Source organism: Streptomyces sp. CB02009, from assembly GCF_001905825.1.
In the GTDB taxonomy this organism is placed as follows: domain Bacteria; phylum Actinomycetota; class Actinomycetes; order Streptomycetales; family Streptomycetaceae; genus Streptomyces.
Map to the genome: position 1 here is coordinate 225872 of NZ_LIVV01000004.1, position 54803 is coordinate 280674.

The following is a 54803-nucleotide window of genomic DNA, read 5'->3' on the forward strand; positions in this document are numbered from 1 at the left end:
CGCCCGAGCCCCGTGACGGCCTTGCGGAAGCCGTCGTACGTGGGGGTGTGGACGACGACGCCGTCGCCGGGCTCGGTCCACATCCGCAGGAGCTGGGAGAGCTGGTTGAGCACGGAGGGCGCGTACACCAGGGAGTCCGGGTCGATCTCGGCCCCGTACCGGGTGGCGTACCAGTGGCGTATCGCCTCGCGGAACTCGCCGAGCCGCCAGTCGGTGTAGCCGAAGACCCCGTGCTCGACGCGGTCGCGCAGGGCCGCGAGGACCTCCGGCGGGGAGGCGAAGTCCATGTCGGAGATGGTGAAGGGGAGCAGGTCGGGGACGCCGAAGCGGTCCGCGATCCCGTCCCACTGGACCGACCAGGTCCCGCGGCGGTCGATCTCCCGGTCGAAGTCGTACGTCGTGGTCACCGCGGTCTCTCCTCCGGACATCGCTCTCCTCCTGACATGCCGAGGGCCCGGCACCCCCACGCCGGGGCGGGGGTGCCGGGCCGCTCGTCCAACGCCTGCCTCGGCGCTTACTTCAGCTTGGTGCCGGTCGAGCGCAGCGCCGCGCACGCCTCGGTCACGCGGACGGCCATGCCGGCCTCGGCCAGCTTGCCCCAGGTGCGGGGGTCGTAGGTGGACTTGACGCCGACCTCGCCGTCGACCTTCAGCACACCGTCGTAGTTCTTGAACATGTGGTTCGCCACCGGACGCGTGAAGGCGTACTGGGTGTCGGTGTCGAGGTTCATCTTCACGACGCCGTTCTCCAGGGCGGTCGCGATCTCCTCGGCCGTGGAGCCCGAGCCGCCGTGGAAGACGAAGTCGAACGGGGACGGCTTGCCGTACTTCTCGGCGACACCGGCCTGGAGGTCCTTGAGGAGCTCCGGGCGGAGGACGACGTTGCCCGGCTTGTAGACGCCGTGCACGTTGCCGAAGGAGGCGGCGAGCAGGTAGCGGCCCTTCTCGCCCAGGCCGAGGGCCTCGGCGGTGCGGAGCGCGTCGTCGACGGTGGTGTACAGCTCGTCGTTGATCTCGTGGCTGACGCCGTCCTCCTCGCCACCGGTCGGGGTGATCTCGACCTCAAGGATGATCTTGGCGGCGGCGGCCTTCGCGAGCAGCTCCTGGCCGATGGCCAGGTTGTCGGCGAGGGTCTCGGCGGAGCCGTCCCACATGTGCGACTGGAACAGCGGGTTCTCGCCCCGGGCGACGCGCTCGGCGGAGATGTCGAGCAGCGGACGGACATAGCCGTCCAGCTTGTCCTTCGGGCAGTGGTCGGTGTGCAGCGCGACCGTGATGTCGTACTTCGCGGCGACGATGTGCGCGAACTCGGCCAGGGCAACGGCGCCCGTGACCATGTCCTTGTTGTACTGGCCGCCCAGGAACTCGGCTCCGCCGGTCGAGATCTGGATGATGCCGTCGCTCTCGGCCTCCGCGAAGCCGCGCAGGGCGGCGTGCAGGGTCTGGGACGAAGTCACGTTGATGGCCGGGTAGGCGAACTTGCCTGCCTTCGCCCGGTCGAGCATCTCGTTGTAGACCTCGGGGGTTGCGATGGGCATTCGTCCGCTCCTTGTGATGTGCGGGGTGTGTGCGTTGCTGTCCCTGACCTGGGGGCGACGTCATCGTCGACGCCCATCCTTCCAGACTCTTCTCCGGGCTCCCACGGGCCCGGCACACCGAGGGGCGGGGTGTTTCACGTGAAACACCCCGCCCCTGGGTAAAAACGCAGGTCAGGACAGCAATCACCGATGTCCGGGACCTAAGTCACGACTTCGCGGCGGTTACGCCAGGTCGAGATCGGCCAGCTGGTAGCCCGTGAGGTACGCCAGACCCGCCCCGGCGATGGCCTCGGCGGCGCCCCGGTCGACGATCGTGGCCACGGCGACGACCTCGCCGCCGGCCTCGCGGACGGCCTCCACGGCGGTCAGCGGCGAGCCGCCGGTGGTCGAGGTGTCCTCGACCACCAGGCAGCGACGGCCCTTGACGTCCGTGCCCTCGATACGGCGCTGCATGCCGTGCGCCTTCTGCGCCTTCCGTACGACGAAGGCGTCGAGGCGCTGCCCGCGCGCGGCCGAGGCGTGCAGCATCGAGGTCGCGACCGGGTCGGCGCCCAGGGTCAGACCGCCGACGCAGTCGAAGTCCAGGTCGGCCGTCAGGTCGAGCATGACCTGACCCACCAGCGGCGCGGCCTCGCCGTCCAGCGTGATCCGGCGCAGGTCGATGTAGTAGTCGGCTTCCAGACCCGAGGAGAGGGTCACCTTGCCGTGCACCACGGCCTTGTCCTTGATCTGCTGGAGCAGCTCAGCGCGTACGTCAGTCATGCCCCGAGCTTAAAGGGCACTGCTCAGAGGCGGCGCCAGCGCCAGGTGCTCTCGACCTCCAGCGGATCGATCGGGGTGACCAGGCGGGGGTGGGTGTTGAGGCCGTTCGGCGGGCCGGACTGCGGCTCGACGCAGACGGCCTCCTCCTGCTCGTCGTAGATCACGACCCACTCGGCGCGGCTGGTGACCTTCAGCTCCAGCTCCTCCGGCCAGGTGAGGGTGACGTCGACGCCCTCGGGCATGCCGAAGCAGTCGTCCCAGGGGCCGGGGGTGCGGTCGATCCGGCGTCCGGTCGGGAGGTGGTCGTCACCGCGCTCCTCCTGCCAGGCCGGGGTGAAGTCGAGGCGCGCGTCCTGGCCGCCCCGGCCGAGGTTCCGCAGGAACCAGGGGTGCCAGCCGGCCTGGGCCGGGAAGGAGTCGTCGTAGGTCTCGACGCCGAAGCGGAGGGTGAGGGCGTCCTCGGCCAGCTCGAAGACCTGCGTGACCCGGCCCTGGTACGGCCACGGGTCACCCAGCTCACAGGTGAAGACCGCCTCGGTCGCGGAGGTCCTCGCGGTCTTCCACGCGAGGTCGCGGACGGTCCCGTGGATGGCGTGCGGGGGCGCGTTGACCGGCAGCTGATGGGTGGTGGCCCCGTTGCGGAAACGGCCGTTCCCGGTCCGTCCGCACCAGGGCACCATCGGGAAGGTGCCGAACCGCTCGCCCTGGCGCAGCAGCTCGGTGCCGCCGATGCGCAGGCTCTCGATCCGGCAGCCGTTCTCGGGGCTGATGGTCAACTCGGCGTCGCCCGCCGTCAGGTGCGTCTGCATGCTCACGCTCCGACCCTAATCGTGCCGACGGCGTCGGCGCAGTGCGCGGGAGCCGTGTCAGCGGCGGCGGCCCTGGCAGTAGCGCCGGCGCACGGCGCGGTGCTCCGGTCAGACGCGGCGACGCGCGCGGGCGGTGGTCCTGTCAGCGGCGGCGGCGCGCGGTGCCCGGTCAGCGGCGGCGGCGCAGTGCGCGGCTGACGACCACGGCGGAGGCGAGCGCGAGGGCCGCGGCCGGGGCGATCCAGCGCAGGGTGGCACCGGCGCTCGACGCCTCGGGCGCGGGCACCGGGGCGTACCGGCCGCGCGGCGGCGCGTGGTCGACCTCCTCGGCGCTGCGGCCGATCATGGTCCGGCGGGCGTGGGCGGCCTCGGCGGCCGGCTGCGGGGCGGGGAAGTCGATGGGCGTGGCGCCGAAGTCCTCGTCCAGGCGGGGGTCGAGGGAGGACGGCGGCACCGGCGCGTCGAAGACGGGGCTCCGGCGCGGCTCCTCGACACCGTCGTCGACGCCGTCGTCGTCGGAGTCGCCGACGGCGTCGGAGCGGTCGGAGCCCTCGGGGCCGTCGGAGGCGGGCTCGACGACGTCATCGGCAGCGGCGGCCGCCGCTCCCCCGGGAGCCGTTTCCGCGTCCGGCGCTTCCGGCACCCCCGGCTTCTCCGCCAGCGCCGCCAGTCCCTCCACGAACTTGTCGAGCAGCTTCGCGCCCGCCGTGGACCGGGCCTCGTCCGTCACCTCGGCGAGCCGGCCGGCCGCCGTCAGACCGCCGGTGAAGCTCAGGCTGGTGCCCTCGGCCACCGGAGTGAGGACGACGGTGAGCGACAGCTCCGCCGTGCCCTTGCCCCGGGCCTCGGTCCCGTGGCCCTCGTAGGTGATGGCACCGTCCCGCTCGACGACCTTCAGGGCGCCCCGGTAGGTGATGGTGTTGCCGCCGACCCGCACCTTGAGCCGGCCCGTCAGCGGACCGGCCTCCGCGTCGGCGTCGCGCTGGAGGCCGGGGACGCAGCGCACCACCCGGGCCGGGTCCGTGAGCGTCGCACGCAGAACCGCGGCCGGGACCGGGACGAACACCTCATGCTCCATGGAAGCCGAGCCTACTCAGACGGGGGCGCGGCGTCGCCCGTTCGGCACGGAACCCGGTTCCTTCACCCTCCGTACCGCGGGTGCACCAGCGTCGACGGGGGCGGTTCGGCGCCCCGGCCGCGCTCGGCGCGGCGCGCCGCGGCCTCCAGGGTGTGCTCGCCGAGCGAGCGCAGCCGGGGCACGTCGGGGGCGAGGCCGAGGGCGGGCGGGCGGCTGCCCCGTGCGGCCAGCAGGAAGCCCCAGTCACCGGGGCCCCGCCCCGTGCCGTCGGCGCGGTCGGCGCGGTCGGGTCCCGCGGTGAAGCCGGGAGTGCGGCCGCTCGCGCTGTAGGGGCGGGTCGCGAAGCCGGCCGCGCGCAGGGTGGCGTCCACGGTCCAGTAGACCCGGGGCCGGTCGTCGACGGACCCGGCGTGCACGGCGAACCGTCCGGAGGGGGTCAGGACCCGGGCCACCAGCCCGTAGAACTCCTGGGCGTACAGCTTGGTGCTGGGGGTGATTCCGGGGTCGGGCAGATCGGAGATCACCACGTCGTACCGTTCCTGCAGACGAGCGGTGGCGCCCCGGAGCCAGTGGAAGGCGTCCGCGTGGACCACCCGGACGCGCGGGTCGCGGAACGCCTGCCCGTTGAGCTTGGCGAGGGCCGGGTCCGTCCGGGCGAGGCGGACGACGCCCGGGTCGAGTTCGACGACGGTGACGGAGCGGACCCCGGGGTAGCGCAGGGCTTCGCGGGCGGCCATGCCGTCACCGCCGCCCACGATCAGCACGCGGGCGTGCGGGCCGTTCATCGCGGGGTGGACGAGGGCCTCGTGGTAGCGGTACTCGTCCCGTCCTGCGACCCGGAGGCGGCCGTCGAGGAACAGGTCGGGCGGGCCTTCGCGGCTCCCGGTCACGACGATCTCCTGGAGTTCGGTGTGGACGGCGACCCGCACCCGCTCCCCGTACACCGCCCGGCGAGCGGCCTGTTCGAAGTCGTCGACGAGCACGGTCGCCGTGGCGAGGACGGCGAGGACCGCCACGTTCACCGCGACGAGCAGGGCACGCGAGCGGGTGGTCAGGTCGCGGCGGAACACCCAGAGGACGAGGCCGCCGCCCGCCACGGCGTTGACCGCGCCGGTGACGAGGGCGCCGGTGAGCTGGCCGAGCCAGGGCAGCAGCAGGAAGGGGAAGGCGAGGCCGCCGACCAGGGCACCGACGTAGTCGGCGGCGAAGAGGTCGGCGACGGTGCCGGCGGCGTCGTCCTGCTCCCCGAGCGAGGCCTTCCGCCCGGACCGGCCCGACCGGTCACCCCGCTGTATGAGCGACATCAGCAGGGGGATCTCGGCGCCGATGAGCACCCCGATGGCGAGCGAGAACGCCACGAGGACGTACCGCGACTCGCCGAACCAGGCGAAGGCCGCGTACAGCACCATCGCCGAGGTGCCGCCGACGAGCGCGAGTCCGGCCTCGACCAGGCCGAAGCCGACGGCGGCGCGGCAGCGCAGCGCCTTGGCGAGGAGCGAGCCCACTCCCATGGCGAAGACCATGACGGAGAGCACCACGGAGGCCTGGGTGACCGAGTCGCCGATCAAGTAGGAGGCGAGCGCGACCAGTTCGAGCTCGTAGACCAGGCCGCAGGCGGCGCAGACGAAGACCACCGCGAGGACCGGGAACCGCACCGTCTCGCGCGACGGCTCGGGCCGCCGCACGGGCGCCCGCCGCACCCTCTTGGGTGGCATGGTCACGGTCGGCTCGATCATGGCCGTAACGCTACGTCACGACCAGGGCGCCCCCTGTCACCCACACGAGTGGACCTGGAGCGCCAGGAGGGCGTATCAGAGCGTGGCGGGCATACGCACGCCGATACGGGTCCTGGTGACCACCAACTGCCCCTCCTGCGGGTAGGCGTGCCAGGTGCGCCACCGCACCTGGCCCTCGTGGCGCTGCGCCAGCATCGCCGTGAAGGCGTGCGGGGAGCCGGGAAAGGTCCCCGCGAGCCCGTTGGGATGGTCGGCGACGAGCGCCAGCAGTTCCTGCGCCCGGCCCGCGAAGGAGCCGTGCGAGAGCGTCTCGACGCGGGCGGCGAATTCGTACTCCCATTCGCCGACACGCTTGGAGACGCCGAGCGGCAGCGGGGTGCTGCTGCCCGGCATGCAGGCGACGGTCTCCGAACAGCTGCGGCCCTCCTCTTCCAGGAGCACCTGGTGGGAAGCGCCGAGCAGCCTCAACTGCAGCTTGGCGCCGGAGAGTTCGAGGTCGAGCACGGCCAGGGCGGGCAGCGGCTCGCGCCCGAGGGCCCAGGCCAGATCGGCCGCGCGGGTATCGGTGTAGGAGGTCTTCAGGGTGGTGAGCATGGGTCGGCTCCGCAAACACGGTTTGACGGGTGGGCCGGGGGCGCCCCGGAGAAGGGTTCAACGGGAGTGGGGAATCGCCGACTCGGGTCCACACATGGTCCGAGGGCTGTCTCTGTCAGGAGCGAGAGAACCACGGACGCCGGACGACTCGCAGCGTTTTTACCCAACTTGCCGTGTTTTCCAACCCCTTCGGGGAACCCACAGTTCACTTGTTCAATCAGAACTGATCGACACGTCTGCTCTGATTGCCCACGTCACGTGCCACGCGCCTGCGGAGCCGTCAGCCACTCCGGTGCTCAGCTGGAGCCACCGCCGCAGCCGCCACCCCCGCCACCGCAGCTGGAGGACCCTCCGCAGGAGGAGCTGGAGCCGCCACCGCAGCCGCCGCCCCCACCGCCGTCGGCCCACGTGGTGCTGCCGCCGCTCGACCCCGAGCGCCGCCGCCGCCGCGGCGGCGCGCTGCGGAACGCACCGCGGAACATGCTGGCGAGCCACAGGAACACCGCGATGCCCAGAATGATGAAGACGATTTCCATCAGTACTACCCCCGTTCTCTTGTGCGAGGGAGATTCCCTCACGCGCGCGTCGTCAAAGCGCACTTGAGGAAGTCCAGAGCTTCGCCGCAGGATGGCCGTCATGACACGACCGCCGCTCAACCGCCACCTTGCCGAGTTCGGGACGACGATCTTCGCCGAGATGTCCCAGCTCGCCGCCAGGACCGGGGCCATCAACCTCGGCCAGGGCTTCCCCGACACCGACGGCCCCGAGGAGATCCGGGAGGCCGCGGTCCGCGCGCTGCGGGACGGACGCGGCAACCAGTACCCGCCCGGCACCGGCGTCCCCGAGCTGCGCGCGGCCATCGCCGACCACCAGCGGGACCGGTACGGCATCGACCTCGACCCCGACACGGAGGTGCTCGTCACCGCGGGCGCCACCGAGGCGATCGCGGCCTCGCTGCTCGCCCTCGTCGCACCGGGCGACGAGGTCATCGCCCTGGAGCCGTACTACGACTCGTACGCCGCCTGCATCGCGATGGCCGGCGGGACCCGGGTCCCCGTGACCCTCCGCCCGCACGACGGGGCCTACGGCCTCGACCTCGACGAACTGCGGGCCGCCGTCACCGACCGGACCCGGCTGATCCTCCTCAACACCCCGCACAACCCCACCGGCACCGTCCTCACCCGGGCCGAGCTGACCGCCGTCGCCGAGCTCGCGATCGAGCGGGACCTGCTCGTCGTCACGGACGAGGTGTACGAGCACCTGGTCTTCGACGACGCCGAGCACCTGCCGATCGCGAGCCTGCCGGGGATGCGGGAGCGCACGGTCACCATCGGCTCGGCCGGCAAGACGTTCTCGTTCACCGGCTGGAAGGTCGGCTGGATCACCGCGAGCCCCGAGCTGACCTCCGCGGTCCGCTCGGCCAAGCAGTTCCTCACGTACGTGTCCTCCGGCCCGTTCCAGTACGCGATCGCCGAGGCCCTGCGCCTCCCGGCCGCGTACTACGACACCCTCCGCGCGGAGCACGCCGCCAAGCGGGACCTGCTGAGCGAGGGCCTCGCCCAGGCGGGCTTCGCGGTCTACAAGCCCGCCGGCACCTACTTCGTCACCACCGACATCCGCCCCCTCGGCGCCGAGGACGGCTTCGCCTTCTGCCGCTCGCTGCCCGAGCGCGCCGGGGTCGTCGCCATCCCCAACGCCGTCTTCTACGACCACCGCGAGGCCGGCGCCCCCTTCGTCCGCTTCGCCTTCTGCAAGAAGACCGAGGTCCTGGAGGAGGCCGTCTCCCGCCTCAAGCACCTGTCCTGACACACCCGGCCGCGGCGGCGCGGACGCCCGAGAGCCCGGCCCCTCGGAAGGGGCCGGGCTCTCGGTGCGGTGCGGGGAGGCTCAGGCCTCTTCGTCGCCGGCGGCCTTGTCCTCGGGGGACTCCAGGCCGAACTGCTCGACGACCCACTTGTCGAACTCGATGGAGGCGCGGACCCAGCTGACCGTGGAGGACACGAAGTGCTCCAGGGCGACGCCGGTGCCGATCAGCATCTGGGCCTCACCGATGAGGCGGAGGGTGGCGGAGCCGTCCTCCTCCTCGTGCAGGTGGGTGTAGACCTTCGGCCACAGGGTGCGGCGGTTCCAGTCGTCGATCGCGTCGAGGATCTTGGCGCGGTCGTCGGCCGAGTGCGGGCGGTCGTAGAACGTCCGCACCGAGAAGACCTGCTGCTCGTCCTCTCCGCGGAACATGAAGTACGTGCGGAATTCCTCCCACGGCGCCGCGAGGTCACCCTCGTCGTCGATGACGTACTTCAGCTCCATCTGCTCGAGGAGCTGCTTGACGAGGTCCTGGTCGGGGACGACGGGGCCCGCCGGTCCTGCGGCCTGAGGCTGGGGCTGGCCCCCGAAATTCGGAATCGAGGACGGGTCGATGCTCACCGTGTATTTCCCTTCGTACGGATGTCGCCATCCTCCCCCATGCCGGGCGGTCTGTGGCAAGCCCTGCCTCCCGCGATCCGCTGCGGGCTGACAAGAACCGGTGCGCCCGGGGGAAGGCACCGCCGGGAAATGCGGGGAAACACGGGAAACAAGGGAAACGCGGAAAACGGAGAAACGAGGGGCGCCCGCGCCTCCGTGCGGGTCACGTACGGGGACGGTCACCGTCCTCGTACGTGCCGGAGCCCCCTCCGCCGCCCCGAGCGGCCGTGACGCCGCCCGGGGCGCTGAGGGCCGCCTAGCGGCCCGCCGGCCCCACGATCAGGCCGTCCTCGAAGCGGTCCACCCGGACCGTGTCACCGTCCTGGACCTCGCCCGCGAGGATCTCCTTGGCGAGCCGGTCGCCGATCGCCGTCTGGATGAGGCGGCGCAGCGGCCTGGCGCCGTACGCCGGGTCGTTGCCCTCCTCGGCGAGCCACTCCAGGGCCTCCGGGGTGACGTCCAGGGTGAGCCGCCGCTCGGCGAGCCGCCGGCCGAGCCGGTCGATCTGGAGCCGGGCGATCCGGCCCAGCTCGGCCCGGTCGAGGGCGGAGAAGACCACCAGGTCGTCGAGCCGGTTGAGGAACTCCGGCTTGAAACTGGCCCTGACGACATCGAGGACCTGCTGCCTCTTCACGTCCGCGGGGGTCAGCGGGTCGACCAGGTACTGGCTGCCCAGGTTCGACGTGAGGATCAGGATGGTGTTGCGGAAGTCCACCGTCCGGCCCTGCCCGTCGGTGAGCCGCCCGTCGTCCAGGACCTGGAGCAGGACGTCGAAGACCTCCGGGTGCGCCTTCTCCACCTCGTCGAGCAGGACCACGCTGTACGGGCGGCGGCGGACCGCCTCCGTGAGCTGGCCGCCCTCCTCGTACCCGACGTAGCCGGGAGGCGCGCCGACCAGCCGGGCGACGCTGTGCTTCTCGCCGTACTCCGACATGTCGATGCGGATCATGGCCCGCTCGTCGTCGAAGAGGAAGTCCGCGAGCGCCTTCGCCAGCTCCGTCTTGCCGACACCCGTGGGGCCGAGGAAGAGGAAGGAGCCGGTGGGGCGGTCGGGGTCGGCGATGCCCGCGCGGGTGCGGCGCACGGCGTCGGAGACGGCCTGGACGGCCTCGGACTGGCCGATCAGCCGCCGGCCGAGCTCGTCCTCCATGCGCAGCAGCTTCTGCGTCTCGCCCTCCAGGAGGCGGCCGGCGGGGATGCCGGTCCAGGCGCCGACGACGTCCGCGATGTCGTCGGGGCCGACCTCCTCCTTGACCATGGTGTCCTTGGCGGACTCCTGCTGGGCCTCGGCCTCGCTCGCCTCCTCCAGCTCCCGCTCCAGGGCCGGGATCTCCCCGTAGAGCAGCTTGGAGGCGGTGTCGAAGTCGCCGTCGCGCTGGGCGCGCTCGGCGCGGCCCCGGGTCTCGTCGAGGCGCTCCTTCAGCTCGCCGACCCGGTTGAGGGACTGCTTCTCGCGCTCCCAGCGGGCGGTCAGGCCGCGCAGCTCCTCCTCGCGGTCGGCGAGGTCGCGCCGCAGCTTCTCCAGGCGCTGCCTGCTGCCCGCGTCGGTCTCGTTCTTGAGGGCCAGCTCCTCCATGCGGAGCCGGTCGACCGAGCGCTGGAGCTCGTCGATCTCGACCGGCGAGGAGTCGATCTCCATGCGGAGCCGGCTCGCGGCCTCGTCGACGAGGTCGATCGCCTTGTCGGGGAGGAAGCGGGAGGTGATGTACCGGTCGGAGAGGGTCGCGGCGGCCACCAGCGCGGAGTCGTTGATCTGCACCTTGTGGTGGGCCTCGTACCGGCCCTTGAGGCCGCGGAGGATCGCGATGGTGTCCTCGACCGTGGGCTCGGCGACGAGGACCTGCTGGAAGCGGCGCTCCAGGGCGGGGTCCTTCTCGATCCGCTCGCGGTACTCGTCGAGGGTCGTCGCGCCGACCATGCGGAGCTCGCCGCGGGCCAGCATGGGCTTGAGCATGTTGCCCGCGTCCATGGCGGAGTCGCCGCCCGCGCCCGCGCCGACGACCGTGTGCAGCTCGTCGATGAAGGTGATGATCTGGCCGTCGCTCGCCTTGATCTCGGAGAGCACGGTCTTCAGGCGCTCCTCGAACTCGCCGCGGTACTTGGCGCCGGCGACCATCGCGCCGAGGTCGAGCGAGACCAGCCGCTTGTTCTTCAGCGACTCGGGTACGTCGCCCTTCACGATCCGCTGGGCGAGGCCCTCGACGACGGCGGTCTTGCCGACGCCGGGCTCACCGATGAGGACCGGGTTGTTCTTGGTGCGGCGGGACAGCACCTGCACGACGCGGCGGATCTCGTGGTCGCGGCCGATGACCGGGTCCAGCTTGCCCTCGCGCGCGGCGGCGGTGAAGTCCGTGCCGAACTTCTCCAGCGCCTTGTACTGCCCCTCCGGGTCGGGTGTGGTCACCCGGCGTCCTCCCCTGCTCTTCTCGAACGCGTCGAGCAGCTTCGAAGCGCTCGCGCCCTGCGCGTCGAGGATCTCACCGGCCTGGCCGCCCTTGGCCGCGATCGCGACGAGGAAGTGCTCGGTGGACAGGTAGTCGTCGCCGAGCTCCTTGGCCTGCCGGTCGGCGTCGGCGATCACGGCGAGGAACTCGCGGCTGGGCTGCGGGGGCGCGACCGTGGACCCGGTGACGCTCGGCAGGGCGGCGAGCAGCCGCTCCGCGCCGGAGCGCACGACGGCCTGGTCGGCGTCGACGGCGACGAGCAGGTCGGTGATGTTCTCGTTCTCCTGACCGGTGAGCAGCGCGAGCAGCAGGTGCGCGGGGGTCAGGTCGGCGTGCCCCTCGGACACGGCGCGGCTGCTGGCCGCGTTGATCGCGTCCCGGCTCCGGTTGGTCAGTTCGGCGTCCACGTGCGGTGCTCCTCCTGGGTTGCTTCGGGTCCTCTCCCTTTATGACTCCTCCAGGGTACACAAAGTTGAGTCGATCGCGCTCAAGGTGTCGAACGGAGCTCCGCCCCGGGTAGTTTCCGTGCATGGCGACCGATCCGAGGAACCCCTCCGACTCGTACCTCAGCTTCTGGCGCGAGTACCACATGTGCACCCTGACCACCCCGCGCCCGGACGGCACTCCGCACGTCGTGGCGGTGGGCGTCACCTACGACCCCGAGGGCGGATACGCCCGGGTCATCACCAACAAGCACAGCCGCAAGGTCGCCAACGTCCTGGCGGCGGGCGCGGACGGCGCGCGGGTGGCGGTCTGCCAGGTCGACAAGGGCCGCTGGGCCACCCTGGAGGGCGTCGCGCACATCCGTACCGAGCCGGAGGTCGTCGCGGACGCGGTGGGGCGCTACGCGGAGCGCTACGGGCGCACGCCGGCCGAGAACCCGGACCGGGTGGTCATCGAGATCGCCCTGACGCGGGCGATGGGACGCGCCTGAGGGAAGGGCCCCCGGCCGTACGGGGGCAGCACAGCGGCGCCATCGCGTTTCAGGTCCGCGATGGCGCCGCTGTGTGGGGGAAGTGCCGGAGCGATCTACAACGACGGGGGAATCGCTCAGGCACTGCGGGGGGTGGCGGTGATGGTCTCGGGCTCGATCAGCTGGTGGTCCCGCTGGTCGAGGTTGACGAAGATCATGCCGTACCGGATGGCACAGCGGATGGGCTGCGGGGCGCCGCGGGGACGGCGGAGGCAGCGGTAGGCGCGGACGTCCTCGTCCTGCTCCCGTGCCACCACGATCGGCTCTCCGAAGAGGGTGATCTTCAGCGCGTCGCCACGGTGGGGGATTGCCGTGGCGAGGTCGACGAAGTGCCACCCGGACCGGTAGGCCGAAGCCATCTCCCGGCGGAACCTGGGGTCGTCCGGCGGCACGGTCACGCCCCCGCACCCCTGGACGTGATCTCCCACGACGGTTCGTAGGGAGCGGCGCGTACGACGTCCCTGGGCGAGCTCTCCCACGAGGGTTCGCCGGGCCCGGCCACCACGTCGTGTGCCGGGGTGCTCTCCCACGAGGGCTCGTCCGGCCCTGCCACGGAATGCGCCGGGGTGCTCTCCCACGAGGGCTCGCCGACGGCGAGTGCGCCGAGAGCAGCCGCCGCAACGGCTATGGCGCTAAGTGCACGAACCATCCTGGTCATGGCCGATCTCCACCTCTTTTGATCACTACCTCCCCCCCGCGAGTAAGACGATGGCTCACTCCCGCCCCTTTCCACCAGCCAACCCGGGCATCATGTTCCTGTAATTCATGACCCTGAGGGGGGTGCAAATGAGGCGAGAATGCGACGAGTCCGGTCATAAGCACAGTCACGGTGAACTATGCGACGTGGGCAAGGAGCTCTATGCGAGTGCGCTCCGCACCGGCCGCATAGCCCGCGCGGACGCCGAAGCCGCCCCCTGCCTGAGGGAACTCTCCCTCCTGCACCCGGACCCGGACGACAGCCAGTGCCTGCGTCCCGTTCCGCCGTCGATCGCGCTCAACCAGCTCGTGCACCCCATCGAGCAGGAGATACAGGTCCGACGCCAGCACGCGATAGCCCTCGCGGACGCTTTCGAGCCGTTCATGGCGATCCACACCCAGGACCCCTCCGGCGCCCAGGCCATCACGGTCCTCGAAGGCCTCAGCGTCATCAACGCCGCCCTCGACCGCGCCATCAACGAGTGCACCGAGGAACTCCTCACCATCCAGCCCGGCAGCGGCCGCCGCCCCGAGACCCTCGAAGCCGCCCTGCGCCGCATGGAGCCGCTGCTCGACCGCGGCGTCCGGATGCGCACGCTCTACCAGCACACGGCACGCCACCATCCCGCCACGCTGGCCTACGTCGAACGCGTCGCGCCGTACGGGCTCGAACTGCGCACCCTCGAGGAGATCGTCGACCGGCTGATCATCGTCGACCGCAAGGTCGCCTTCGTTCCCGCGCGCAGCGACCGCCAGGTCGCCCTCGAACTCCGCCACGAGGGCCTCGTCCAGTACCTCGTCGGCGTCTTCGACCAGTTCTGGCTGCACGGCGTGCCGTGGGAGGACGAGATCCCGTACAGCCCCTCCGTGGACGGCATCGGCGGCGTCCAGCGCTCCATCGCCAAACTCCTCGTCGAGGGCCATGTCGACGAGGCCATCGCCCGCCGCCTCGGCATGAACGTGCGCACCTGCCGCGCCCACATCGCCAAGCTCGCCGCCGCCCTCGGCAGCGGCAGCCGGGCCCAGCTCGGCTACCTGATCGCGCAGTCGGGCATCCTCGAGGGAGACAACTGACCACCCAGACACCTGACCAGCGTCGAACGGGACAACTCACCGCCGTGTACGTACAGATCGACCTCGACGGGCCCGCCGGGACCCTTCGCGTCTCCGGGCACGACCTACCCACCGTGGAGCTCGTACGGGCCCCCGGGGCCCGCCCCGACACCCATACGCCGATCGGCACCCGCAAGCCCGCCCTGCTCGCCCTGACGGTGGCCGGGGAACCCGCCGTCATCAAGCCGGCCCGCGCCCGGCTGCTGCGCCGCTCCTACCGGGTGGACGTCCGCGTCGACGGCGTCCGCTACCGGCTCGTCCCCAGCTCGCACGTGGACAGCCAGCTGACCCGGAACGGGAAGGCGCTCGGCACCCTGGAGTCCCAGGGGGACGGCAAGGTGTACGCCGACTGGGACCCGGCCGCCTCCCCCACCCCGCTCGACCACGCCGTCGGCACCGCCCTCGCCGCCGCGTTCGGCACCGGGGCCGCGCCGTGGTGGGAGACGCTCGGCGACATCGTGGCGGAGCTCATCCCGTAGCCCGGCGGTCCCGTACACGCGGGAAGCCCCCTCCACGACCGTGGAAGGGGCTTCACGCGTCCAGGGGACGCCCGGCGCGGGGCCGGGCCGCCGGACGGGGGCCTACTCGCCGCGCTTCGGACGCCAGACCACCAGCGCGCTCGCCTGCTGCACATCCGTGTACGGCACCAGATCGCGCCGGTACGAGGCGTGCACCTGGGCCTCGCGCTGCCGCATCGCCGCCGCCGCGCCGTCGACGGCCGCCGACAGCTCCGCGATCCGGCTCTGCAGCGCCGCGACCTGGTTCTCCAGCTCGATGATGCGCTTGATCCCGGCCAGGTTGATGCCCTCGTCCTGCGACAGCTGCTGCACCTGGCGGAGCAGCTCGATGTCACGGGCCGAGTAGCGCCGGCCACGGCCCGCCGTGCGGTCCGGGGAGACCAGACCGAGGCGGTCGTACTGACGGAGGGTCTGCGGGTGCAGACCGGAGAGCTGGGCCGCCACCGAGATGACGTACACCGGCGACTCGTCGGTCAGTTCGTACGGATTGCGTCGGCGCCCGTCCACCGGGTCACGCTCCCTTCGCGGCCTGGAACAGCTCCGCCCGGGGGTCCTCGGAGGCGGTCGCCTCGCGATAGGTCTCCAGGGCGTCACGTGCCTTGTCGTCCAGCTCCTTCGGCACCGCGACCTCGACCGTCACGAGCAGGTCGCCGCGCGTGCCGTCCTTGCGGACCGCGCCCTTGCCCCGGGCGCGCATGGTCCGGCCGTTCGGAGTGCCCGCGGGCAGCTTGAGGGTGACCGCGGGGCCGCCGAGGGTCGGCACCTTGATCTCGCCGCCGAGCGCCGCCTCCGCGAAGGAGACCGGCACGGTGACGGTGAGGTTGTCGTCCTTGCGGCCGAAGACCGGGTGGGTGTCGACGTGCACCACGACGTACAGGTCGCCGTTCTGCCCGCCGCGCTCCCCCGGCGCTCCCTTGCCGCGCAACCGGATCTTCTGGTTGTCGGAGACACCGGCCGGGATGCGGACCTGCATGGTGCGGGAGGACTTGGCCCGGCCGCTGCCCTTGCAGACCTCGCAGGGGTTCTCGGCGATGAGGCCGCGGCCCTTGCAGTCCACACAGGGGTCGGTGAGCGAGAAGCCGCCGCCGCTGCCGCGCGAGACCTGTCCGGTGCCGACGCAGGTCGGGCACACCCGGGGCGTGCCGTTCTTGTCGCCGGTGCCCGAACACGCCGTGCACGGCTGCTGGCTGGACATCCGCAGCGGTACGGTCGCGCCCTCGATGGCCTCGGTGAAGCTGAGCGTCACCTCGGACTCGATGTCCTGGCCGCGCCGCGGCTGGGTGCGGGGGCCCGCACCGGCGCCGCGGTTGAACAGACCGCCGAAGACGTCCCCGATGCCGCCGCCACCGCCGCCGAAGCCGCCGCCCGCGCCGCCCTGGGTGCCTCCGAAGAGGTCACCCAGGTCGAAGTTGAACGAGCCGCCCGCCCCGGGGCCGCCGGCCCGGAAGCCGCCGTTCCCGAAGAGGGCGCGGGCCTCGTCGTACTCCTTGCGCTTCTTGGCGTCGCCGAGGATGTCGTTCGCCTCGGAGATCTCCTTGAAGCGCTCCTCGGCCTTGGCGTCGTTCTTGTTGGCGTCCGGGTGGTTCTCGCGGGCGAGCTTCCGGTACGCCTTCTTGATCTCGGCCTCGGTGGCGTCCTTGGGGACGCCGAGAACCTTGTAGTAGTCCTTCTCGACGAAGTCCTTCGTGCTCATCGACGTCCCTCCTTCCGGACTGCTCCGGGGTCTGTCACCGCTGTGCGGTCGGTCGCGCTACCCCTCCTCGGGGGCACCGCTCTCCTCGTCCGTGGACGACTTCGCGTCGTCCTTGGCCGGTGCCGCGCCCGGCTGGGGCTCGGCGACGGCCACGCGGGCGGGCCGGATGGTCCGCTCGCCGATCCGGTACCCCGGCTGCAGGATCGCCACGCACGTCGTCTCGGTGACGTCCGGCGCGTACGAGTGCATCAGGGCCTCGTGGATCGTCGGGTCGAAGGGCTCGCCCTCCTTGCCGAACTGCTGCAGACCCATCTTGGCGACGACGGTCTCCAGCGATTCGGCCACCGACTTGAACCCGCCCACGAGCTCGCCGTGGTCCCGGGCCCGGCCGACGTCGTCGAGCACCGGGAGCAGGTCGCTCAGGAGGCCCGCGACGGCGATCTCCTTGACCGTGACCCGGTCCCGCTCCACGCGGCGGCGGTAGTTCTGGTACTCGGCCTGGAGCCGCTGGAGGTCCGCGGTGCGCTCCTCGAGCGCCTTGCGGGCCTGGTCCAGCTGCGCCAGCAGAGCCACGTCAGTAGCGTCCCCGGCCGGGGCCGCCCCCTCCGCCTTGTCGGCGGAGGCGGCGGCAGCGGCGGTCTCGGGCTCCTCGGGCGTGCCGTCGGCGGGGACTTCGGGCTTCTCCTCGAAGCCCGGGGTCTCCTCAGACATCAGGCAGCGCCGCCCTTCGGCTTGTCCTCGTCCACGATCTCGGCGTCGACGACGTCGTCGTCGGCCTGAGCCTGCTGGCCGGCGCCGGCGTCGCCGCCCGCGGCCTGCGCGCCCTGGGCGTCGGCGTAGAGCGCCTGGCCGAGCTTCTGGGAGACGGCCGCGACCTTCTCGGTGGCGGTGCGGATCTCGGCGGTGTCCTCGCCCTTGAGCTTGTCCTTCAGCTCGACGAGCGCGGCCTCGACCTCGGCCTTGACGTCACCGGGGACCTTGTCCTCGTTGTCCTTGAGGAACTTCTCGGTCTGGTAGACGAGCTGCTCGCCCTGGTTGCGGGACTCGGCGGCCTCGCGGCGGCGGTGGTCCTCGTCCGCGTACTGCTCGGCCTCCTGGCGCATGCGGTCGACCTCGTCCTTCGGCAGCGAGGAGCCGCCGGTGACGGTCATCTTCTGCTCCTTGCCCGTGCCCAGGTCCTTCGCGGTCACGTGCATGATGCCGTTGGCGTCGATGTCGAAGGCGACCTCGATCTGCGGGACGCCACGCGGGGCCGGCGGCAGACCGGTCAGCTCGAACATGCCGAGCTTCTTGTTGTACGCCGCGATCTCGCGCTCGCCCTGGTAGACCTGGATCTGCACGGACGGCTGGTTGTCCTCGGCCGTCGTGAAGATCTCGGACCGCTTGGTCGGGATCGTGGTGTTGCGCTCGATGAGCTTGGTCATGATGCCGCCCTTGGTCTCGATGCCGAGGGACAGCGGGGTCACGTCGAGGAGCAGGACGTCCTTGACCTCACCCTTGAGGACACCGGCCTGGAGCGCGGCGCCGATGGCGACGACCTCGTCCGGGTTGACGCCCTTGTTGGCGTCCTGACCGCCGGTCAGCTCCTTGACGAGCTCGGCGACGGCCGGCATACGGGTCGAACCACCGACGAGAACGACGTGGTCGATCTCGGAGAGGTTGATGCCCGCGTCCTTGATGACGTTGTGGAACGGCACCTTGCAGCGGTCGAGCAGGTCCGAGGTCAGCTGCTGGAACTGGGCCCGGGTGAGCTTCTCGTCCAGGTGCAGCGGGCCCTCGGCGGAGGCCGTGATGTACGGCAGGTTGATGGAGGTCTCGGTCGAGGACGAGAGCTCGATCTTCGCCTTCTCCGCGGCCTCGCGGAGACGCTGGAGAGCCATCTTGTCCTTGGCCAGGTCCACGCCGTGGCCGTTCTGGAACTGCGTCACCAGGTAGTCGACGACGCGCTGGTCCCAGTCGTCGCCACCGAGGTGGTTGTCACCGTTGGTGGCCTTCACCTCGACGACGCCGTCGCCGATCTCCAGGAGGGACACGTCGAAGGTGCCGCCACCGAGGTCGAAGACGAGGATCGTCTGGTCGTCCTTGTCGAGGCCGTACGCGAGGGCGGCCGCGGTCGGCTCGTTGACGATGCGCAGGACGTTGAGGCCCGCGATCTCACCGGCCTCCTTGGTGGCCTGGCGCTCCGAGTCGTTGAAGTAGGCCGGAACGGTGATGACCGCGTCAACGACCTTCTCGCCCAGGTAGGCCTCGGCGTCGCGCTTCAGCTTCTGCAGGATGAAGGCGCTCATCTGCTGCGGGTTGAAGTTCTTGCCGTCGATCTCGATCTTCCAGTCGGTGCCCATGTGGCGCTTGACCGACCGGATGGTCCTGTCGACGTTGGTGACGGCCTGACGCTTGGCCACCTCGCCGACGAGCACCTCGCCGTTCTTCGCGAAGGCGACGACGGACGGCGTGGTCCTGGCGCCCTCGGCGTTGGTGATGACGGTGGGCTCGCCGCCTTCCAGAACGCTGACGACGGAGTTAGTCGTGCCCAGGTCGATGCCGACCGCACGTGCCATTTCGATTCCTCCAGCTGACGTACTTGAGTGGATCTGACTCAAGGATGCACGACGGGACGGACTGCGTCAACAGACCTGAGCGGAGGGGGCTCAACTCTTCGTCCTTTATCTCACTCATACGGATGCGGGCGCGCGTCGATCCCCGATCCGGCGCGGTGGCGCATGAGAGAGTTCGCTGGCCCCATGTCGGGCAAACCAGCCATATCCCACGAATATCCCATGATTCTCGTTCGTCGCTCGGAAGGGTGTGGGGAATGCTCGGAAGGTGCGGGGAATGACGGCCAAGCGCACGTTCGACATCGTGGGCGGGCTCGCCCTCCTGGTCGCCCTGTCCCCCCTGCTCGCCGCCGTCGCCCTCTCGGTCGCCCTCGGCTCGGCCACCCCCGGCCGGGGCGTGCTGCGCCGCCGCACGGTGGCGGGCCTGGAGGGGGAGCCCTTCACGATGCTGACCTTCCGCACGAAGAGCCCCCTGGCCGCGCTGCCGCTCCTCGTGCACGTCGTCGGCGGCCGGATGTCGCTGGTCGGACCGTGTCCGCTGACCCCGGGCCACCGCGAGTGCGCGGGCGAGGGACGCCGCCGGCTCTCCGTACGCCCCGGGCTGACCGGCCCGTGGCAGATCAGCGGACGGTCGGACCTGCCGTGGGAGGAGCGCGAGCTGCTCGACCTCCATTACGTGGACCACCACTGGCTGGGGATGGATCTCACGATCCTGGCGCGTACGCTTCCAGCAGTCCGCAGGCGTCGCGCGGCAAGGTTTGCCTGAGCGACACAGATCACCGCGAGCGCCGCTACAGCCCGGGGCCCCGAACGGGTAATCTCGGCACGGACTCCATAAGTTACCGCTTAGTAGGCCCGCCCGAGGAGCCCCTCATGCAACTCGCCGCGATCATCGTGTCGATCGCCATCACGGTGGTGGCCGTCGCGCTGTTCGGTCGTGCCACCGTGCAGATCTACCGGTTCGTGCGCCTCGGGCAGCCCGTGCCCGCCGGCACCCGCACCGGCGACCCCACCCAGCGCACCGTGACCCTGGTCAAGGAATTCCTCGGCCACACCCGGATGAACCGCTGGGGCATCGTCGGCTTCGCGCACTGGTTCGTGGCGGTGGGCTTCTTCTCGCTGCTCCTGACGATCGTCAACGCCTTCGGCCAGCTCTTCCAGGCCGACTGGCTGATCCCGATCATCGGCGACTGGCTGCCGTACGAGATCTTCACCGAGTTCCTCGGCCTGATGACGGTCCTGGGCATCGTGACCCTCATCGTGATCCGGCAGCTCAGCAAGCCCACCAAGGCGGGCCGCAAGTCCCGCTTCGCGGGCTCCAAGACCGGCCAGGCGTACTTCGTCGAGGCCGTCATCCTGATCGTCGGCCTCTGCATCATGACGCTGCGCGCCCTCGAAGGCGTCCAGCACCACGTGACCAGCTGGGAGCCCGGCTTCTTCGCCTCGTACCCGCTGATCGCGCTGCTCGACAACCTGGACCTGAGCACGATCCAGCACCTCACCTACTTCGTCGCGGCGCTCAAGATCGTCACGTCCTTCACCTGGATGATCACGGTCTCGCTCAACACGAACATGGGCGTCGCCTGGCACCGCTTCCTCGGCTTCCCGAACATCTGGTTCAAGCGGAACGCCGACGGCTCCACCGCGCTCGGCGCGCTCCAGCCGATGACGACGGCCGGCAAGGAGATCGACTGGGAGGACCCGGCCGAGGACGCCGTCTTCGGCGTCTCCCAGGTCGAGCAGTTCTCCTGGAAGGGCATCCTCGACTTCTCCACCTGCACCGAGTGCGGCCGCTGCCAGTCGCAGTGCCCCGCCTGGAACACCGGCAAGCCCCTCTCCCCCAAGCTCCTCATCATGTCGCTGCGCGACCACGCGCACGCCAAGGCGCCGTACCTGCTCGCCGGCGGCGGCAAGGACATGGAGGGCAACGAGAAGGCCACCGAGGAGCAGCTCAAGGACGTCCCCGCGTCGGCGATCGCCGAGGCCGAGCGCCCCCTCATCGGCACCGCCGAGGAGAACGGCGTCATCGACCCCGACGTCCTGTGGTCCTGCACCACCTGCGGCGCCTGCGTCGAGCAGTGCCCGGTCGACATCGAGCACATCGACCACATCGTCGACATGCGCCGCTACCAGGTGATGATCGAGTCCGCGTTCCCGTCCGAGGCGGGCACGATGCTCAAGAACCTGGAGAAGAAGGGCAACCCCTGGGGCCTGGCGAAGAAGCAGCGCGTCGAGTGGACCAAGGAGGTCGACTTCGAGGTCCCGATCGTCGGCAAGGACGTCGAGGACCTCTCGGAGTTCGACTACCTCTACTGGGTCGGCTGCGCCGGCGCCCTGGAGGACCGGGCCAAGAAGACCACCAAGGCCTTCGCGGAGCTGCTGCACATGGCGGGCGTCAAGTTCGCGATCATGGGCGGCGACGAGAAGTGCACCGGTGACTCCCCCCGCCGCCTGGGCAACGAGCCGCTGTTCCAGCAGCTCGCGCAGGAGAACGTCGCGATGCTGAACATGGCGTTCGGCGAGGATGACGAGGACGAGTCGACGAAGAAGCCGAAGTCGGCCAAGCGGATCGTCTCCACCTGCCCGCACTGCTTCAACACCATCGCCAACGAGTACCCGCAGCTCGGCGGCGAGTACGAGGTCATCCACCACACCCAGCTGCTCCAGCACCTCATCGACGAGGGCAAGCTGGTCCCGGTGACCCCGGTCGACGGCCTCATCACCTACCACGACCCGTGCTACCTGGGCCGTCACAACAAGGTCTACACGCCGCCGCGCGAGATCATGTCCGCCGTCCCCGGCCTGCGCCAGCAGGAGATGCACCGCCACAAGGAGCGCGGCTTCTGCTGCGGCGCCGGCGGTGCCCGGATGTGGATGGAGGAGCGGATCGGCAAGCGCATCAACAACGAGCGCGTCGAGGAGGCCCTGTCCCTCAACCCGGACATCGTCTCCACCGCCTGCCCGTTCTGCCTCGTCATGCTGACCGACTCGGTCAACGGCAAGAAGAACGAGGGCAAGGCCAAGGAGTCCGTCACGGTCGTGGACGTGGCCCAGCTGCTGCTCGAATCGGTGAAGACCCCGGTGGACCCGGAGCCGGAACCGGCCGAGGAGCCGGAGCCGGAACCGGCGAAGTAGCACCCGGTACACGAGAGAGGGCCGCCCCGCGCGTGAAGCGCGGGGCGGCCCTCTTCGTCGTGCGGGCCCCGGTCAGGCCTTCTGGGCGACGTACGTGCCGACGAGCCTGCCCTGGAAGTCGTAGACCCGGCTGCCGGCCCCCTGCCGCGGGGTGTCGACGGCGGTGAGCTCGTACCGGTGCTTCCCGGCGTCGACGAGCGTGTACGTCCAGCCGTGGTGGGCGGCGGCCGGATGCCTGAGGTCGAGGGAGCCGAGGGAGCGGCCGTTCTTCTGGGTGAGCTCGACGCGGGGGTGGCTGGTGCTCGTGAAGAACCGGGCCACGTTCCCGTCGGGCAGGGTGACCTTGGCGTCGGGGAGCCGCACGGTGTTCTTCTTCGCCTGGTGAGCGGGCTTGGGGACGGGCTTCGGGTCCGGCTTGGGCGTGGGCTTCGGGTCCGGCTTCGGCGCGGTCTCGACCCAGGAGCGCACGGTGCCGTCGGGCCTGAGGACGACGTGAAGGCCACCGTACGGACCGTCGTACTGGCCGGACGCGGGCCGGCCGCCGGTGCTGACGAGGGTGTCGATCAGGGAGCCGCCGGCGTAGATCTCGGCGGAGAAGCGGCCCGGCCCGTCCTGGTAGACCCGCGCGAGCGAGCCGCCGGCGAGGTCGACGTTCCGCCAGAAGACCGACTGGTCGCCACCAGCGGGGGCGGGGGCGGGGTCGGGGTCCGCGGCGAACGCTCCGGCGGCCGGCAGCAGGAGCGCGGCGACGGCCCCGGTGGCGACGGCGGCGGTACGGGCGGAACGACGGGTGACACGCATCGGAAGGACTCCTTGCTCGACTCGCTGACAGCTCCGAAGCTACGAGTACGACATTGAGGTGATACGTCGGTTTTGTAACGAGAGCCCGGCATATCCCCCTAGGGGATGTCACAGCTCAGTGGCAAGCGGCGGCCCGAGGAGCGCCCGTACGGCGGAAGCGGGTACGTTCAAGGACGTGGCTGGATTCAGGAACGGACGCGGCCGGGACAACCGCCCCCCGCACAATCAACCGCAGCAGGCGCCGTACGGGTACAACGCGGCCCCGCCGCCGCACCCGCAGCAGCAGCAGTGGCAACAGCAGCCACCGCAGGGGCAGCAGGGGCGCCAGGGCTCCCACGGGCAGCAGGGGCAGCACGGGCACCAGGGGCAGCAGCCCTACGGCGAGCCCGAGTACTTCGGCGACCCGTACGGCCAGCAGCAGCACCCGCACGCGGCGACGGCGAACAACCCGGGCCACACCCAGATGTTCAGCGTCGACGACCCCTACGGCGACGCCGCGACCCACCACGCCGGCGCCGCGCCCGTCCCGACGGGCCCCCGGCTCCCGTGGAAGGCGCTCCTGAGCGGCATCGTGCTGCGCCCCGCGGACACGTTCCTGCGGATGCGGGACCACGCCGTGTGGGGCCCCGCGCTGATCGTGACCTTCCTCTACGGGCTGCTCGCGATCTTCGGCTTCGACAAGGCGCGCGACGAGGCGATCAACGCGACCCTGTCGACGGCGATCCCGTACGTCCTGATGACCGCCCTCGGCTTCGTCGTCGGCGGACTGATCCTGGGCTCGGTGACGCACACGCTGGCGCGCCAGCTGGGCGGCGACGGGGCGTGGCAGCCGACGGTGGGCCTGTCCATGCTGATCATGTCGATCACGGACGCGCCGCGGCTCGTCTTCGCGCTCTTCCTGGGCGGCGAGAACGGCCTGGTCCAGGTGATCGGCTGGCTGACCTGGCTGGCGGCCGGAGCGCTCTTCACCATGATGGTGAGCCGCTCGCACGACCTGCCGTGGCCGAAGGCGCTGGGCGCGTCGGCGATCCAGCTGGTGGCGCTGCTGAGCCTGATCAAGCTGGGCACGCTGTAAGCGACGAGAACGAGGAAGGCCCCCGCCGTGAACGGCGGGGGCCTTCCTCAGGTTCGGACCGGAGGGTCAGGCGTCGAGGACCTGGCCCTCGCGCTTGACGACGGGCGGCTCGACCGACCAGGGGAAGTTGATCCACTCGTCGGTCTTCTTCCACACGTACTCGCACTTCACGAGGGAGTGGGACTTCTCGTAGATGACGGCGGAGCGGACCTCGGCGACGTGGTCGACACAGAAGTCGTGGACGAGCTTGAGGGTCTTGCCGGTGTCGGCGACGTCGTCGGTGATCAGCACCTTCTTGTCGCTGAAGTCGATCGCGTCGGGCACGGGCGCCAGCATGACCGGCATCTCCAGCGTGGTGCCCACACCGGTGTAGAACTCCACGTTCACGAGGTGGATGTTCTTGCAGTCCAGGGCGTAGGCCAGACCGCCGGCGACGAAGACGCCGCCGCGGGCGATCGACAGCACGATGTCGGGCTCGTAGCCGTCGTCGGCGATCGTCTGCGCCAGCTCACGGACGGCGCGCCCGAAACCCTCGTACGTCAGGTTCTCGCGTACTTCACTCATGCCTGCGACCGCCTCACACCTGGGTCCGATGGAAGTTCATGAACGAGCGGGAGGCCGTCGGGCCCCGCTGCCCCTGGTACCGGGAGCCGTACCGCTCGCTCCCGTACGGGAACTCGGCGGGCGAGCTCAGCCGGAACATGCACAGCTGCCCGATCTTCATCCCGGGCCACAGCTTGATCGGCAGGGTGGCGAGGTTCGACAGCTCCAGGGTCACGTGCCCGGAGAAACCGGGGTCGATGAACCCGGCGGTCGAGTGCGTCACGAGCCCGAGCCGCCCGAGGGAGCTCTTCCCCTCGAGACGCGACGCGATGTCGTCCGGGAGGGTGATGACCTCGTAGGTCGAGGCGAGCACGAACTCGCCGGGGTGGAGGATGAACGCCTCGTCACCCTCGGGCTCGACCTCACGGGTCAGGTCGAGCTGCTCGACGGCGGGGTCGATGTGGGGGTAGCGGTGGTTCTCGAACACCCGGAAGAAGCGGTCAAGCCTCACGTCGATGCTCGAGGGCTGCACCATGGATTCGTCGTACGGGTCGATGCGGACCCGTCCGGCGTCGATCTCTGCCCGGATGTCCTTGTCTGAGAGAAGCACGCCCCCACGATACGCAGAGGGCGCGGACCTGCCCCAATCGGCAGGTACCCGCGCCCCGGGCGCAGGTCAGCGACGCCCGGACTCCACCGGCACCGCATGCCGCAGCCGCGCGCAGCGCGGACACCGGATGAGCCGCCCTGGCCCGATCCGCCCGGCCCCGAGCTGCTGCAGCGGGAACGAAGCGGTACTGAACACATGCCCTTCGGCACAACGGACGACGGTGCGCTCCATCGGACCCATCAAGTCCCTTCCCCTACACATGTGCTGGACGGGAAGCCACATTAGGGGATCAACGGGACACCCTCCACGCGGCACTCCGCACCCGAAAAGGCGCAAGCTTCGCCGCAAGTGGCGCATGGGGTACAGTGTGCAACGATGCGGCACCGTTCACCGGCCCGCTGTGCGGATGTAGTTTAATGGTAGAACATGAGCTTCCCAAGCTTATAGCGCGGGTTCGATTCCCGTCATCCGCTCCACTGCAGAGCCCCAGGTCGAAGACCTGGGGCTTTTCTGTTCTCCAGGCCGGCCTGCCTCGTCTCGCGCTCCGCGACGTCGTCGAGGGTGCCGGAGGCCCGGGCCCGTGCTTCCGAAATGCTGCACTCAGGACGAGTCAATATCTATGACCGCGGGCCGAGAATTTACCGGGCCGTGCGGGGAGAGTATTTACCGCACCGCACGGAGAGCGATTGATCTCCGCACAGAAGCCGCCGCGACCTGCTACTGTCGATATCAGTTGCAGTTTTGGTACCCAAAGACTTCAAGCGTCTCCAGGCGGCCCCGCCGCGCAGGAGCGCTTTTTATTTCCGGTCATTTTCCGGGCAGGGCATCATCGCGGCGACACGGCATCCGTAGAGTGCGGACGCCGGTGTACTGCCCAAAGGAGATATGACATGGCTGCTGGCACCGTGAAGTGGTTCAACGCGGAAAAGGGCTTCGGCTTCATCGAGCAGGACGGTGGCGGCCCCGACGTGTTCGCCCACTACTCGAACATCGCCGCCCAGGGCTTCCGCGAGCTGCAGGAAGGCCAGAAGGTCACCTTCGACATCGCGCAGGGCCAGAAGGGCCCGACGGCCGAGAACATCGTTCCCGCCTGAAGCTGACGCATAGTTCGTAGCTGGGGCCCGCATCCCTCGGGGTGCGGGCCCCAGCTACAGGCATTTTCCGGCAGCGTTCTCCTCCGCGGGACGGCCGTCGTTCTCCGCCGCCCACGGACCCTCCGGGGACGCCTGCCCCTTCGAACCTGTGTCTTTCCGTCGTCCTGGATCCCGGGATACCGACGTCCGCCCGACGTCACTCCCCTTTCAGATTTCAGCACCTACGCCGACACAGAATCCATGCGAGCGAGATTCGCTTTCGCATTCCCTTCGGCCCGTTCTTCTGGTTCCCCGCGCCGCTCCACCGCTGCGGGAATTCCTTGATGACGTGCCGCATCAAGGAAGGTTCTGAATGAACCCCACACGTACGAACAGCCGCTCCTCCCGCAGCCGCCGCACCGGCGGCTCCGCTTTCGGCTCCACCGCCGCTCCCGTCCGGGCCGGTCGCTTCGGTTCGTCCGCCCCCAGCCGTTCCGGAGCCCCGAGCCGCTCGGGCGGCTACGGCCGTCGGCCCGCCGCGGTGCAGGGAGAGTTCGCCCTCCCGAAGACGATCACGCCCTCGCTGCCCCCCGTCGAGGCGTTCGGCGAACTCGACATGCCCAGGGAGCTCCTGGCCGCGCTCACCGCGCAGGGCGTGTCCGTGCCGTTCCCGATCCAGGGCGCGACCCTGCCGAACTCCCTCGTGGGCCGTGACGTGCTGGGCCGCGGCCGGACCGGCTCCGGCAAGACCCTCGCCTTCGGCCTGGCCCTCCTGGCCCGCACCGCCGGGCAGCGTGCCGAGCCCCGCCGGCCGATCGCCCTCGTCCTCGTCCCCACCCGCGAGTTGGCCCAGCAGGTGACCGACGCCCTCACGCCGTACGCACGCGCCGTCAGGCTGCGCCTGGCGACCGTGGTCGGCGGCATGCCCATCGGGCGCCAGGCCGGCGCCCTGCGCGGCGGTGCCGAGGTCGTCGTCGCCACCCCCGGACGCCTCAAGGACCTCATCGACCGAGGCGACTGCCGGCTGGACCAGGTCGCGATCACCGTCCTGGACGAGGCCGACCAGATGGCCGACATGGGCTTCATGCCCCAGGTCACCGCTCTCCTGGACCAGGTGCGGCCCGAGGGCCAGCGGATGCTGTTCTCCGCCACCCTGGACCGCAACGTCGACCTCCTGGTCCGCCGCTATCTCACCGACCCCGTCGTCCACTCCGTCGACCCCTCCCAGGGCGCGGTCACCACGATGGAACACCACCTCCTGCACGTGCACGGCGCCGACAAGCACCGGGTGACGACGGAGATCGCGGCGCGCGAGGGCCGGGTGATCATGTTCCTGGACACCAAGCACGCCGTGGACCGGCTCACCCAGGACCTCCTCGACAGCGGAGTCCGCGCCGCGGGGCTCCACGGCGGCAAGTCCCAGCCCCAGCGCACCCGCACCCTCGCCCAGTTCAAGACGGGCCACGTCACCGTCCTGGTGGCCACGAACGTCGCCGCCCGCGGCATCCACGTCGACAACCTCGACCTCGTCGTCAACGTGGACCCGCCGACCGACCACAAGGACTACCTCCACCGCGGCGGCCGCACCGCCCGCGCGGGTGAGTCCGGCAGCGTCGTCACCCTGGTCACCGCCAACCAGCGGCGCGGCCTGACCCGCCTCATGGCCACCGCCGGCATCGTGCCCCGGACCACCCAGGTCCGCTCCGGCGAGGAAGCGCTCCACCGGATCACCGGCGCCCGGACCCCCTCCGGCGTCCCCGTCGTCATCACCGCGCCGGCGGCCGAGCAGCGCAAGCGCGGCCCGGTGTCCCGCGGTCGGCGCAGCACCGCCTCGGCGGCCCGCCGCGCGAGGTCGCAGTCGGCCGGCGCGTGAGCCCGCGGCGGTCCCCCGTCGGCCAACGGCAGTCCGCCGTCGGCCCGGCGGTCCGCACGTCACGCGAAGAGGAATCCGACCCATCTCCGCAGGAGGCACAGTGACGCTGGTTCAGACGCAGCCCCGCTCGGCGAACGCCACCCCCGTGGACAGGAAGGTGGCCGACCCCACGGAAACGGCCGCACCGCGGGTCGGTGACGACATGACCGTGGAAGTGGCCCTGTCCGTCGTGATCAGTGCCCGCTCGGAGCATCTGCTCGTCTGTGACGACGACGGCCTGTGCACCCGGCTGGTCACCCGGGCCCAGCTCGCCGCCGTCCGTGACAGCAGCGCGTACACGGACCGCATCCGGCTGCGCGACATCCCCGGCGACCGCGGTCCGTTCACCTCACCCCCGCCTGAAACGACTCACTGCGACCGGTCCCTTCTCCTCTTCTCCCTGTGAGGCAGCATGCGTTGTGTCATCGCCCGGTTCCCGTTCGATCTGACCAAGAGCGGCGTCCTGGAATCCATGAAGGGCATCAAGCCCGAGCCGGTCACCGGCGAATCCGTGATCATCGGCCGCCGCTCCTACCCCGCCAAGCAGGTCGGCCAGGTCATCACCCGCCAGGACCGCCGCGACTTCAGCGCCGGCGAAGTCCTGAGGGCCATGGCCCGGCTCGGCTTCACCTGCCGCGAGCTTCCCGACGCCGACGTACCCGACCTCACCCCGGTCCAGCAGGCATCCGCGCTGCTCGGCACCCAGGTCGCCGTCTGACCGACGGGACCTGCGCGAGGCGTCACCGAAACAGCCGGAAGGGCCCGACCTGCAGACATGCAGGTCGGGCCCTTCCGCGTACCGACGGGTTTCCCCGGCGGCGCTGCGTCACAGGACTGTCTCCCCTCCCGACACACGAAAATCTATCTCGGCCAGAGTAGACATTCAGTGGTGCCGTGATTATGGTTTCTCTCGTAGCCCAGCGAGACAAGAGGGCCTGGCAGAGATGAACTGCCGGGCAGCAGTACCCGCTCGTGCAGTCGGCAGGGCGGTGCGGTGGTGGAGTTCCGAAGCCAGGGTTGTCGGCAGGACGGCGACGGGACTGACGACCGCACCGGGTGGCCCGCAGTGATCAGGGGCCGCCGTGCACGGGACCGCCTGTCATGGCAGCAGCGGTACCCGTGAGCGCAGTACCAGCAGTACGCAGTACCCGTTGGGAAGCAATTGATCACCGAGGGAAGAACGGAGGAGCCGAGCGCCATCAGGATCGCCCGGGCGGAACTCTTGAGCCCGGGTACCGCAGGACATCGATAGTGAGGTGGTCTCCGGTCAAGCAATCGCGATCCCCGCGTGCCCGACAGCGTCTCGGTCGGGTCGGCGGAAACAGAAGGCCGGTGCGGTATAAGGACCGGCAGATGGTGTAGTAGTTCCTTCGGGGCCCTGGCGCCAGTACGGCGCCAGGGCCCCTCAACGCGTTCACCAGAGAGGTGCAAGTGACAGCAGACGACTCCTTCGGCCGTCTCGACGACGACGACTACCCCGCCTACACGATGGGCCGGGCCGCCGAGATGGTCGGCACCACCCAGGGATTCCTGCGCGCCCTCGGTGAAGCACGCCTCATCACTCCGCTGCGCTCCGGCGGCGGCCACCGCCGCTACTCCCGCTACCAGCTGCGCATCGCCGCCCGCGCCCGGGAGCTGGTCGACCAGGGCACCCCCATCGAGGCCGCCTGCCGCATCATCATCCTCGAAGACCAGCTCGAAGAAGCCCAGCGCATCAACGCCGAGTACCGCCGCGCCGCCGAATCATCTCCCCCGCCGGCCTCGGAATGAGTCGAGTGGGCCCGTCGATACCGCCGGTGGCGGGAAGGATCTCGGCTGCCTGAGTGACGTCGTCGTGCGGCGACGTCCAGTCGGCCGTCCTCCCGCCGGTCCCCCAGCGTGCGCCGGGCCTCGTCGAGCGCCGTACCGGCGACCGCGTCCCTGTGTGGCACGCCCGGCCGTCGAGGCGCATCCTGGTGGCGAGATCGCCGGTGGCGGGCCGAGGCCCTCTACGCCATGGGGGCACCCGCCCGCTCCGAGACGGACGTCGAGACGAGCTTCGGCTCCACCCACGTCTACCGGTACGGCCCCTCGGACCCCGCCGCCGAGTCCCGGACCCCGATCGTCCTGATCCACGGCGCCGGCTACAGCTCGGCGATGTGGTACCCCGACACCCCCGGGCTCAGCCTCGACCGCCCCGTCTACGCCTTCGACACCCCCGGCGACGCCAACCGCAGCGTCCATCGCGAACCGATGTGGCAACCCGAGCGCGCAGCCCAATGGATGGACGAGGCCCTCGACGCCCTCGGCCTCGACCGGGTCCACCTCGTCGGCTCGTCCTACGGCGGCTGGCTCGTACTCAACCAGGCCCACCGGCAGCCCGGACGGCTCGCCTCGGTCACCGCCCTCGACCCCGGCGGCCTGGAGAAGGTCGGCCTGCGCTTCTTCGCCTGGGTCTTCGTGAGCCTGTTCGCGACGCTCGCCCCCGAGGCGCTGCGCCCCCGGCTCGCCAAGTGGCTGGACCAGCCGGTCATCGCCGTCCCCGAGATGCGCAAGTGGATCCAGCTCGGCGCCCGCGCGTACCGGATCCGCCGTCCCGCACCGCTGCCGCTGGCCGAGGACGCGCTGCGGTCCATCCGGACCCCGCTCTACGTCATCATGGGCAAGCACAGCCTGCTCGTGCACCCCAAGCGGCAGCTGGAACGCGTTCCGCGCCTCGTCCCCGGAGCCCGCGCCGAGATCATCACCGCGACGGGGCACGGCCCGCAGATCGACCACCCCGATGTCGTCAACGCCCGGATGCTGTCCTTCATGAAGGACGTCGACTCCCTCGACCCCGCCGCGGCCGGCGCATAGGGACGCGAAACGGCTCTACCGCGGGCTGACGCCCGGCCCTCATACTGAGGCACTGGTTTCCGGGTGGGGGAGGCTTGGGTGTCGTCGGAGCGTGGTGTCGTACAGGTCCCGCACGCGTTACGTGTCACAGCGCGGGAGCACGGGCTGGGGGCACGCAAGGGGCTCGTGCGGAACGAGCCGAAGCGGTTTCCGTGGGGTGCGGTGCTGCCCGTGGGCGTGCTCGGGGTGTTCCTGGGGTGGCTGGCCGTGTCGTACGCGATCGAGGACCAACGGGAGCAGGGCGCCTGGTACTTCTCGCTTCCGCTGCTCGTTCTCGCGGCGATCCCGCTGGGGTTCGTCGGGTTCTTCCTCTCCGCCTGGCTGTTCCGGCCCCGGCCGCCCCAGATCTGGGTGGCCTGGTACGAGCACGGCGTCCTCCGGCACACCGACCGCGGGGAGACGGAGGCGTACACCTGGGACGAGATCGCCACTGTCACCCTGCAGGACATCAGGGTGACCAACGGGATCACCGGGGCCGGCACGCACCGGCTGACCATCGAAACCGCGCACGGTGCCGAGATCGTCGTGGGCGACGAGTTCGACGGGATCGTGCCCTTCGCCGAGGGCCTCGGCGACGCGTTCAGCCGTGCGCGGGTGCCGCGGGACGCCGCCCGGCTGGAAGCCGGTGAACGGATCGGCTTCGGCGTGGTCGGCATCGACCTCGCCGGCATCACACAGGGCGGCCGCCGCATCGGGTGGCAGGAGGTGGAACGGGTCGACGTGCGGCAGGGCGTCGTCGAGATCCGCCGTCGCGGCGACCGCACGCCGTGGACGACGCTCCCGGCCCCCGGCTTCCCCAACCTGGCCGTCTTCCTGACCCTCGCCGACGCCCTGCTGCGGCAGTACGAAGCCTGAGGCGCGTGCGTCCGTCCGCCGTCCGCCGTCCGCGTTACGGCGCCACCGGGACGGAGGCCCACCAGGTCGAGGGCGCCGCGACCGTGTACCCCAGGGACTCGTACAGCGGCCTGCCCAGCTTCGAGGCGGTGAGGGTGACCGGCACCTCCGCCAGGTGGGCGAGGGCGCCGAGCATGACGGCCCGCCCCACGCCGCGCGACCGGAAGGCGGGCGACGTACCGACCCAGTAGTGGCTGCCGATGCCGTCGTCCAGGACGCTGACGCCGGCTCCCGCGGGCACGCCGTCGCACAGGGCGACGAACACGTCCACGCCCGGCTGCTCGATCAGCGCCTCGGGGAACAGCTCGCCGGGGCGGTGGGGCGCGAACCCGTCCAGCTCGAAGCCCTCGATCACGATCCGCTCGGCCGCCTGGAGGTCCTCGGGCCGCCGCACCCGGATCACCTCCAGGGCCGGCCGGCCGACGGGCCCGGGCGGGCGCAGCATGACCGGCATCTGCCAGTTCCGCATGCCCAGGTGGCTCAGGTCGGTCGAGCTGAACGGATCCTCCACGTTCACCGGGCCCTTCGCCCCGCGGACCAGCGCGGCCACCTCGGCCAGTTCGGCCGGGTCGAGGTCGGGTTCCTGGATGAGGACCCGCAGGCCGGCCCGCTCGTCGCCGTCGACCGCGACGAATCCGCGGCGTCGGACGACCTCGTGCCCCCGGCACCGGCCGGTCGCGGTCCACAGGGCAGCGGAGTTACGGGCCTGACGCGTCGGCGCGTCGGCCGGGGACGGGGACGGGGACACGGGGGCGGGTCGGTCCTGGGACGTCGGTCTGGGTGTCATGACGCCTACGGTAGTGCGCAGTTGACCCCGCGTCCGGGCCACTTACGGGCGGTCCGACTGGGTCGCTTTCCGCCCTCCGCGCGCCTTCCACACTCGGTCCCGTCCGCCGGGCCGCCTTCCGCGATCGATCCCGGGCCCGCGCCCTCCGCCTGCCGCTCCGCCCCCAGGGCGCCTAGGATCGCGGGCATGGCGCTGATCATGAGTGACGTGGACCGGTTCGAGGCCGCCAGGCCCCGGCTCGAGGCCATCGCCTACCGGCTGCTCGGCTCGTCGAGCGAGGCGGAGGACGCCGTGCAGGAGACGTACCTGCGCTGGCAGGCGGCCGACGCCGGGAGGATCGAGGTACCCGAGGCCTGGCTGACCAAGGTCCTCACCAACCTCTGCCTCAACCAGCTGACTTCGGCACGCGCCCGGCGCGAGACGTACGTGGGGCGCTGGCTTCCCGAGCCGCTGCTCACCGGGGACCCGATGCTCGGCCCCGCCGACACCGCGGAGCAGCGCGAGTCGGTGTCGTACGCCGTCCTCGTCCTCCTGGAGCGCCTGTCCCCCAACGAGCGCGCGGTGTACGTGCTGCGGGAGGCCTTCGCGTACGCGCACCGGGAGATCGCCGAGATCCTGGACATCACCGAGACCTCCAGCCAGCAGATCTACCACCGCGCCAAGAAGCACGTCGCGGACGGCAGGGCCCGTACCGAGATCGACGAGGCCGCCGCCCGGCGGATCGTCGAGGAGTTCCTGGCCGCGGCGACCAGCGGCCGTACCGAACCCCTCATCCGCCTGCTCACCGAGGACGCCATCTCGGTCGGCGACGGCGGCGGCAAGGTCCCGGCCCGCGCGAAGGCGTTCGAGGGCGCGCTCGCGGTCGCCACGTTCATGCGCGGCCTGTTCAAGCCCAGCAAGGCCAAGCGGAACCTCGTCGGCGGCACCGCCGAGATCTACGCCGCCACCGCCAACGGCGGGCCCGCCATCGTGGCCGTCGTCGACGGCCGCGTCATCGGCATCACCTGCCTGGAGGTCGGCCCGGAGGGCATCGTGGCGCTCCGCAACCAGGTCAACCCCGACAAGCTCGTCCGCGCGACCGAGCTGTGGGCCGCCACCGACCACGGAGCGGGTCCTCTGCACCTCCTCTGACCCTCACAAAGGCGATCTGACACCCACCGGGCAGAGTGTGACTCAGGTCACATTCAGATCCTGTCAGGGAACGTGTCGCTGTCCGGTTCAAGGTGCGAAACCACGCCGGACAGCGGCGGACCCGCCCAGACAGGAGCACGGACATGGAGCACCGCATCGTCGTCCTCGGAGCCGGCTACACCGGTGCCGCCGCCGCCGGCCGCATCGCCAAGCGGCTGCACCGCGAGGGCGTCACCATCACCCTCGTCACCGCCGAACCCGACTTCGTCGAACGCGTCCGCCTGCACCAGCTCGCGGCCGGCCAGGACCTCAAGCCCCGGCCGTTCGACGAGATGTTCGCCGGCACGGGCGTGGAACTGAAGCTCGCGAAGGTCACCGCCGTGGACGTGGACCGCAAGACGGTGGCGGTCGCCGCCGCGACCGGCTCCGGGCGGGAGGAGCTGGCGTACGACACCCTCGTCTACGCCCTCGGGAGCGGCTGGAACGACGGCGGCGTCCCCGGCACCGCCGCGCACGCCCACGAGATCTCCAGCCGCCCCGGCGCCCTCCGCCTCCGGGACCGCCTGGCCGCCCTGGACGCCGGCGGGACGGTCGTCGTGGTCGGCGGCGGCCTGACCGGCCTGGAGGCCGCCACCGAGATCGCCGAGGCCCGCCCGGACCTCGCCGTCTCCCTGGCCGCCCGCGGCGGCCTCGGCGACTGGCTCTCCGAGAAGGGCCGGACCCACCTGCGGAAGGTGGTGGACAAGCTCGGCATCACGGTCCACGAACACGCGGCGGTCGAGGCCGTGGAAGCGGACCGTGTCGTCACCGCCGAGGGCCGGACCGTCCCCGCCGACGTCACCGTCTGGACCACCGGGTTCGCCGTCCACCCGATCGCCGGTGCCACCACCCTGGAGCTCGCCGACGACGGCCGGATCGTGGTCGACGGCACGATGCGCTCGGTCTCCCACCCGGACGTGTACGCCGTGGGCGACGCGGCGATGGCGCTCGGCCCCGGGGACAAGCCGCTGCGCATGTCCTGCGCCTCGGGCGTCCCCATGGCCTGGCAGGCCGCCGACGCGATCGCCGCCCGGCTCGCCGGCACCAAGGTCCCCCACATCTCCATCCGCTACGCCCAGCAGTGCGTCTCCCTCGGCCGCGGCGAGGCCCTGATCCAGTTCGTCACCGCCGACGACCGGGCGGTCGACAAGGCCTTGACCGGCCGCATGGCCGCCCGCTACAAGGAGCTGATCTGCAAGGCCGCGGCCTGGGGCGTCGCCAACCCGACCCTGGGCATGCCGTCCCGGCGCCACCGGGTCGTCGGGCAGGAGGCCCGGAACCCCGCGCCGGTCGAGGCAGCGGCCTGACCGCGCCGCCGAAGGTCTCGGAAACTCGAAGCCAGGTCGGCCCAGCAGGCCCCGCAGGCCTTGAAGGTGCATGTGTCCCAAGCCGTCGTGCCGCCGGTCGTCACCGCGAGAGCGAGGACGGCGGCGGCGACGGGGACGGCGACGGGGACGGCGACGGGGACGGCGACGGCGACGGGGGACAGACGGCGGTGTAGGTCCGGGCGAGCGCGTGGACCGTGTCCGCCATCGCCCGGCGCAGCTCCTCCGGCGCGACGACCTCCACGTCCGTGCCGAGCCTCAGCAGCTCCCCGCAGGCGTGCCCGGTGCTCTCGGTCGGTATGACGGCCTCGATCCAGCCGTCACCGCCCGCCACCTCGGTCACGGTGGCCTCGCAGGCTCTCGCCACCTCGGGCGGAACGTTGTCGGCCAGCCGCTCCCGCCCCCGCGGCGACAGCCGGATCGTGGCGGTGCCCGTGAAGCGACGCACATCGAAGTCGTCGAGGTACGAAGCCCAGTACTCCTCCAGGACGAAGTCCTCCGGCCGTTCGAATCGTTCGTCCCTCACCACCGTGTCCAGGATGCGGGCGATCCGAAAGGTGGCGGTCCTGCCGTCCACCCCTGCCACCAGGTACCAGGCGCCCGACTTGAGGACCAGGCCGTACGGGTGCAGCAGCCGCCGCACCTCCCGCGGTTCGCGCCAGCGGCGGTACCGCACGTCCACCGTCCGCCGGGCGAACACCGCGTCCACGAGCAGCGGCAGACACGGAGTCTCCTCGGCCTCCCGGTACCAGCCGGGAGCGTCCAGGTGGAACACCGCGTCGGCCCGCGTCGCCTCCTCCCGCAGGGCGGCCGGCAGTGCCGCCAGCAACTTCAGCCTCGCCGCCGCCACTTCCTCCGCGAGCCCCAGGTCGGCGGCGGGAGCGGGCAGCCCGGCGAGGAACAGCACCCTGGCCTCACTCTCGCTCAGTCCGGTGAGGTGGGTGCGGTAGCCGTCGAGCAGCCGATAGCCGCCGGAACGGCCCTGCTCGGCGTAGACCGGTACTCCGGAGGCCTGCAGGCGGTCGAGATCGCGGTACGCGGTCCGTACGGAGACCCCCAGCTCGGCGGCGAGACGCCGGGCCGACATCCGGCCCCGGGTCTGGAGCAGCAGCATCATCGACAGCAACCGGTCCGCGGGCATACGGGAATTCTGCTCCAGGCACCGAGAACACGGAGACAACGGGAACGCCCGGAGCGCCTGGAACCCCGCGAACACCGGAAACACCGCGAACACCGGCCGCGAAACACTGACAGACAGTGGCACGCCTCGGCCCTAGCGTCGGCCCGACCCCATCCGGCCCGTCCGGCCCATCCGGCCCATCCGGTCCGGTCGAAGACACCCCACCCAGGAGTCCGTCGTGCCCAACGCCCCCCGCACCGCCCCCGCCCGCCACCCCGCCGTGGTCGAACTGCGCCAGTACACCCTGCTCCCCGGGCGCCGGGACGAGCTCATCGAGCTGTTCGAGCGGGAGTTCGTCGAGTCCCAGGAGGCGACCGGGATGACCGTCCTCGGCCGGTTCCGGGACCTCGACGATCCCGACCGCTTCGTCTGGCTCCGCGGCTTCCCCGACATGGAGACCCGGCGTGAGGCCCTCTCCGCCTTCTACGGCGGGCCGGTCTGGGCGGCACACGGCCCCAGGGCCAACGCGACCATGGCCGACTCCGACGACGTCCTGCTGCTGCGCCCGCTGCCGGCCGCCACCACTGCACCCGACGTCGCCGCCTCACCCGACCCCTTCGTGGCCGTCGCGCTGTGGCACTTCCCGCCGGGAGACGGGGACGGCCCCGCGCTGATCCACGACCGTCTCGCCCCCATCCTGCGGGAGACGGGGCCCGCGCCCCTCGCCGTCCTCGTCACGGAGACCGCCGCCAACACCTTCCCCCGGCTCCCCGTCCGCACCGGGGAGAACGTGGTCGCCGTCATCACCTCGTACCCGGACGAACTCGCCCACCGCCGTCATCTCGCCGCCACGGCGGACCACCCGCGCGTACGGGACGAGATCCGACCGGCCGTCGAGCGGGCGCAGTCGGAGGCCCCGCTCGTCCTCCGTCTGACGCCCACGGACCGCTCGTGCTCCGCCTGAGCCCGTCCGCTGAGGGCCGACGTCGCGACCCTTCCGTCTCATTCCGTCCAGGGCTGGAGCTTCTCCGGGTTGCGGACCGCCCAGATGTGCGTGATCCGGTCGCCCTCGAAGCCGAACGCCGCCACCGTCACGGTCGTACCGCCGCGTCGGGCCACCAGGCCGGGGCGGCCGTTGACCGAGCGGACCTCGAGCGTCATGCCGGGTGCCATGTCGCCGATCGCCACGATGTAGCGGGCGATCTCGCCGGCCCCGGTGATCGGGCGGAGGGCCGCGCCGACCAGGCCGCCGCCGTCGACGACCACCGTGGCGTCCGGGTTGAGCAGGCCGACGAGGGCCGCGATGTCCTGGGCCTCCCATGCCTGCTTGAAGTCCTTGATGACGCGGGCCTGGAGACCGGTCGGCGGCTCCGGCTCCCGGGCCGCCCGGACGCGCCGGCGGGCCGACGAGGCCAGCTGCCGGCATGCCGCGGGCGTGCGGCCGACGATCGTGGCCAGTTCGGTGAACGGGTACCGGAAGACGTCGTGCAGGATGAACGCGACCCGCTCGGCCGGGGTCATGGATTCGAGGACGACGAGGAAGGCCATGTCGACCGACTCGTCGAGGGCGATCCGGTCGGCCGGGTCGCTCCCGCCGTCGCCAGGACGGCCGTTCAGCCACGCCGTCGTGTCGGGCAGGGGCTCCGGGATCCACTCCCCCACGTAGCGCTCGCGGCGCGCCCGCGCCGAGCCGAGGACGTCCAGGCAGATCCGGCCGACCACCGTCGTCAGCCAGGCGCCGGGCGCCCGGACGGCCTCCTGCTGCGGTCCGGACATCGCGTACCAGCGGGCGAAGGCCTCCTGAACGGCGTCCTCCGCCTCCGCGAGGGAGCCGAGCAGCCGGTAGGCGACATTGATCAACTGCGGGTACTCGCCCTCGGGGTGGGCGGACGCGGGCGTGAGCCCGCTCTCCGGTTCCGTACGACTGCCGCTCATGGTGGTGGTGTCCCCCTCTGTTCGATCCGCGCCCGCCGTGATCGGTGAGACGCGCATCACTCCGTAACCCCGGTACAGCGCCTCACATTCTCGCGGGCTGCGTCGTCGGACTGTCGAGAGAGCGACCGGCAGCGGAAGGACGGGATCACCATGGCCACGCGGACGACAGCGGGGACGGCGGGGACAGCGGCGTCGACGACGGGAGCGGACGGGGCAGGCGCAGGGGAATCGGCAGGGGCAGGGGTGGTCGCGGGGCGGGGCGGCGGCGGCCGGTTCACCGGGTTCGTGCGCGTCTCGATCGCCCTGCAGACGGCGGCCATCTTCTTCCAGGCCGTCACGGCCGGAATGGCGCTGACCTCGGAGGTCGGGTCGACCCTGCACGACCTCGGCTCCAAGGGCATGTACGCGATGTCGATGCTGTACCTGCTCGCCGCGGTCCTGGCGTGGCGGCCGGGCGGCGGCCCGGCCCGGCCCCCCCTCTACGCGACCGGGTTCCTGCTCCTCGGGACCCTGCAGGTGGTGATGGGCGTCTATCACGTGATGGCCGTCCATCTCCCCCTGGGCGTGCTGATGTTCGGCCTGAGCACGCTTGATCTGGGACGGGTCGTGCTCCAGCGGACGCGTCCGGCGGAAGCCCGTACCCGTGCCGATGCAGGTGCCGGAGCCGGAGTCGGAGCCGGAGCCGGTGCTGGTGTCCGTGCCCCTCGCTAGCCTCTGACCGAAGTGGCGTCCCCCGTAATGGAGTTGCTGACCGCCGCCGTCCTGGAAGCCGACTGAGCCCGGCCGGCACTCCACATTCGTCAGGAATCGAGAAGCGGGGGACTGGGCGCCCAACTAGCTTGTGGGCATGGACATCACCATTCACACCACGGTCCTCCCGCACGAGGATCCCGACGCCTCCCTCGCCTTCTACCGCGACGCCCTCGGCTTCGAGGTGCGCAGCGACGTCGGCCAGGGCAGGACCCGATGGATCACCGTCGGACCCGTCGGACAGCCCGGTACGTCGATCCTCCTCGCACCGCCCGGCGCCGACCCGGGCATCACCGAGGCCGAGCGGCGGACCATCGCCGAGATGATGGCCAAGGGCACGTACGGCTGGATCCTGCTCGCCACCCCCGACCTCGACGCCACCTTCGAGAAGATCCAGGCCGGGGACGTCGAGGTGGTCCAGGAGCCGACCGACCAGCCGTACGGCGTGCGGGACTGCGCCTTCCGCGACCCCGCGGGGAACCTCGTCCGCGTCCAGCAACTCCGCTGAAAGGACTCCCCTCATGTGTCATCCTGCGTGGATGAGCGCACTGACCGAGGCGCAGCGCCTGAGTGATCTGGCACGGCTGCGCCGCGTTCGCGACCGGATCGACCGGGAGTACGCACAGCCGCTGGACGTCGAGGCGCTCGCCCGCGGGGTGAACATGTCGGCCGGGCACCTCAGCCGCCAGTTCAAGCAGGCGTACGGCGAGGCGCCCTACTCCTACCTCATGACGCGGCGCATCGAGCGCGCCATGGCCCTGCTCCAGCGCGGCGAGCTCAGCGTCACCGACATCTGCTTCACGGTCGGCTGCTCCTCCCTCGGCACCTTCAGCACCCGCTTCACCGAGCTCGTCGGCGTATCCCCCAGCGTCTACCGGCGACGGGTCGCCGACGGCGAGGCCGGGCTGCCCTCGTGCGTCGCGAAGCAGGTCACCCGACCGGTCAGGAATCGAGAAGCACCGGCGACCGCCCCGCACCTAGCGTGAATCCCATGAACGCCATCGCCTCCGTCACCCTCGAGGTGGCCGACCTCCCGGCCGCCGACCGCTTCTACACCGCCGCCGGCCTCGGCGCCCATGTCCGCCTGCGGGCCTCCGACGCGCCGACCACCGGCTTCCGCGGCTTCTCCCTCTCCCTGACCGTGGACCGGCCGGCCGACGTCCGGCACTTCGTCGACGCGGCCCTCGCCGTCGGTGCCACCTCCCTCAAGCCCGCCTCGAAGTCCTTCTGGGGCTACGGCGGCGTCTTCCAGGCCCCGGACGGGACCATCTGGAAGGTCGCCACCTCGAACAAGAAGGACAACGGCCCGGCCACCGGCCGCGTCGAGTCCTTCGTCCTCCTGCTCGGGGCGGCGGACGTCGCCGCCAGCAAGGCGTTCTACGTCGAGCACGGCCTCACCGTCGGCAAGAGCTTCGGCCGCAAGTACGTCGAGTTCGCCGCGGCCGAGGGCAGCCCGGTCAAGCTCGCCCTGTACGGGCGCCGCGCCCTCGCGAAGGACGTCGGCGTCCCCGTCGACGGCGAGGGGTCCCACCGGATCGCGCTCGGCGGCGAGGGCACCGGTGCCTTCACCGACCCGGACGGGTTCACCTGGGAGCCCGCTTCCGTGGCCGCCGCGTCCTGACGCCGGAGGTCCGCAGCCCGTACGCCGGTAGCTCGTCGCCCGTACGCACCTGTAGCCCGTCGCCCGTAGGCCCCTGTAGCCCGTTCGCCGCACCCCGGTGGAGCGGCACCCCGTAGCCCGGTAGACCCGTAGCCCGTAGCTGCGTATCCCGCACCCCCGCAGACCCGTACCCCGGTAGATCCGCACCCCCGTACCCCGACCGGCCTTGTGAGAGGAACCCCCGTCATGTCGAACAGCACCGCCGCCCAGGGCAAGAGCAGCGCGAAGTACGACGGTTTCACCGAGGAGGAGCGCGACGCGATGAAGGAGCGCGCCACGGAGCTGAAGGGCACCGCTCGGCGCGGTTCGCGCGCGGCCAAGGCCGACGGGGAGGCCGATGCCCTGGCGAAGATCGCCGAGATGACGGACAACGACCGGGTGCTCGCCGAGCGGATCCACGCGATCGTCAAGGAGCACGCGCCGGGCCTGGCGCCGAAGACCTGGTACGGGATGCCCGCGTACGCCAAGGACGGCAAGGTCGTCTGCTTCTTCCAGAGCGCGCAGAAGTTCAAGAGCCGCTACGCCACGCTCGGCTTCAGCGACCTCGCCCAGCTCGACGAGGGCTCCCTGTGGGCGACCAGCTACGCCCTGACCGAGCTCACCGACGCCGACGAGGCCCGGATCGCCGCGCTCATCGCGCGGGCCGCCGGCTGATCCGCCGGGCGCGGGCGGTACACGGCCGGCGCGCGGCTCGGGCCGGGCGCGCCGGCCGTAGACGCGGGGAAATCTCCGAGATCGCCCCGTAAGAATTCGAAGCTACGCGCGGTGAAAATTTGTCATGTAAACACACGGGATGCGACAGGGCGAAATCTTCACCCCGCACGGTCCGCCCCGTCGTGCTACTGTCGATATCAGTTGCAGTTGTGGGTCCCGAACGTACGAGTGCCCTTCCGGTTTTCCGGCGCTGGGCACCCTTTTTCATTTCCGGGCTTTTTCCGGACGGGGCGATCATCGCAGCGACACGGAGCACACACTGTGTGCGCTCCGAGCACTGCCCCGAAGGAGAATTTGGTATGGCGACTGGCACCGTTAAGTGGTTCAACTCGGAAAAGGGCTTCGGCTTCATCGAGCAGGACGGTGGCGGCCCCGACGTCTTCGCCCACTACTCGAACATCGCCGCCTCCGGCTTCCGTGAGCTGCAGGAAGGCCAGAAGGTGAGCTTCGACATCGCGCAGGGCCAGAAGGGCCCGACCGCCGAGAACATCGTCCCCGCCTGACACCCGGCGCTGACGCGTAGCACAAGCTGACGAGCTGAGGCCCGCACCTTTGGGGTGCGGGCCTCAGCTCTTTGCCACCGTACTCTTCAGTACCCCTCATCGGCTGCGGGAATTTCCTGGCAGGCCCCCTCCTGGACCACTTCTGGACCACTTCTCCGCAGGAGTCACCATGCGCTGTGTCATCGCCCGCTTCCCGTTCGAGCTGACCAAAGCCGGCGTGATCGAATCCATGAAGGGCGTCAAGGCCGAGCCCGCCATCGGCGATGTCGTCGTCATCGGGCGGCGCCAGTTCCCCGTGAAGCAGGTCGGCGAGGTCGTCACCCGCCAGGACCGCCGCGACTTCAGCGCCGGCGAGGTCGTGCGGGCCATGACGAAGCTCGGTTTCACCTGCCTCACGGTCACCGCCGAGGAGCAGGCCTCGCCGTCCGAGACGACCTTCTGACCGGTCGGCGGGCTTCGGGACGGTCGACGGGCTCCGGGCCGGTCAGTGATCGAAGTAGCTGAAGTCGCCCACCGTCCAGGCGCTGACGTCCTCGAGGGCGACCCGGTACATGCCGCCGGTCTCCGGGATGCCCACCGTGCCCTGGAGGATCCGGGCGAGGTGGAAGTGCAGGTGGGTGGGCGGCCCGTCCGCGCGTTCGGAGGGGCTGAAGACCCCCGAGAACTCCCCCAGGCGGGCGGAGTCCGTCAGGACCTCCGACACCCGCTGTCGCCACAGGGCTTCCGGGGCCAGCCGACCCGTGAGGACCACACCCCCCGCGACCACCGTCATGGACATCTGATTGCTCTGCCCGGACTCCACCGTGGCGGCAATGTCAACGAGCAGCTCGTCAGGCTTCGACATGGAAGTCCATTCTAGGCGGCACTCCGGCCCCGTGGCCGTACCGCGTGAGGACCGCCGCCCGCTACAGCGGCGCGGTGTCGTCCGCCGGGAACGCCGGGCCGTGTCCCGGCACGATCACGTCGGCCGCGGCCAGGACGCGGAGGCGGGACTCCTTGAGGACCGTGTGGTCGGGGGCCACCGGGTCCTCCACCGGACCGTTCGGCCGCCACCACAGGTCGCCCACGAAGGCGACGACGCCCGTGTCGGTGCCGGCGAGGAGCGTGATGTCCTCGGGGCTGTGGCCGGGGGTACGGACCAGCCGCAGGGACGGGGCCAGCTCGTGGCCCTCCGCGTCGCGGTCGGTCCACTGGTCGTTCTCGTAGATCGCCTTGTGGTCGTGGACGCGGGCCCGGCCGAACAGGCCGACGTTCATGGTGTTGTCGGGGTGGTGGTGGCTGAGCACCACGTCGGTGACGTCGTCGGGTCCCAGGCCGAGTTCGGCGAGCGGGCCGAGGATCCGGTCGCGGCTCGCCACCATGCCGGGGTCGACGATCACGTGCCGGTCGCCGTCCCGCACGTACGAGACGGTGGCGGCGACCCCGGGGCCCGTGGAGAGCGTGTATCCGGTGGTCAGGATCGTGTAGGCGGCGGTGCGGGCGCTCGGTGCGTCGTGGTTCGTCATGTCCCCAAGTCTTCTGCGCGGCACGGATCTTCACGAGTGGCCGTGCTGCCATCCATCGCGGGAATCGTGCCATCACAGTATTCGGGGCTGTGCCCGCGTCCAGGGCCGGTTGTCGGCACCACCGCCGTCCGTGCCGCTTCCGGGCCCCGTGCCACACTCGGCCCCATGCCGCCCTTCGTCACCGTCGCCGCCTACGCCCCGCACGGGGTCGGCATGCTCGGCGCGGGCATCGTCTCCGAGGTGTTCGACGCCCGCGGCGGGGGCCTTCCGCTGTTCGACTTCGCGCTCTGCACCGACCGGCCGGGGAACGTCCGCACCGACGTCGGTCTGCCCCTCGTGGTCGAGCACGGTCTGGACCGGCTGGCTTCCGCAGACCTGGTGATCGCCCTGCCCTGGGCCGAGTTCCGTACGCCTCCCGGGCCCGAGGTGCTCGACGCGCTGACCGCCGCCCACGCGCGCGGGGCACTCGTCGCCGCCCACTGCGTCGGGGCGTTCGCGCTGGCCGCGGCCGGGCTGCTCGACGGGCGGCGGGCCACCACCCACTGGCGGTTCGCCGGACTCCTGGCCGAACGCCACCCGGACGTCACCGTCGAACCCGACGCCCTCTACGTCGACCAGGGCCCCCTCGTCACCGGCGCGGGCGCCGCCGCCGGGTTCGACCTCTGCCTGCACCTGCTGCGCCGGGAGTACGGGGCCACCACGGCCAACGCCATCGCCCGGGACCTGGTGCTGCCCTCCCACCGGGACGGCGGCCAGGCCCAGTACCTCGCCACGCCCGTACCCGAGGACAGCCGGGACGACCGGCTCACCGACGTCCTCGCCTGGGCCCGGGAGCATCTCCACGAGCCGCTGCCCGTCGCGGAGCTGGCCCGCCGGGCTCTGATGAGCCGCCGTTCCTTCGCCCGCCGGTTCGCCGCCTCCACGGGCACCACCCCGCACGCGTGGCTGCTCTCCCTGCGGCTGAGCCGGGCCGAGGAACTCCTGGAGACCACGGACCTGCCGGTCGAGGAGATCGCCCGCGCGGTCGGCTTCGGGAGCGCGGCGGTGCTGCGCGCCCAGTTCGTCCGCCGCCGCGGCGTCCCGCCCCGGTCGTACCGCCGTTCCTTCACCCGTACGCCCGTCGTCTGAGACCGGACCGGGCGGACCGGGCGGACCGGGCGGACCGGTCGGACCGGTCGGACCGGGCGTCCGGGGTTCAGACAAGTGCCGCGGCCGTCAGGGCCAGGGCCGAGCCGGCGAAGACCACCGTGTGGCGGACGTTCTGGAGGACGCGGGTCCAGGCGGGGAACGCGCCCTCGGCGGCCGCGAGGAAGGCGGGGACGTCGACCCGGAGGAGCTCGGGGTCGCCCTTGCGCCGGAAGGCGGCGCGGACGGACTTCACGGCACCGAGCTGGCTCTGCAGGATCGCGATGTTGGCGAGGAAGGCGATCGAGGAGAAGACCCAGGTGAGGGTGGTTCCCCAGGAGCTGCCCAGCAGGTTGAGGACGGCGGCGGTCAGCGACGCGGCGGCGAAGGCGCCGGGCGCCCACCACTCGTGGCCGCTCGCGTCGAAGCGGAGCCGGTTCTCCTCCAGGACGGCCGGGCGGACGCCCTGGCGGTCCAGCTCGGTGACGGCGGCGGCCTTCGCGACGGCGCCGAAGCGGTGGCGGAGGACCGGGATGCTGACGAAGGCGGCGGAGACGAGGATCTGACCGGCGGCGGCGAGGACGGTGAGGGTGTTCATGGTGGCGGGCTCCTTCAGGGCGATCAGGCGGGTTGGAGCGGGACTTCGTGGCTTCGTGGCTTCGTGGCTTCGTTCCGGATGACTTGCACTTAGTTCAAGTGGCGATGTCGAGAACTGTAGAGCCCACTTGAACTAAGTGCAAGAGCAGACTTGAACATTGTGCAACCGCGTCCGCGCTGACCTATCGTGAGCCCATGGCCCGCTCCACGCTCACCCGTGACCAGATCGTCCGCACCGCCGTCGAGCTCCTCGACTCCGACGGCCTCGAAGGCCTCAACATGCGCAGCCTCGGCCAGCGCCTCAACTCGGCCGCCACCGCCGTCTACTGGCACGTCAAGAACAAGGACGACCTGGTGACCCTCGCCGGAGACCTGGTCTGGGACGAGGTCCGGCTCCCCGACCTCGACGCCGTCGACTGGCGCACCGCCGCCGTCGCCATGGCCGGCGACCTGCACGCGATGTTCACCCGGCACCCCTGGCTCGTGCAGGCCTTCGCGACCCACCTCTTCCACGGCGAGGGCAAGGCCCGCCACGACGACCACAACCTCGCGGTGTACGAGGCCGCCGGGTTCGTGGGACCCGCGGCCGACCTGGCCGCCGCGTCCGTCTTCACGTACGTCCTCGGCAACGCCTCGTCCGCCGCCGCCACGGCCGCCCTGACCCGCCGGATCGAGCGCGACGGCGGTGACGCCGAGGAGGTGTTCGCCGCCACCATGAAGGAGGCCGTCGAGGTCGGCAGCCGGTTCCCGCGGCTGCGGAGCCGTATCGACGCGCTGGCCGCGAGCGACTACGCCGAGGCTCCCGACGACACGTTCGCGTTCGGGCTCGACGCCCTGCTCGACGGCCTGACGGCCCGACTGCCGGGCTGATGGCCTGCCGGGCCGACGGCCGGCCGGGACCGACGGGCTGATGGCCGGCCGGGACCGACGACGACGGTCGGCCGGGACCGACGGGCCCACGGGCTGACGGGCCCACGGGCTGACGGGCCCACGGGCTGACGGGCTGACGGGCTGACGGGCTGACGGGCTGACGGGCCCATGGGTGACGGGCCGGATCGACGCCCGCGCCCCCGCGCCCCCGCCCCCGTCGCCCGTCCGGACGCGCTCCGCTTGTGGAAGCCCTCCGCCCGATCGAGCTTGGGCTCATCGCGCGACCCCGAGGGAGGGCCCATGAGCAGCATCGACACGCCGGCCGACGTGCCCAAACCGCGGGCGGCGACGCGGCCCGCGCCCACCACCCTCACCTGGGTGACGCTCGCCCTGATGACCACCGCGTCGGTGGCGAGTCTGCGGGCCGCGCCCACCATGGCCGTCTACGGCCTGGCCTGCGTGTTCCTCTACCTCGTTCCGGCGATCGTGTTCCTGCTGCCGACCGCCCTGGTCTCCGCGGAACTCGCCTCCGGCTGGAACGGCGGCGTGTACCGGTGGGTCTCGGAGGGGCTGTCGAAACCGCTCGGGTTCCTGGCCGTGTGGTGCCAGTTCGCGATGACGATCTTCTACTACCCGAGCCTGCTCGGGTTCGTCGCGTCCACCATCGCCTTCATCATCGACCCGGCACTCGCCAACAGCGGCCCGTACACCGCGATCGTCATCGTGGTCCTCTACTGGACGGGCGTGTGGATCTCCTCGCGCGGCACGAAGGCCCTGGCCGGACTGGCCAGTTGGGGCCTGATCATCGGGACCCTGATCCCCGGCACCCTGCTGGTGGTCCTCGGCATGGTCTTCCTCGGCCAGGGCAACCCCTCGGCCGCCCCGATGACCGCCGCGAACCTCTTCCCGCAGTGGACGGGCCTCGCCAGCCTCGTCCTGATCGTCAACAACTTCCTGTCGTACTCCGGCATGGAGATGAACGCCGTGCACGTCTCCTCGCTCAAGGACCCGGCGAAGGAGTACCCCAAGTCGATGTTCCTGGCGATGGGCCTGGTGCTGCTGATCTTCATCCTGCCGGCGCTCGCCATCAGCTGGGTCGTCCCGTCCGACCAGCTCAGCCTCACGGCGGGCGTGATGCAGGCCTTCGACGCCTTCTTCGCCTACTTCAACATCGGCTGGCTCACCCCGATCGCCGCCGTCGCCCTGGTGTCCGCCTCCCTCGGCGGCATGCTCACCTGGCTCGCCGGCCCCTCGAAGGGCCTGCTGGAGATCTCCCGCCAGGAGGGCTACCTGCCGCCGTTCCTGCAGAAGCTGAACAAGAACGGCATCCAGCAGAACATCCTGGTCACCCAGGGCATCGTCACCACGGTCATCGCCCTCGGGTACGCGCTGATCCCGAACGTCTCCAGCGTCTACTGGATCTTCTCGGTCATCACCACACAGGTGTACCTGATCGTCTACCTGCTGATGTTCGCCGCGGCGATCCGGCTGCGGAAGACCCAGCCCGACCATCCCCGCGGCTACCGCGCGCCCGCCCTCGGCGTGCTGTGCGTCGTCGGCCTGCTCGCCTCGCTCGCCGCCCTGTGCATCGGCTTCATCCCGAGCTCGCAGTTCGGCAGCGGCAGCGTCTGGGTGTACGTCGCCATCGTCGGCGGCGGCCTCGTCATCCTGGGCCTGCTCATCCCGTGGGCCTTCCTGAAGTTCCGCAAGCCGAGCTGGAAGACGGCCCCGGACACCGCTGCGAGCGAGGGAGAGCAGGCATGAGCCCCACCCGGTTCGCCTCCGAGCACAAATGGGTCTACTGGGGCGCGATCGTGATCCTCGTCAGCCTCGTCATCACCGGCATCGTCCGGTACGAGGCGGTGAAGACGAACAACGAGACCGCGTCCAAGGCCAACCAGCTCAGGGACCAGCTGGTGAAGGCCGGGTACCCGGCGCCCGACACCGAGACCCTCGAACGGGTGCTGGGCACCGACGGCGGCCCGGTCTGCGACGACCCCGGCAGCGCCCTGAAGACGGCGCTGTGGAAGATCCAGCAGGGGAACGGGGCCACGGGCCCCGGGATGCGTCCCGTCATCACCGACTCCAAGGCCGTCGAGGTCGAGCGGATCGTCCTCCAGGTCTACTGCCCCGACGAGGTCGACGACTTCGAGGACTCCCTGAACGACCTCAAGACCGACGACACCGTCCGCCGCTGAGCCGCGGGGGCCGCAGGGACCCGGCGCGGTCTGGCTCCGGACGGCCGCCGACGGCGGGACTCGGTGCGGCCACGGGCCGGGGTCCGGGCGGCCACTCACGCGCCGGCCTCGGACGGCCACTCACGGACCGGACTCCGGACGGCCGCGGCCCGGGGCCGGTGGGGGCAGCCTCCACCGGACCCCGGCCTTGCGCGATCATGCCGTCATGAAGCTGCGTTGCGTCGTACTCGACGACTACCAGGGCGTCGCCCTGACCTCCGCCGACTGGAGCCCGCTCGCCGACCGCGTCGAGGTACGCGTCCTGCGCGAGCACCTCACCGACCGGGACGCGCTCGTCGCCGCCGTGGAGGACTGCGAGATCCTCGTCGTCATGCGGGAGCGGACCCCGGTCGACGCCGACCTCCTCGCCCGGCTCCCCCGGCTCCGGCTCCTCATCACCTCCGGGATGCGCAACGCCTCCGTCGACGTCGCCGCCGCACGCGCGCGCGGGATCACCGTCTGCGGCACGGCCAGCAGTTCCGAGCCGCCCACCGAACTCACCTGGGCGCTGCTCCTCGGTCTGGCCCGGCACGTACCGGCCGAGGCGCGGGCGCTGCGCGAGGGCGGGCCCTGGCAGTCCACCGTCGGCGCCGACCTCGCGGGCCGGACCCTCGGTCTCGTCGGTCTCGGCAAGATCGGCGCCCGGGTGGCCAGGATCGGTCTCGCCTTCGGGATGGACGTGCGCGCGTGGAGCCCGAACCTGACGGAGGAGCGGGCCGCGGAGCACGGCGTACGGTGCGCGAAGGACAAGCGGGAGCTGTTCGCCGACAGCGACTTCGTCTCGCTCCACATGGTCCTCTCGGACCGGACCCGGGGTCTGGTCGGGGAGCCCGAGCTACGGGCGATGCGCCCGCACGCGTACCTCGTCAACACCTCCCGGGCAGGGCTCGTCGACGGCGGCGCGCTGCTGCGGGCGCTGCGCGGGGGCTGGATCGCGGGGGCCGGGCTCGATGTCTTCGAGACGGAGCCGCTGCCCGCGGACGATCCGCTGCGGTCCCTCCCGAACGTGCTCGCGCTGCCGCACCTCGGGTATGTCACGGAGGGGAACTACGGGCGGTACTTCGGGCAGGCGGTGGAGGACATCGAGGCGTTCCTGGCGGGTGCGCCGGTACGGGAGCTGGGCTGATCCGCCGGATGAGCCGTGGGCGCCTGGGTGGCGGGGGCGTCCGGTGGAGTGCGGGTCTCCGCCGGACCCGGACTCCGCCGGGGCGTCCGGGTCTCCGCTCAATCGGTCCCGGCTGGGGTCCCGCCGGGCCGAGCGCCGCGGTCTAGGTCAGGCTCGTGCGGGCCAGTTCGACGAACTCCTCGTCCGTCAGGCCCAGTTCCCGGGCGTCCGACGCCGCCTCGCGGAGCCTGGAGACCAGGCGGGCCCGGTCGGGGGCGGTGGCGCCGGGGACGATGAGGGCGCCGCGACCCCGGCGGAGTTCGATCAGACCCTCCTCGCGGAGCCGCTGGTAGCCGCGGAGGACGGTGTGGACGTTGACGCCGAGGGAGTCGGCGAGCTCCCGGGCGGCCGGGAGCCGCTCGCCGGGCGCGGCCGAGCCGTCGGCGAGGGCGCCCCGGACACAGGCGGCGATCTGGTCGCCGAGGGGCACGGCGGAGGCCGGGTCGACACGGAAGAGCACGGTCAGACCTTCCCATGCCGTTCGGCGAGCGTGTTGAGGAGGGCGGCGGCGGTGTGCGCGTCGGGCACGGTCACCGCGAACTCGCGGCCGTTGTCCCGCCGTACGACGAGGGCCTCGCCGGAGTGCAGCACCACGCCCGTGCGGGAGGCCCGGACCCGGTAGCCCCAGCCGCCGTAGTCGGCGAGCACGGTGGCGGTGTCGAGGTCCCGGACGCTCGCGCCCGTGACCCCGTCGAGCGGCACGCGCACGCGTGGCCGGGAGACGAACGAGGGCCGGACGGTGACGCCGCGCCGGTCGACGGTGACCCGGACCCGGGCGAGGGCGAGCCCCGGTACGCCGATGACCAGGCCGAGCAGCGCGAGCAGGGCGCCGGGCCAGGGCGCGAGGACCAGGCCGACCGGGACGGCGACGAGGGCGAGCACCGCGAGGACGGTCAGCGGCCGTGAGGTGGTGGCGCGGGTCCAGCCGGCGACCTCGCTCGCGCCGAGCGTGAGCCGGGGCGCGTCGGGCTCGCCCGTGGGAGCCCCTGTCGCCTCCTCGGCCGGTACGAGGCGGGTCAGCGCCCAGCCCGCGAGGGCGCACAGGGCGGCGACCGCCGCGGCGACCGCCAGGTTGGTGAGCGGGGAGACGACCCGGGCCGGGTCGGCGGCGTCCAGGTTGTCCCGTACGAGGAGGACGAGCAGCGTGCCGGTGAATCCGGCCGTCGCCCACGCGCCCCAGAGCGCGCTACGGCGGACGAGGGCCGTCCAGCCGGCGCCGAACCCGACGAGCAGGGCGACGCTGATGACGAGGAACGCGGTGCGGCCGGTGAAGCCGTCGGCACGGTCGCCGCCGCCCCCGGAGAAGTGGGTGGCGAGCGTGTCGGGGATCCGGCCGCCCCAGACGGCGAGCACCGTCAGGTAGCCGACGAGAGTGAGGACGAACGGGAACGCGGCGAGCGCGCGAAGGCGGCGCGGGACGGACACGGCGGGTGTGGACGACATGGCTCGGTTCATGAGAAACCCTCCCTTGTTCGCATCAGCATAGAACAAGTTGTTCGCACTTCGCTAGAACAACTCGTCCTCCTCTCGGATGCGGTCGGTCCACGGCACGGCGGCGACGGCACGGGGCCACGGCTCGCGGCACCGCGGCAACGCCGAAGCGGCGGCGGCCGTGAAGGCCGCCGCCGCTTCGGAAGGGCTGATGCGGAGGGTGGGCCGGCCCGGCGGACGGGCCGACGCCGCAGGTCAGTTGGCCTTGTCGTCGAGGATCGCGCGCAGGGCCTCCGCGAACTCCGCCGGAGCACCCTGCTGGCCGAACTCGCCGCCCAGGAAGCCGCCGTGGTGGCTCGGGAAGACGGCGAGCGGGGTGCCGACGCCCTCGGCGACGGCGACCGCCGCGCGGGCGGCGAAGGTGCCCTCGGACTCCTTGCCCGCCGCGACGACGATCCGGGTCGGCGCGGCGCGCAGGGCGGTGAAGTCGGGGGCGTAGGAGGTGCAGCCGCGCATGTTCTGGCCGAGCAGCGGGTCGCCGCGCGAGCCGTCGTCCTCGGCCGGCAGGCCGAACGCGGCCGGGGACGGGGCGGGCTCCTCGGCCCAGTTCGCCGGGAACTCGCCCTGGCGGGAGGTCAGCGCCAGGAACTTGGCCATCGCCGGCCCCCAGCCGTCCCGCAGATACGTGGCGTGGACGTCCGCGCAGACCTCCAGGGCCGCCTCGCGGTCCGGGACGACCTGGGCGGTCGGCGGCTCGTGCGCGACCAGCGTGTGCACCAGGTCGCCGCGCCCTGCGACCAGCGCGAGGGCGTTGACCGCACCGCCGCTGCTCGCGAAGACGTCCACGGGGCCGGCGCCGAGCGCCTCGATCAGCCGGGCCAGGTCGTCGGCGTGCTCCTCGGGGAGCGTCTCCGTCGCGCCGTCGGTGCGCTCGCTGCGGGACACTCCGCGCGGGTCGTACGTCACGACGGTCCGGTCGGCGAAGTGGGAGGCGAGCGTGGTGAAGCCGGTGGCGTCCATCGGGGAGCCGATCATCAGGAGCGGACGCTCGTCGCCCCCGGTCCCGGACCCGGACCCGGTCCCGGGGCGTACGTCGTAGCGCAGGGTCGCGCCGGTGGTGTCCAGGACGCGGGTGTCGGTCTCGACCATGGTCAGCTCCTCGATGGTGGGCCGTGCGGGGTGTTCATGGGGGTAGACCCCCGACCCCGCCGGAACTCATCGGTCGCGCGCGCTTCGACTCACCCGCGGTGGCCTCCGGCCGTCATCCCGCGTCGCACTCGTGGTCGGCCGCGTCCACGACGACCCGGTCCAACAGGCCTCGCAGCAGGACCTGTTCGGCTTCGGTGAGGTCGCCGAAGAGCTCGCGCTCGGCCGCGCTCACGGCCGCGTCGACCCGGTCGAGGGCGGCCGCGCCCGCCTCGGTGATCTCCACGATGTGGCGGCGGCGGTCCGCCGGGTCGCGCCGCCGCTCGGCGAGCCCCTCCGACTCCAGCTCGTTGAGGATCGCGACCAGTTGGCTGGGATCGACCTCCATGGCGGCTGCCAGCTCGCGCTGGCTCATGGACCCGGGGGCGAGCTGCATCAGCGTCATCGCGTTCCTGGGGTGAAGTCCGGCGACCCCCAGGGCGGCACGGATGCGCGCGCCGGTGAGCTCGCCGCGGAAGGAGAGGAGGAAGCCGAGGCGGTCGGTCGGGAGAGCTGCCATGTCCTCCACCGTAGCAGCGGCCCTATTGTGGAGCGAGGGAAACCGTTGATACAGTTCCACGATTGAGGCACTCGGACCATTGGAGTACGTCCATGTTCATCGGCTATGCCGTCGTCGCCGCGCTGCTCGCCCTCGCGCTGTCGGCCTCGGCCTTCCTGACCTTCACCCGCAGCCCGCAGATCGTCGGCAACATGACCAAGCTCGACGTGCCGGAATCCTGGCTGCCGCGCCTCGCGACGCTGAAGGCGGCGGGCGCCCTCGGCCTGCTCGCGGGGCTCGCCGTGCCGGCACTGGGCGGGGCGGCGGCGATCGGCGTCACGCTCTACTTCATCGGCGCCCTGATCACCCACCTGCGCGTGAAGGACTACGAGGTGGCACCGGTCGTGGTCATCACCCTGCTCGCGATAGCCGCGCTGGTGCTGCGCACGGCCTCGGCCTGAGTTCCGGCCGGCAGTTCCCGACCACCCCCGGCCCAGCACCCCCAGCCGACCACTCCGGCCGACCACCCCGACCAACGAGACGGAACGTCTTGCGAAGGAGGCGCGCCTGCGGTACCGTCGACGACATGAGACGAGACGTATCGTCTCGATCTCACTCGATCTGTCGCCGACGCACAGGAGATCGCCCTTGTTCCGTGTCCAACTCAACGACGTCAGCAAGCGCTACGACGACCGGCACGTCCGGCACCGCACCGTGCTCGACCGGATCTCCCTCACCGTCCGCCCCGGCGAACGCCTCGGCGTCGTCGGCGACAACGGGTCGGGGAAGTCCACCCTCCTCCGGCTGCTCGCCGGCCTGGAGACCGCCGACAACGGCACGGTGACCGTCCACTCCCCCGGCGGCACCGGCCACCTCGCCCAGACCCTGGACCTGCCCCCGGCCGCGACCGTCGGCGACGCCGTCGACCATGCGCTCGCGGACGTACGGGAGCTGGAGCGGGCGATCCGCGCGGCCGAGGCCGAGCTCGCCGGGACCGGTGACCTCGCCGGGTACGCGGAGCTGCTCGCCGCCCACGAGGCGCGGGGCGGCGCCGGGGCCGACCGGCGGGTCGAGACCACGCTCCGGCGGCTCGGCGAACCCGGCCCGCTCGACCGGACCCGCCCCCTGGGCACCCTCTCGGGCGGACAGCGGTCCCGGCTCGCGCTCGCCGCCGTCCTCGCCGCCGAGCCCGAACTGCTGCTGCTCGACGAGCCGACCAACGACCTCGACGACGAGGCCGTGGCCTGGCTGGAGGAGCGGCTGCGCGCCCACCGGGGCACGGTCGTCGCCGTCTCCCACGACCGGGTCTTCCTCGACCGGGTCACCACCGCCGTCCTGGAGGTCGACGAGGACCGCCACACCGTCCGCCGCTACGGCAACGGCTACGGCGGCTACCTCGCCGGACGCGCCGCCGAGCGGGCCCGCCGACAGCGGGAGCACGAGGAGTGGAAGGACGAACTCGCCCGGTACAGGGCGCTCGCCGACACGAACATCGACCGGTTCTCGGCCATCCCGCGCAAGGCACCGGCCTCGTTCAGCGGAGCGGGCGCCTTCCGGGCCAGGGCACGGGCGCACGGGGCGATGAGCCGGATCCGGGCCGCCCGCGAGCGGCTCGCCCGGCTGACCACCACCCCGGTGCCGGCCCCGGCGGAACCGCTGCGGTTCCGCGCGGAGCTCCGTGGGGAGGGCGCGCCCGTCGACCTCGCCGGCGTCCGCGTGGACGGCCGGCTCCGGCTCGACGCCCTGCACCTCGACCCGGGCGAGCGGCTCCTGGTCACCGGGCCGAACGGCGCCGGGAAGAGCACCCTCCTGAAGGTGCTCGCGGGCGAACTCGCCCCGGACGCGGGCACGGTGAGGGCACCGGCCCGGGTGGGCACGCTGCGTCAGGAGACGGCCCCGCCCGCCGACCCCCGTACGGTGGGCGAGGCCTTCGGAGCGGACCGTACGGACGAGCTGCTCGCCCTCGGTCTCTTCTCCGCCGGGGACCTGACGACCCCGGTCCGGTACCTGTCGACAGGACAGCGCCGGAAACTCGAACTGGCGCGTCTCGTCACCGAACCGGCCGATCTGCTCCTCCTCGACGAGCCGACCAACCATCTGGCCCCGGCGCTCGTGGAGGAGATCGAAGCAGCGCTCGCGCAGTACCCGGGCACGCTGGTCGTGGTCACCCACGACCGGCGCCTCAGGGAGGGCTTCCGGGGCCGCCGCCTGGAACTGGCGCCGGCCCCCGCCCCGGTGAGGACCGCGAGGAGCTAGTCCTCGTCGGAGGAGCCCTCGAGGTCGCCCTCGGTCTCCAGGAACACCTGGCGCAGCGCGGCCAGGGTCTCCGCGTCCGGC

General features: G+C 71.5%; 60 protein-coding genes and 1 tRNA gene (2 of these 61 running past the window's edge). 32 read left to right on the plus strand and 29 right to left on the minus strand.

All coding sequences use genetic code 11. The features are described from left to right. The 8 genes from AMK27_RS17300 to AMK27_RS17335 all read right to left on the minus strand — a co-directional run. Positions 1-428: the 5' portion of a MalY/PatB family protein gene (locus AMK27_RS17300; RefSeq protein WP_073908217.1), read on the minus strand. Its footprint begins 763 nt before the window's first position; the window shows 428 of its 1191 coding nt (coding positions 1-428); it begins with the start codon at positions 426-428; its stop codon lies beyond the left edge, outside the window. Positions 429-514: 86 nt separating this feature from the next. Further along, positions 515-1537 carry a class II fructose-bisphosphate aldolase gene (fbaA, locus tag AMK27_RS17305; RefSeq protein WP_073908220.1) on the minus strand — a complete coding sequence of 341 codons (1023 nt, stop codon included), beginning with the start codon at positions 1535-1537 and terminating at the stop codon, positions 515-517. Between the two features lie 222 nt (positions 1538-1759). After that, complete coding sequence (gene pyrE / locus AMK27_RS17310) at positions 1760-2299, minus strand: orotate phosphoribosyltransferase (protein WP_073908223.1); 540 nt, start codon at positions 2297-2299, stop codon at positions 1760-1762. A 23-nt stretch (positions 2300-2322) separates the two neighbouring features. After that, a complete protein-coding gene (locus AMK27_RS17315; RefSeq protein WP_073908226.1) occupies positions 2323-3108 on the minus strand; it encodes an aldose epimerase family protein in 786 nt (261 codons plus the stop codon). A gap of 169 nt (positions 3109-3277) precedes the next feature. Further along, positions 3278-4186: an SRPBCC family protein gene (locus tag AMK27_RS17320; protein ID WP_073908229.1), complete on the minus strand. Its 909-nt coding sequence runs from the start codon at positions 4184-4186 to the stop codon at positions 3278-3280. Between the two features lie 62 nt (positions 4187-4248). Further along, positions 4249-5901, minus strand: a complete 1653-nt coding sequence (locus AMK27_RS17325; RefSeq protein ID WP_073909454.1) for a polyamine aminopropyltransferase — start codon at positions 5899-5901, stop codon at positions 4249-4251. A 96-nt stretch (positions 5902-5997) separates the two neighbouring features. After that, a complete protein-coding gene (locus AMK27_RS17330) occupies positions 5998-6516 on the minus strand; it encodes a DUF2617 family protein (protein ID WP_073908232.1) in 519 nt (172 codons plus the stop codon). Positions 6517-6812: 296 nt separating this feature from the next. After that, positions 6813-7052 (minus strand): hypothetical protein, encoded by a 240-nt coding sequence (locus AMK27_RS17335; RefSeq protein ID WP_073908236.1) that lies wholly within the window; start codon positions 7050-7052, stop codon positions 6813-6815. Positions 7053-7152: 100 nt separating this feature from the next. Between AMK27_RS17335 and AMK27_RS17340 the strand changes: the two genes are divergently transcribed. Next, entirely contained in the window at positions 7153-8322 is a 1170-nt protein-coding gene (locus tag AMK27_RS17340) for a pyridoxal phosphate-dependent aminotransferase (RefSeq protein WP_445194856.1), read from the plus strand. Positions 8323-8403: 81 nt separating this feature from the next. On the opposite strand, the gene AMK27_RS17345 is transcribed toward AMK27_RS17340, so the two are convergent. Next, complete coding sequence (locus tag AMK27_RS17345) at positions 8404-8940, minus strand: YbjN domain-containing protein (RefSeq protein WP_073908242.1); 537 nt, start codon at positions 8938-8940, stop codon at positions 8404-8406. Positions 8941-9235: 295 nt separating this feature from the next. Further along, entirely contained in the window at positions 9236-11830 is a 2595-nt protein-coding gene (clpB, locus tag AMK27_RS17350) for an ATP-dependent chaperone ClpB (RefSeq protein WP_073908245.1), read from the minus strand. 122 nt (positions 11831-11952) lie between these two features. On the opposite strand from clpB, the gene AMK27_RS17355 reads away from it, so the two are divergent. Then, the gene (locus AMK27_RS17355) at positions 11953-12357 is read left to right on the plus strand and encodes a pyridoxamine 5'-phosphate oxidase family protein (RefSeq protein ID WP_073908248.1); all 405 of its coding nucleotides are present in this window, start codon (positions 11953-11955) and stop codon (positions 12355-12357) included. 116 nt (positions 12358-12473) lie between these two features. On the opposite strand, the gene AMK27_RS17360 is transcribed toward AMK27_RS17355, so the two are convergent. After that, entirely contained in the window at positions 12474-12794 is a 321-nt protein-coding gene (locus tag AMK27_RS17360) for a hypothetical protein (protein ID WP_030323603.1), read from the minus strand. A gap of 367 nt (positions 12795-13161) precedes the next feature. On the opposite strand from AMK27_RS17360, the gene AMK27_RS17370 reads away from it, so the two are divergent. Beyond that, positions 13162-14166: a hypothetical protein gene (locus AMK27_RS17370; protein WP_030323607.1), complete on the plus strand. Its 1005-nt coding sequence runs from the start codon at positions 13162-13164 to the stop codon at positions 14164-14166. 44 nt (positions 14167-14210) lie between these two features. Then, a complete protein-coding gene (locus tag AMK27_RS17375) occupies positions 14211-14684 on the plus strand; it encodes a hypothetical protein (RefSeq protein WP_073908254.1) in 474 nt (157 codons plus the stop codon). 102 nt (positions 14685-14786) lie between these two features. Here AMK27_RS17375 and AMK27_RS17380 read toward each other — a convergent pair whose 3' ends face one another. From AMK27_RS17380 to dnaK, 4 genes are read right to left on the minus strand one after another with little or no spacing between them, the layout of a single operon-like run. Further along, positions 14787-15230: a heat shock protein transcriptional repressor HspR gene (locus AMK27_RS17380; protein WP_073908257.1), complete on the minus strand. Its 444-nt coding sequence runs from the start codon at positions 15228-15230 to the stop codon at positions 14787-14789. Between the two features lie 4 nt (positions 15231-15234). Further along, positions 15235-16416, minus strand: coding sequence for a molecular chaperone DnaJ (gene dnaJ / locus AMK27_RS17385; protein WP_073908260.1), 1182 nt, complete (start codon positions 16414-16416; stop codon positions 15235-15237). 57 nt (positions 16417-16473) lie between these two features. Next, on the minus strand, positions 16474-17127 hold the full coding sequence (gene grpE / locus AMK27_RS17390) for a nucleotide exchange factor GrpE (protein WP_073908263.1): 654 nt from the start codon (positions 17125-17127) through the stop codon (positions 16474-16476). Further along, entirely contained in the window at positions 17127-18974 is a 1848-nt protein-coding gene (dnaK, locus tag AMK27_RS17395) for a molecular chaperone DnaK (RefSeq protein ID WP_055602963.1), read from the minus strand. Before dnaK ends, grpE begins: the two co-directional genes overlap by 1 nt. A 274-nt stretch (positions 18975-19248) precedes the next feature. On the opposite strand from dnaK, the gene AMK27_RS17400 reads away from it, so the two are divergent. After that, positions 19249-19737, plus strand: coding sequence for a sugar transferase (locus AMK27_RS17400; protein ID WP_073908266.1), 489 nt, complete (start codon positions 19249-19251; stop codon positions 19735-19737). A 107-nt stretch (positions 19738-19844) separates the two neighbouring features. Continuing rightward, positions 19845-22106, plus strand: coding sequence for a (Fe-S)-binding protein (locus AMK27_RS17405; protein ID WP_073908274.1), 2262 nt, complete (start codon positions 19845-19847; stop codon positions 22104-22106). Positions 22107-22178: 72 nt separating this feature from the next. Here the strand turns inward: AMK27_RS17405 and AMK27_RS17410 are convergent, their stop codons facing one another. Continuing rightward, a complete protein-coding gene (locus tag AMK27_RS17410; RefSeq protein WP_073908277.1) occupies positions 22179-22907 on the minus strand; it encodes a hypothetical protein in 729 nt (242 codons plus the stop codon). 175 nt (positions 22908-23082) lie between these two features. Here AMK27_RS17410 and AMK27_RS17415 point away from each other — a divergent pair, with 175 nt between their 5' ends. Then, positions 23083-23982, plus strand: coding sequence for a Yip1 family protein (locus tag AMK27_RS17415; protein ID WP_073908280.1), 900 nt, complete (start codon positions 23083-23085; stop codon positions 23980-23982). Between the two features lie 66 nt (positions 23983-24048). Here the strand turns inward: AMK27_RS17415 and AMK27_RS17420 are convergent, their stop codons facing one another. Continuing rightward, entirely contained in the window at positions 24049-24546 is a 498-nt protein-coding gene (locus AMK27_RS17420) for a phosphoribosyltransferase (RefSeq protein ID WP_030323619.1), read from the minus strand. A gap of 13 nt (positions 24547-24559) precedes the next feature. Further along, on the minus strand, positions 24560-25135 hold the full coding sequence (dcd, locus tag AMK27_RS17425) for a dCTP deaminase (RefSeq protein ID WP_017240230.1): 576 nt from the start codon (positions 25133-25135) through the stop codon (positions 24560-24562). Positions 25136-25537: 402 nt separating this feature from the next. On the opposite strand from dcd, the gene AMK27_RS17435 reads away from it, so the two are divergent. From AMK27_RS17435 to AMK27_RS17470, 8 genes are all read left to right on the plus strand, one after another. After that, positions 25538-25611 (plus strand) — tRNA-Gly (locus tag AMK27_RS17435). 414 nt (positions 25612-26025) lie between these two features. Then, on the plus strand, positions 26026-26229 hold the full coding sequence (locus tag AMK27_RS17440) for a cold-shock protein (protein WP_020133169.1): 204 nt from the start codon (positions 26026-26028) through the stop codon (positions 26227-26229). A gap of 352 nt (positions 26230-26581) precedes the next feature. Beyond that, on the plus strand, positions 26582-28081 hold the full coding sequence (locus AMK27_RS17445; RefSeq protein WP_073908286.1) for a DEAD/DEAH box helicase: 1500 nt from the start codon (positions 26582-26584) through the stop codon (positions 28079-28081). A 100-nt stretch (positions 28082-28181) separates the two neighbouring features. Continuing rightward, the gene (locus AMK27_RS17450) at positions 28182-28526 is read left to right on the plus strand and encodes a hypothetical protein (protein WP_073908289.1); all 345 of its coding nucleotides are present in this window, start codon (positions 28182-28184) and stop codon (positions 28524-28526) included. 6 nt (positions 28527-28532) lie between these two features. Next, entirely contained in the window at positions 28533-28838 is a 306-nt protein-coding gene (locus tag AMK27_RS17455; protein WP_073908292.1) for an SCO5918 family protein, read from the plus strand. A gap of 713 nt (positions 28839-29551) precedes the next feature. Continuing rightward, the gene (locus AMK27_RS17460) at positions 29552-29890 is read left to right on the plus strand and encodes a MerR family transcriptional regulator (protein ID WP_073908295.1); all 339 of its coding nucleotides are present in this window, start codon (positions 29552-29554) and stop codon (positions 29888-29890) included. A 150-nt stretch (positions 29891-30040) separates the two neighbouring features. Continuing rightward, on the plus strand, positions 30041-30955 hold the full coding sequence (locus AMK27_RS17465) for an alpha/beta fold hydrolase (protein ID WP_073909457.1): 915 nt from the start codon (positions 30041-30043) through the stop codon (positions 30953-30955). Between the two features lie 165 nt (positions 30956-31120). Next, entirely contained in the window at positions 31121-31849 is a 729-nt protein-coding gene (locus tag AMK27_RS17470) for a DUF6585 family protein (protein ID WP_073908298.1), read from the plus strand. A 34-nt stretch (positions 31850-31883) separates the two neighbouring features. Here AMK27_RS17470 and AMK27_RS17475 read toward each other — a convergent pair whose 3' ends face one another. Next, the gene (locus AMK27_RS17475) at positions 31884-32675 is read right to left on the minus strand and encodes a GNAT family N-acetyltransferase (protein WP_073908301.1); all 792 of its coding nucleotides are present in this window, start codon (positions 32673-32675) and stop codon (positions 31884-31886) included. Between the two features lie 186 nt (positions 32676-32861). On the opposite strand from AMK27_RS17475, the gene sigJ (AMK27_RS17480) reads away from it, so the two are divergent. Both sigJ (AMK27_RS17480) and AMK27_RS17485 read left to right on the plus strand, forming a co-directional pair. Beyond that, positions 32862-33806 (plus strand): RNA polymerase sigma factor SigJ, encoded by a 945-nt coding sequence (gene sigJ, locus AMK27_RS17480; RefSeq protein WP_073908304.1) that lies wholly within the window; start codon positions 32862-32864, stop codon positions 33804-33806. 143 nt (positions 33807-33949) lie between these two features. After that, positions 33950-35152, plus strand: coding sequence for an NAD(P)/FAD-dependent oxidoreductase (locus AMK27_RS17485; protein ID WP_073908307.1), 1203 nt, complete (start codon positions 33950-33952; stop codon positions 35150-35152). Positions 35153-35252: 100 nt separating this feature from the next. Here AMK27_RS17485 and AMK27_RS17490 read toward each other — a convergent pair whose 3' ends face one another. After that, positions 35253-36311: a helix-turn-helix transcriptional regulator gene (locus AMK27_RS17490; RefSeq protein WP_073908310.1), complete on the minus strand. Its 1059-nt coding sequence runs from the start codon at positions 36309-36311 to the stop codon at positions 35253-35255. A gap of 217 nt (positions 36312-36528) precedes the next feature. Between AMK27_RS17490 and AMK27_RS17495 the strand changes: the two genes are divergently transcribed. Beyond that, positions 36529-37254 carry an NIPSNAP family protein gene (locus AMK27_RS17495; protein WP_241847530.1) on the plus strand — a complete coding sequence of 242 codons (726 nt, stop codon included), beginning with the start codon at positions 36529-36531 and terminating at the stop codon, positions 37252-37254. A 38-nt stretch (positions 37255-37292) separates the two neighbouring features. On the opposite strand, the gene sigJ (AMK27_RS17500) is transcribed toward AMK27_RS17495, so the two are convergent. Beyond that, positions 37293-38225 (minus strand): RNA polymerase sigma factor SigJ, encoded by a 933-nt coding sequence (sigJ, locus tag AMK27_RS17500; RefSeq protein ID WP_073908313.1) that lies wholly within the window; start codon positions 38223-38225, stop codon positions 37293-37295. 243 nt (positions 38226-38468) lie between these two features. On the opposite strand from sigJ (AMK27_RS17500), the gene AMK27_RS17505 reads away from it, so the two are divergent. The 7 genes from AMK27_RS17505 (at position 38469) to AMK27_RS17535 (ending at position 42294) form a co-directional block, all read left to right on the plus strand. Then, positions 38469-38936, plus strand: a complete 468-nt coding sequence (locus AMK27_RS17505; RefSeq protein WP_073908316.1) for a hypothetical protein — start codon at positions 38469-38471, stop codon at positions 38934-38936. A 136-nt stretch (positions 38937-39072) separates the two neighbouring features. Next, positions 39073-39483 carry a VOC family protein gene (locus tag AMK27_RS17510; protein ID WP_073909465.1) on the plus strand — a complete coding sequence of 137 codons (411 nt, stop codon included), beginning with the start codon at positions 39073-39075 and terminating at the stop codon, positions 39481-39483. Between the two features lie 13 nt (positions 39484-39496). Continuing rightward, entirely contained in the window at positions 39497-39961 is a 465-nt protein-coding gene (locus AMK27_RS17515) for a helix-turn-helix transcriptional regulator (protein WP_198955893.1), read from the plus strand. 5 nt (positions 39962-39966) lie between these two features. Next, complete coding sequence (locus AMK27_RS17520) at positions 39967-40596, plus strand: glyoxalase (RefSeq protein WP_073909469.1); 630 nt, start codon at positions 39967-39969, stop codon at positions 40594-40596. A gap of 225 nt (positions 40597-40821) precedes the next feature. Continuing rightward, positions 40822-41289, plus strand: a complete 468-nt coding sequence (locus AMK27_RS17525; RefSeq protein ID WP_073908322.1) for an iron chaperone — start codon at positions 40822-40824, stop codon at positions 41287-41289. Between the two features lie 359 nt (positions 41290-41648). Then, positions 41649-41852: a cold-shock protein gene (locus AMK27_RS17530; protein WP_015034705.1), complete on the plus strand. Its 204-nt coding sequence runs from the start codon at positions 41649-41651 to the stop codon at positions 41850-41852. Positions 41853-42021: 169 nt separating this feature from the next. Then, positions 42022-42294, plus strand: a complete 273-nt coding sequence (locus AMK27_RS17535) for an SCO5918 family protein (protein WP_073908326.1) — start codon at positions 42022-42024, stop codon at positions 42292-42294. A 42-nt stretch (positions 42295-42336) separates the two neighbouring features. On the opposite strand, the gene AMK27_RS17540 is transcribed toward AMK27_RS17535, so the two are convergent. Both AMK27_RS17540 and AMK27_RS17545 read right to left on the minus strand, forming a co-directional pair. Then, on the minus strand, positions 42337-42696 hold the full coding sequence (locus AMK27_RS17540; RefSeq protein ID WP_073908329.1) for a hypothetical protein: 360 nt from the start codon (positions 42694-42696) through the stop codon (positions 42337-42339). A 61-nt stretch (positions 42697-42757) separates the two neighbouring features. Further along, the gene (locus AMK27_RS17545) at positions 42758-43357 is read right to left on the minus strand and encodes an MBL fold metallo-hydrolase (protein WP_073908332.1); all 600 of its coding nucleotides are present in this window, start codon (positions 43355-43357) and stop codon (positions 42758-42760) included. A gap of 165 nt (positions 43358-43522) precedes the next feature. On the opposite strand from AMK27_RS17545, the gene AMK27_RS17550 reads away from it, so the two are divergent. Next, complete coding sequence (locus tag AMK27_RS17550; protein WP_073908336.1) at positions 43523-44485, plus strand: GlxA family transcriptional regulator; 963 nt, start codon at positions 43523-43525, stop codon at positions 44483-44485. Positions 44486-44552: 67 nt separating this feature from the next. On the opposite strand, the gene AMK27_RS17555 is transcribed toward AMK27_RS17550, so the two are convergent. Next, positions 44553-45080 carry a hypothetical protein gene (locus AMK27_RS17555; RefSeq protein ID WP_073908340.1) on the minus strand — a complete coding sequence of 176 codons (528 nt, stop codon included), beginning with the start codon at positions 45078-45080 and terminating at the stop codon, positions 44553-44555. A 194-nt stretch (positions 45081-45274) separates the two neighbouring features. Between AMK27_RS17555 and AMK27_RS17560 the strand changes: the two genes are divergently transcribed. The 4 genes from AMK27_RS17560 to AMK27_RS17575 all read left to right on the plus strand — a co-directional run bounded on the left by AMK27_RS17560 (position 45275) and on the right by AMK27_RS17575 (position 49312). Next, positions 45275-45949: a TetR/AcrR family transcriptional regulator C-terminal domain-containing protein gene (locus AMK27_RS17560; protein ID WP_073908343.1), complete on the plus strand. Its 675-nt coding sequence runs from the start codon at positions 45275-45277 to the stop codon at positions 45947-45949. Positions 45950-46249: 300 nt separating this feature from the next. Next, positions 46250-47713 carry an APC family permease gene (locus tag AMK27_RS17565; protein ID WP_073908347.1) on the plus strand — a complete coding sequence of 488 codons (1464 nt, stop codon included), beginning with the start codon at positions 46250-46252 and terminating at the stop codon, positions 47711-47713. After that, complete coding sequence (locus AMK27_RS17570; RefSeq protein ID WP_073908351.1) at positions 47710-48147, plus strand: hypothetical protein; 438 nt, start codon at positions 47710-47712, stop codon at positions 48145-48147. Before AMK27_RS17565 ends, AMK27_RS17570 begins: the two co-directional genes overlap by 4 nt. Positions 48148-48352: 205 nt before the next feature. Then, positions 48353-49312, plus strand: coding sequence for a D-2-hydroxyacid dehydrogenase family protein (locus tag AMK27_RS17575; RefSeq protein ID WP_073908355.1), 960 nt, complete (start codon positions 48353-48355; stop codon positions 49310-49312). 142 nt (positions 49313-49454) lie between these two features. Here the strand turns inward: AMK27_RS17575 and AMK27_RS17580 are convergent, their stop codons facing one another. The 4 genes from AMK27_RS17580 to AMK27_RS17595 form a co-directional block, all read right to left on the minus strand. Beyond that, entirely contained in the window at positions 49455-49811 is a 357-nt protein-coding gene (locus AMK27_RS17580) for a GntR family transcriptional regulator (RefSeq protein ID WP_073908358.1), read from the minus strand. A 2-nt stretch (positions 49812-49813) separates the two neighbouring features. Next, positions 49814-50806, minus strand: coding sequence for a DUF1648 domain-containing protein (locus tag AMK27_RS17585; RefSeq protein ID WP_073908360.1), 993 nt, complete (start codon positions 50804-50806; stop codon positions 49814-49816). Positions 50807-51037: 231 nt separating this feature from the next. Further along, positions 51038-51931 (minus strand): alpha/beta fold hydrolase, encoded by an 894-nt coding sequence (locus AMK27_RS17590; protein ID WP_073908362.1) that lies wholly within the window; start codon positions 51929-51931, stop codon positions 51038-51040. A gap of 112 nt (positions 51932-52043) precedes the next feature. Next, entirely contained in the window at positions 52044-52487 is a 444-nt protein-coding gene (locus tag AMK27_RS17595; protein ID WP_231073397.1) for a MarR family winged helix-turn-helix transcriptional regulator, read from the minus strand. A 92-nt stretch (positions 52488-52579) separates the two neighbouring features. Between AMK27_RS17595 and AMK27_RS17600 the strand changes: the two genes are divergently transcribed. Both AMK27_RS17600 and abc-f read left to right on the plus strand, forming a co-directional pair. After that, the gene (locus tag AMK27_RS17600) at positions 52580-52927 is read left to right on the plus strand and encodes a DoxX family protein (protein WP_073908369.1); all 348 of its coding nucleotides are present in this window, start codon (positions 52580-52582) and stop codon (positions 52925-52927) included. A 187-nt stretch (positions 52928-53114) separates the two neighbouring features. Then, positions 53115-54722: a ribosomal protection-like ABC-F family protein gene (abc-f, locus tag AMK27_RS17605; protein ID WP_073908373.1), complete on the plus strand. Its 1608-nt coding sequence runs from the start codon at positions 53115-53117 to the stop codon at positions 54720-54722. Here abc-f and cobN read toward each other — a convergent pair. Further along, positions 54719-54803, minus strand: partial view of a cobaltochelatase subunit CobN gene (gene cobN, locus AMK27_RS17610; protein ID WP_073908376.1) — the 3' portion only. Its footprint extends 3527 nt past the window's final position; only the last 85 of its 3612 coding nucleotides appear in the window; the start codon falls outside the window, past its right edge; it ends in the stop codon at positions 54719-54721. The two genes, abc-f and cobN, sit on opposite strands and share 4 nt — an antisense overlap.

What these genes read in the sequence shown, in the direction of transcription:
- AMK27_RS17510 (WP_073909465.1), top strand. Translation starts at nt 39,073, where the DNA reads ATGGACATCACCATTCACACCACGGTCCTCCCGCACGAGGATCCCGAC.
- AMK27_RS17520 (WP_073909469.1), top strand. Translation starts at nt 39,967, where the DNA reads ATGAACGCCATCGCCTCCGTCACCCTCGAGGTGGCCGACCTCCCGGCC.
- AMK27_RS17315 (WP_073908226.1), bottom strand. Translation starts at nt 3,108, where the DNA reads ATGCAGACGCACCTGACGGCGGGCGACGCCGAGTTGACCATCAGCCCC.
- AMK27_RS17340 (WP_445194856.1), top strand. Translation starts at nt 7,153, where the DNA reads ATGACACGACCGCCGCTCAACCGCCACCTTGCCGAGTTCGGGACGACG.
- AMK27_RS17530 (WP_015034705.1), top strand. Translation starts at nt 41,649, where the DNA reads ATGGCGACTGGCACCGTTAAGTGGTTCAACTCGGAAAAGGGCTTCGGC.
- AMK27_RS17410 (WP_073908277.1), bottom strand. Translation starts at nt 22,907, where the DNA reads ATGCGTGTCACCCGTCGTTCCGCCCGTACCGCCGCCGTCGCCACCGGG.
- AMK27_RS17555 (WP_073908340.1), bottom strand. Translation starts at nt 45,080, where the DNA reads ATGAACACCCTCACCGTCCTCGCCGCCGCCGGTCAGATCCTCGTCTCC.
- AMK27_RS17490 (WP_073908310.1), bottom strand. Translation starts at nt 36,311, where the DNA reads ATGCCCGCGGACCGGTTGCTGTCGATGATGCTGCTGCTCCAGACCCGG.
- AMK27_RS17565 (WP_073908347.1), top strand. Translation starts at nt 46,250, where the DNA reads ATGAGCAGCATCGACACGCCGGCCGACGTGCCCAAACCGCGGGCGGCG.
- AMK27_RS17485 (WP_073908307.1), top strand. Translation starts at nt 33,950, where the DNA reads ATGGAGCACCGCATCGTCGTCCTCGGAGCCGGCTACACCGGTGCCGCC.
- AMK27_RS17400 (WP_073908266.1), top strand. Translation starts at nt 19,249, where the DNA reads ATGACGGCCAAGCGCACGTTCGACATCGTGGGCGGGCTCGCCCTCCTG.
- AMK27_RS17515 (WP_198955893.1), top strand. Translation starts at nt 39,497, where the DNA reads ATGTGTCATCCTGCGTGGATGAGCGCACTGACCGAGGCGCAGCGCCTG.
- AMK27_RS17420 (WP_030323619.1), bottom strand. Translation starts at nt 24,546, where the DNA reads ATGAGTGAAGTACGCGAGAACCTGACGTACGAGGGTTTCGGGCGCGCC.
- AMK27_RS17540 (WP_073908329.1), bottom strand. Translation starts at nt 42,696, where the DNA reads ATGTCGAAGCCTGACGAGCTGCTCGTTGACATTGCCGCCACGGTGGAG.
- dnaJ (WP_073908260.1), bottom strand. Translation starts at nt 16,416, where the DNA reads ATGAGCACGAAGGACTTCGTCGAGAAGGACTACTACAAGGTTCTCGGC.
- AMK27_RS17560 (WP_073908343.1), top strand. Translation starts at nt 45,275, where the DNA reads ATGGCCCGCTCCACGCTCACCCGTGACCAGATCGTCCGCACCGCCGTC.
- AMK27_RS17590 (WP_073908362.1), bottom strand. Translation starts at nt 51,931, where the DNA reads ATGGTCGAGACCGACACCCGCGTCCTGGACACCACCGGCGCGACCCTG.
- AMK27_RS17600 (WP_073908369.1), top strand. Translation starts at nt 52,580, where the DNA reads ATGTTCATCGGCTATGCCGTCGTCGCCGCGCTGCTCGCCCTCGCGCTG.
- dnaK (WP_055602963.1), bottom strand. Translation starts at nt 18,974, where the DNA reads ATGGCACGTGCGGTCGGCATCGACCTGGGCACGACTAACTCCGTCGTC.
- AMK27_RS17535 (WP_073908326.1), top strand. Translation starts at nt 42,022, where the DNA reads ATGCGCTGTGTCATCGCCCGCTTCCCGTTCGAGCTGACCAAAGCCGGC.
- pyrE (WP_073908223.1), bottom strand. Translation starts at nt 2,299, where the DNA reads ATGACTGACGTACGCGCTGAGCTGCTCCAGCAGATCAAGGACAAGGCC.
- AMK27_RS17545 (WP_073908332.1), bottom strand. Translation starts at nt 43,357, where the DNA reads ATGACGAACCACGACGCACCGAGCGCCCGCACCGCCGCCTACACGATC.
- grpE (WP_073908263.1), bottom strand. Translation starts at nt 17,127, where the DNA reads ATGTCTGAGGAGACCCCGGGCTTCGAGGAGAAGCCCGAAGTCCCCGCC.
- AMK27_RS17370 (WP_030323607.1), top strand. Translation starts at nt 13,162, where the DNA reads ATGACCCTGAGGGGGGTGCAAATGAGGCGAGAATGCGACGAGTCCGGT.
- AMK27_RS17325 (WP_073909454.1), bottom strand. Translation starts at nt 5,901, where the DNA reads ATGCCACCCAAGAGGGTGCGGCGGGCGCCCGTGCGGCGGCCCGAGCCG.
- AMK27_RS17585 (WP_073908360.1), bottom strand. Translation starts at nt 50,806, where the DNA reads ATGAACCGAGCCATGTCGTCCACACCCGCCGTGTCCGTCCCGCGCCGC.
- AMK27_RS17355 (WP_073908248.1), top strand. Translation starts at nt 11,953, where the DNA reads ATGGCGACCGATCCGAGGAACCCCTCCGACTCGTACCTCAGCTTCTGG.
- AMK27_RS17475 (WP_073908301.1), bottom strand. Translation starts at nt 32,675, where the DNA reads ATGACACCCAGACCGACGTCCCAGGACCGACCCGCCCCCGTGTCCCCG.
- AMK27_RS17595 (WP_231073397.1), bottom strand. Translation starts at nt 52,487, where the DNA reads ATGGCAGCTCTCCCGACCGACCGCCTCGGCTTCCTCCTCTCCTTCCGC.
- fbaA (WP_073908220.1), bottom strand. Translation starts at nt 1,537, where the DNA reads ATGCCCATCGCAACCCCCGAGGTCTACAACGAGATGCTCGACCGGGCG.
- sigJ (WP_073908313.1), bottom strand. Translation starts at nt 38,225, where the DNA reads ATGAGCGGCAGTCGTACGGAACCGGAGAGCGGGCTCACGCCCGCGTCC.
- AMK27_RS17440 (WP_020133169.1), top strand. Translation starts at nt 26,026, where the DNA reads ATGGCTGCTGGCACCGTGAAGTGGTTCAACGCGGAAAAGGGCTTCGGC.
- AMK27_RS17330 (WP_073908232.1), bottom strand. Translation starts at nt 6,516, where the DNA reads ATGCTCACCACCCTGAAGACCTCCTACACCGATACCCGCGCGGCCGAT.
- AMK27_RS17575 (WP_073908355.1), top strand. Translation starts at nt 48,353, where the DNA reads ATGAAGCTGCGTTGCGTCGTACTCGACGACTACCAGGGCGTCGCCCTG.
- AMK27_RS17525 (WP_073908322.1), top strand. Translation starts at nt 40,822, where the DNA reads ATGTCGAACAGCACCGCCGCCCAGGGCAAGAGCAGCGCGAAGTACGAC.
- sigJ (WP_073908304.1), top strand. Translation starts at nt 32,862, where the DNA reads ATGGCGCTGATCATGAGTGACGTGGACCGGTTCGAGGCCGCCAGGCCC.
- AMK27_RS17550 (WP_073908336.1), top strand. Translation starts at nt 43,523, where the DNA reads ATGCCGCCCTTCGTCACCGTCGCCGCCTACGCCCCGCACGGGGTCGGC.
- AMK27_RS17405 (WP_073908274.1), top strand. Translation starts at nt 19,845, where the DNA reads ATGCAACTCGCCGCGATCATCGTGTCGATCGCCATCACGGTGGTGGCC.
- AMK27_RS17335 (WP_073908236.1), bottom strand. Translation starts at nt 7,052, where the DNA reads ATGGAAATCGTCTTCATCATTCTGGGCATCGCGGTGTTCCTGTGGCTC.
- AMK27_RS17455 (WP_073908292.1), top strand. Translation starts at nt 28,533, where the DNA reads ATGCGTTGTGTCATCGCCCGGTTCCCGTTCGATCTGACCAAGAGCGGC.
- AMK27_RS17445 (WP_073908286.1), top strand. Translation starts at nt 26,582, where the DNA reads ATGAACCCCACACGTACGAACAGCCGCTCCTCCCGCAGCCGCCGCACC.
- AMK27_RS17320 (WP_073908229.1), bottom strand. Translation starts at nt 4,186, where the DNA reads ATGGAGCATGAGGTGTTCGTCCCGGTCCCGGCCGCGGTTCTGCGTGCG.
- AMK27_RS17570 (WP_073908351.1), top strand. Translation starts at nt 47,710, where the DNA reads ATGAGCCCCACCCGGTTCGCCTCCGAGCACAAATGGGTCTACTGGGGC.